This is a genomic window from Acetobacterium sp. (assembly GCF_036508315.1).
Classification (GTDB): domain Bacteria; phylum Bacillota; class Clostridia; order Eubacteriales; family Eubacteriaceae; genus Acetobacterium.
This window is the reverse complement of sequence record NZ_DATCHP010000014.1, coordinates 1-42698: the sequence shown is the minus strand read 5'-3', so window position 1 is coordinate 42698 and position 42698 is coordinate 1. Positions and strand designations below refer to the sequence as shown.

At 38.5% G+C, this 42698-nt stretch carries 49 protein-coding genes and 1 pseudogene; 11 read left to right on the top strand and 39 right to left on the bottom strand.

Features of this window, described 5'->3' with window-relative positions:
- Positions 1-817 (top strand): iron-containing alcohol dehydrogenase (locus tag VIK44_RS02065; protein ID WP_331552188.1); only part of this gene is annotated, 817 nt, incomplete at its 5' end.
- 51 nt (positions 818-868) lie between these two features.
- Here the strand turns inward: VIK44_RS02065 and VIK44_RS02060 are convergent.
- Both VIK44_RS02060 and VIK44_RS02055 read right to left on the bottom strand, forming a co-directional pair.
- Positions 869-1546: an SHOCT domain-containing protein gene (locus tag VIK44_RS02060; protein ID WP_331552187.1), complete on the bottom strand. Its 678-nt coding sequence runs from the start codon at positions 1544-1546 to the stop codon at positions 869-871.
- A 361-nt stretch (positions 1547-1907) separates the two neighbouring features.
- Positions 1908-2780: an SPFH domain-containing protein gene (locus VIK44_RS02055; protein WP_331552186.1), complete on the bottom strand. Its 873-nt coding sequence runs from the start codon at positions 2778-2780 to the stop codon at positions 1908-1910.
- A gap of 182 nt (positions 2781-2962) precedes the next feature.
- On the opposite strand from VIK44_RS02055, the gene VIK44_RS02050 reads away from it, so the two are divergent.
- Positions 2963-3241 carry a DUF2769 domain-containing protein gene (locus tag VIK44_RS02050; protein WP_331552185.1) on the top strand — a complete coding sequence of 93 codons (279 nt, stop codon included), beginning with the start codon at positions 2963-2965 and terminating at the stop codon, positions 3239-3241.
- Between the two features lie 95 nt (positions 3242-3336).
- On the opposite strand, the gene VIK44_RS02045 is transcribed toward VIK44_RS02050, so the two are convergent.
- Positions 3337-4932: an ABC-F family ATP-binding cassette domain-containing protein gene (locus tag VIK44_RS02045; RefSeq protein WP_331552184.1), complete on the bottom strand. Its 1596-nt coding sequence runs from the start codon at positions 4930-4932 to the stop codon at positions 3337-3339.
- Positions 4933-5160: 228 nt separating this feature from the next.
- Here VIK44_RS02045 and VIK44_RS02040 point away from each other — a divergent pair, with 228 nt between their 5' ends.
- Complete coding sequence (locus tag VIK44_RS02040; RefSeq protein ID WP_331552183.1) at positions 5161-5481, top strand: nucleoside triphosphate pyrophosphohydrolase; 321 nt, start codon at positions 5161-5163, stop codon at positions 5479-5481.
- 99 nt (positions 5482-5580) lie between these two features.
- On the opposite strand, the gene VIK44_RS02035 is transcribed toward VIK44_RS02040, so the two are convergent.
- The 19 genes from VIK44_RS02035 to VIK44_RS01945 all read right to left on the bottom strand — a co-directional run bounded on the left by VIK44_RS02035 (position 5581) and on the right by VIK44_RS01945 (position 21000).
- On the bottom strand, positions 5581-5949 hold the full coding sequence (locus VIK44_RS02035) for a YraN family protein (RefSeq protein ID WP_331552182.1): 369 nt from the start codon (positions 5947-5949) through the stop codon (positions 5581-5583).
- Positions 5950-6726 (bottom strand): ribonuclease HII, encoded by a 777-nt coding sequence (locus VIK44_RS02030; protein WP_331552181.1) that lies wholly within the window; start codon positions 6724-6726, stop codon positions 5950-5952.
- A gap of 7 nt (positions 6727-6733) precedes the next feature.
- A complete protein-coding gene (ylqF, locus tag VIK44_RS02025; RefSeq protein ID WP_331552180.1) occupies positions 6734-7591 on the bottom strand; it encodes a ribosome biogenesis GTPase YlqF in 858 nt (285 codons plus the stop codon).
- Positions 7591-8121: a signal peptidase I gene (gene lepB, locus VIK44_RS02020; protein ID WP_331552179.1), complete on the bottom strand. Its 531-nt coding sequence runs from the start codon at positions 8119-8121 to the stop codon at positions 7591-7593. The genes ylqF and lepB overlap by 1 nt, the downstream gene beginning before the upstream one ends.
- Before the next feature lie 67 nt (positions 8122-8188).
- Positions 8189-8542: a 50S ribosomal protein L19 gene (rplS, locus tag VIK44_RS02015; RefSeq protein WP_331552178.1), complete on the bottom strand. Its 354-nt coding sequence runs from the start codon at positions 8540-8542 to the stop codon at positions 8189-8191.
- A gap of 92 nt (positions 8543-8634) precedes the next feature.
- Entirely contained in the window at positions 8635-9333 is a 699-nt protein-coding gene (gene trmD, locus VIK44_RS02010) for a tRNA (guanosine(37)-N1)-methyltransferase TrmD (protein WP_331552177.1), read from the bottom strand.
- The gene (rimM, locus tag VIK44_RS02005) at positions 9330-9842 is read right to left on the bottom strand and encodes a ribosome maturation factor RimM (RefSeq protein ID WP_331552176.1); all 513 of its coding nucleotides are present in this window, start codon (positions 9840-9842) and stop codon (positions 9330-9332) included. Before rimM ends, trmD begins: the two co-directional genes overlap by 4 nt.
- Before the next feature lie 57 nt (positions 9843-9899).
- Positions 9900-10130: a KH domain-containing protein gene (locus VIK44_RS02000; RefSeq protein ID WP_331552175.1), complete on the bottom strand. Its 231-nt coding sequence runs from the start codon at positions 10128-10130 to the stop codon at positions 9900-9902.
- A 16-nt stretch (positions 10131-10146) separates the two neighbouring features.
- A complete protein-coding gene (rpsP, locus tag VIK44_RS01995; protein WP_331552174.1) occupies positions 10147-10392 on the bottom strand; it encodes a 30S ribosomal protein S16 in 246 nt (81 codons plus the stop codon).
- 60 nt (positions 10393-10452) lie between these two features.
- Entirely contained in the window at positions 10453-11790 is a 1338-nt protein-coding gene (ffh, locus tag VIK44_RS01990) for a signal recognition particle protein (RefSeq protein ID WP_331552173.1), read from the bottom strand.
- A gap of 10 nt (positions 11791-11800) precedes the next feature.
- The gene (gene ylxM, locus VIK44_RS01985; protein ID WP_331552172.1) at positions 11801-12157 is read right to left on the bottom strand and encodes a YlxM family DNA-binding protein; all 357 of its coding nucleotides are present in this window, start codon (positions 12155-12157) and stop codon (positions 11801-11803) included.
- A 78-nt stretch (positions 12158-12235) separates the two neighbouring features.
- Positions 12236-13150 carry a signal recognition particle-docking protein FtsY gene (gene ftsY, locus VIK44_RS01980; protein ID WP_331552171.1) on the bottom strand — a complete coding sequence of 305 codons (915 nt, stop codon included), beginning with the start codon at positions 13148-13150 and terminating at the stop codon, positions 12236-12238.
- 267 nt (positions 13151-13417) lie between these two features.
- Positions 13418-16993: a chromosome segregation protein SMC gene (gene smc / locus VIK44_RS01975; protein ID WP_331552170.1), complete on the bottom strand. Its 3576-nt coding sequence runs from the start codon at positions 16991-16993 to the stop codon at positions 13418-13420.
- A 45-nt stretch (positions 16994-17038) separates the two neighbouring features.
- On the bottom strand, positions 17039-17701 hold the full coding sequence (gene rnc, locus VIK44_RS01970; RefSeq protein WP_331552169.1) for a ribonuclease III: 663 nt from the start codon (positions 17699-17701) through the stop codon (positions 17039-17041).
- Positions 17702-17762: 61 nt separating this feature from the next.
- On the bottom strand, positions 17763-17987 hold the full coding sequence (gene acpP, locus VIK44_RS01965) for an acyl carrier protein (protein WP_331552168.1): 225 nt from the start codon (positions 17985-17987) through the stop codon (positions 17763-17765).
- Between the two features lie 2 nt (positions 17988-17989).
- On the bottom strand, positions 17990-18985 hold the full coding sequence (gene plsX / locus VIK44_RS01960; protein ID WP_331552167.1) for a phosphate acyltransferase PlsX: 996 nt from the start codon (positions 18983-18985) through the stop codon (positions 17990-17992).
- Between the two features lie 83 nt (positions 18986-19068).
- Positions 19069-19248: a 50S ribosomal protein L32 gene (gene rpmF, locus VIK44_RS01955; RefSeq protein WP_331552166.1), complete on the bottom strand. Its 180-nt coding sequence runs from the start codon at positions 19246-19248 to the stop codon at positions 19069-19071.
- 32 nt (positions 19249-19280) lie between these two features.
- Positions 19281-19739 (bottom strand): YceD family protein, encoded by a 459-nt coding sequence (locus VIK44_RS01950; protein WP_331552165.1) that lies wholly within the window; start codon positions 19737-19739, stop codon positions 19281-19283.
- 70 nt (positions 19740-19809) lie between these two features.
- Positions 19810-21000 carry an acetate kinase gene (locus VIK44_RS01945; RefSeq protein WP_331552164.1) on the bottom strand — a complete coding sequence of 397 codons (1191 nt, stop codon included), beginning with the start codon at positions 20998-21000 and terminating at the stop codon, positions 19810-19812.
- A 157-nt stretch (positions 21001-21157) separates the two neighbouring features.
- Here VIK44_RS01945 and VIK44_RS01940 point away from each other — a divergent pair, with 157 nt between their 5' ends.
- Positions 21158-22399: a nucleotidyltransferase gene (locus tag VIK44_RS01940; RefSeq protein ID WP_331552162.1), complete on the top strand. Its 1242-nt coding sequence runs from the start codon at positions 21158-21160 to the stop codon at positions 22397-22399.
- A gap of 43 nt (positions 22400-22442) precedes the next feature.
- On the top strand, positions 22443-24014 hold the full coding sequence (locus tag VIK44_RS01935) for a carboxylesterase/lipase family protein (RefSeq protein WP_331552161.1): 1572 nt from the start codon (positions 22443-22445) through the stop codon (positions 24012-24014).
- A 148-nt stretch (positions 24015-24162) separates the two neighbouring features.
- On the opposite strand, the gene VIK44_RS01930 is transcribed toward VIK44_RS01935, so the two are convergent.
- A complete protein-coding gene (locus VIK44_RS01930; RefSeq protein ID WP_331552160.1) occupies positions 24163-24408 on the bottom strand; it encodes a hypothetical protein in 246 nt (81 codons plus the stop codon).
- A 9-nt stretch (positions 24409-24417) separates the two neighbouring features.
- The gene (locus VIK44_RS01925; protein WP_331552159.1) at positions 24418-25695 is read right to left on the bottom strand and encodes a DNA polymerase thumb domain-containing protein; all 1278 of its coding nucleotides are present in this window, start codon (positions 25693-25695) and stop codon (positions 24418-24420) included.
- Positions 25696-25852: 157 nt separating this feature from the next.
- On the opposite strand from VIK44_RS01925, the gene VIK44_RS01920 reads away from it, so the two are divergent.
- Both VIK44_RS01920 and VIK44_RS01915 read left to right on the top strand, forming a co-directional pair.
- A complete protein-coding gene (locus VIK44_RS01920) occupies positions 25853-26575 on the top strand; it encodes an XRE family transcriptional regulator (protein ID WP_331552158.1) in 723 nt (240 codons plus the stop codon).
- A 3-nt stretch (positions 26576-26578) separates the two neighbouring features.
- Positions 26579-27049 carry a GyrI-like domain-containing protein gene (locus tag VIK44_RS01915; protein ID WP_331552157.1) on the top strand — a complete coding sequence of 157 codons (471 nt, stop codon included), beginning with the start codon at positions 26579-26581 and terminating at the stop codon, positions 27047-27049.
- An 89-nt stretch (positions 27050-27138) separates the two neighbouring features.
- Here the strand turns inward: VIK44_RS01915 and panD are convergent, their stop codons facing one another.
- From panD to hgcA, 6 genes are all read right to left on the bottom strand, one after another.
- On the bottom strand, positions 27139-27522 hold the full coding sequence (gene panD / locus VIK44_RS01910) for an aspartate 1-decarboxylase (RefSeq protein ID WP_331552156.1): 384 nt from the start codon (positions 27520-27522) through the stop codon (positions 27139-27141).
- A gap of 18 nt (positions 27523-27540) precedes the next feature.
- Complete coding sequence (gene panC / locus VIK44_RS01905) at positions 27541-28383, bottom strand: pantoate--beta-alanine ligase (RefSeq protein ID WP_331552155.1); 843 nt, start codon at positions 28381-28383, stop codon at positions 27541-27543.
- 3 nt (positions 28384-28386) lie between these two features.
- Complete coding sequence (gene panB / locus VIK44_RS01900) at positions 28387-29223, bottom strand: 3-methyl-2-oxobutanoate hydroxymethyltransferase (RefSeq protein WP_331552154.1); 837 nt, start codon at positions 29221-29223, stop codon at positions 28387-28389.
- Positions 29213-30100, bottom strand: a complete 888-nt coding sequence (locus VIK44_RS01895) for a Rossmann-like and DUF2520 domain-containing protein (protein ID WP_414637041.1) — start codon at positions 30098-30100, stop codon at positions 29213-29215. Before VIK44_RS01895 ends, panB begins: the two co-directional genes overlap by 11 nt.
- A 289-nt stretch (positions 30101-30389) precedes the next feature.
- Positions 30390-30692 (bottom strand): mercury methylation ferredoxin HgcB, encoded by a 303-nt coding sequence (gene hgcB, locus VIK44_RS01890; RefSeq protein WP_331552152.1) that lies wholly within the window; start codon positions 30690-30692, stop codon positions 30390-30392.
- A gap of 10 nt (positions 30693-30702) precedes the next feature.
- Positions 30703-31836, bottom strand: coding sequence for a mercury methylation corrinoid protein HgcA (hgcA, locus tag VIK44_RS01885; RefSeq protein ID WP_349256770.1), 1134 nt, complete (start codon positions 31834-31836; stop codon positions 30703-30705).
- Positions 31837-32033: 197 nt separating this feature from the next.
- On the opposite strand from hgcA, the gene VIK44_RS01880 reads away from it, so the two are divergent.
- On the top strand, positions 32034-32234 hold the full coding sequence (locus VIK44_RS01880; RefSeq protein WP_331552150.1) for a hypothetical protein: 201 nt from the start codon (positions 32034-32036) through the stop codon (positions 32232-32234).
- A gap of 126 nt (positions 32235-32360) precedes the next feature.
- On the opposite strand, the gene VIK44_RS01875 is transcribed toward VIK44_RS01880, so the two are convergent.
- On the bottom strand, positions 32361-32846 hold the full coding sequence (locus VIK44_RS01875; protein ID WP_331552149.1) for a methyl-accepting chemotaxis protein: 486 nt from the start codon (positions 32844-32846) through the stop codon (positions 32361-32363).
- Positions 32847-33188: 342 nt separating this feature from the next.
- On the opposite strand from VIK44_RS01875, the gene VIK44_RS01870 reads away from it, so the two are divergent.
- Positions 33189-33869, top strand: a complete 681-nt coding sequence (locus VIK44_RS01870; protein WP_331552148.1) for a GTP pyrophosphokinase family protein — start codon at positions 33189-33191, stop codon at positions 33867-33869.
- 243 nt (positions 33870-34112) lie between these two features.
- On the top strand, positions 34113-34715 hold the full coding sequence (locus VIK44_RS01865) for a hypothetical protein (protein ID WP_331552147.1): 603 nt from the start codon (positions 34113-34115) through the stop codon (positions 34713-34715).
- Positions 34716-34824: 109 nt separating this feature from the next.
- Here the strand turns inward: VIK44_RS01865 and VIK44_RS01860 are convergent, their stop codons facing one another.
- The 8 genes and pseudogenes from VIK44_RS01860 to VIK44_RS01825 all read right to left on the bottom strand — a co-directional run bounded on the left by VIK44_RS01860 (position 34825) and on the right by VIK44_RS01825 (position 41438).
- Entirely contained in the window at positions 34825-35916 is a 1092-nt protein-coding gene (locus VIK44_RS01860) for an HD-GYP domain-containing protein (RefSeq protein ID WP_331552146.1), read from the bottom strand.
- Positions 35917-36224: 308 nt separating this feature from the next.
- Positions 36225-37064 carry a DUF1002 domain-containing protein gene (locus VIK44_RS01855; protein ID WP_331552145.1) on the bottom strand — a complete coding sequence of 280 codons (840 nt, stop codon included), beginning with the start codon at positions 37062-37064 and terminating at the stop codon, positions 36225-36227.
- Positions 37065-37327: 263 nt separating this feature from the next.
- Positions 37328-37435, bottom strand: a pseudogene (locus tag VIK44_RS01850) (phospholipid methyltransferase); the annotation flags it as partial.
- Positions 37436-37592: 157 nt separating this feature from the next.
- Entirely contained in the window at positions 37593-38075 is a 483-nt protein-coding gene (locus tag VIK44_RS01845; protein WP_331552144.1) for a DUF134 domain-containing protein, read from the bottom strand.
- Positions 38076-38309: 234 nt separating this feature from the next.
- The gene (locus VIK44_RS01840; RefSeq protein WP_331552143.1) at positions 38310-38447 is read right to left on the bottom strand and encodes a hypothetical protein; all 138 of its coding nucleotides are present in this window, start codon (positions 38445-38447) and stop codon (positions 38310-38312) included.
- A 176-nt stretch (positions 38448-38623) separates the two neighbouring features.
- The gene (locus tag VIK44_RS01835) at positions 38624-39928 is read right to left on the bottom strand and encodes a DEAD/DEAH box helicase (protein WP_331552142.1); all 1305 of its coding nucleotides are present in this window, start codon (positions 39926-39928) and stop codon (positions 38624-38626) included.
- A gap of 130 nt (positions 39929-40058) precedes the next feature.
- The gene (locus VIK44_RS01830) at positions 40059-40217 is read right to left on the bottom strand and encodes a hypothetical protein (protein WP_331552141.1); all 159 of its coding nucleotides are present in this window, start codon (positions 40215-40217) and stop codon (positions 40059-40061) included.
- A 396-nt stretch (positions 40218-40613) separates the two neighbouring features.
- Positions 40614-41438: a MerR family transcriptional regulator gene (locus VIK44_RS01825; RefSeq protein WP_331552139.1), complete on the bottom strand. Its 825-nt coding sequence runs from the start codon at positions 41436-41438 to the stop codon at positions 40614-40616.
- An 80-nt stretch (positions 41439-41518) separates the two neighbouring features.
- On the opposite strand from VIK44_RS01825, the gene VIK44_RS01820 reads away from it, so the two are divergent.
- Positions 41519-42698, top strand: a 1180-nt coding sequence (locus tag VIK44_RS01820; protein WP_331552138.1) for an MATE family efflux transporter, incomplete at its 3' end; no start/stop codon positions are given.

The following is a 42698-nucleotide window of genomic DNA, read 5'->3' as shown; positions in this document are numbered from 1 at the left end:
AAACGGCGGCGAAATCAAGGATTTTGCAGGCGTTAACAAAAGTACAAAACCAATGACCGCATTGATTGCGATTAATACTACTGCTGGTACAGCCAGTGAAATGACACGTTTTTGTATTATCACAAACTCTGAAACCCATGTGAAAATGGCAATTGTCGATTGGAGATGTACACCAACAGTATCCATCAATGATCCAATATTAATGATGGGCATGCCTCCTGCATTAACAGCTGCTACAGGAATGGATGCATTAACACATTCAGTAGAAGCTTATATGTCAACAATTGCAACACCCGTAACTGATTCAGCTGCTTTAATGTCAATGAAATTAATTGGCGAAAACTTACGTCAGGCAGTTGCAAACGGACAAAATTTTGAAGCAAGAAATAACATGGCTTATGCACAGTTCTTAGGCGGTATGGCATTTAACAATGCAAGCCTTGGCTATGTACATGCAATGGCTCATCAATTGGGTGGATTCTATGATCTTCCACATGGTGTCTGTAATGCTATTTTATTACCACATGTAGAACGATATAACTTAAATGCTAATCCACAACGTCTAGCTGATATTGCTGTTGCATTAGGCGAAAACATTGAAGGCCTTTCAATAAGAGATGCTGCTGAAAAGGGATTAGATGCCATTGTTAAACTTTCTCAGGATGTTGGAATTCCTGCTGGCTTAACAGAACTCGGCGCAAAAGAAAAAGATTTCGAACTCATGGCTAAAAATGCTATGAATGATGCCTGTGCCGGTACAAATCCTGCAACAGTAAAACTTGCAGATGTTGTTCAAATATTCAAAAATGCAATGTAACAATTACACATCTTAAAAAACTCCCAAGAGCATTTTGCTCTTGGGAGTTTTTTATTGTTCACTCAAAGATTTATGATCATTTTCTTTCTGAATTTTGCCAAGTATGGATAAAACTTCCTGTGCTAATCGGTAACTTGCAATATAAATAGATGATTTGATCTTTATTCTATATTTAATCAGATTGATATATTCTGCTGGTTTTCGAGAATCATTAACCGTAATTTTTATCTTTAAGCTATTAATGCTTTTTTTGGACTTTTTTCCAGCGGTAATCCCACCCATAACAGAATGTTCACCGCCGAAAAGAATGCCTTCGGCAATTGCACTGCCGACGCCTCCTTTTATAACGGTATCCCCATCTTCCAGCAATTCGTACTCAAGGATATCATCAAAGTTATAAATATTAGGGGTTTTCTTTCCACCCAAAAAACCATCCGGGATGAGCCACTGTTTTTTTTCTTCGTCAAACTCAATGAAATTGCCTAAACCTATTATTTTACCTATTTTTTTTGTGGGCGTGAATTTTGATAACGCTTTTTTTTCTTTATCATTTTCAGCAATATCCCTTTGAATGTCGGTCATTGTTTTTATATTAATTGGTGTATTCATGTTATAACCGCATAACTTATGACAATCTGAGCATAAATCGCCTTCGGCAGTCGTAAATCGATTTAATCCGACTTCTTTTTCACAATTTATACAGATAGCCTTAATATCAAAAAAACCCATAATGTCAGATCCCCCCCTTAATAATTCATTCTGGTACTATTATATATTAAATATGTTACTTTTCAAGAAGCAAAATATCAGACCTTCTTTAATGACATAAATTAACGACTAAAACCTGATTTTTCTAAAAAGATATTGACATTCAATCCTTTTTAATAATATTGTAATCAATAGCAATATTATTAATGGAAGCTGTTGAGGTCACTAACCAAGGGGTCAATGGTTATGGTTTGCTGATGTCGGCCTTAGGCGTTGGCTCACTCATTGGATCGCTTGTTATGGCATCCAAAGGAAAAGAAGAATCAAAAATGCAGAGGCTTTTTGCCTCTGCAATAATCGTTTCACTATTACTTGTGATACTTTACTTCGTTCTTTTATTTTCAATGGGCAGTATTCCTGCCATTTCGCCAATGACATTTATTAGTTGAGTATCAGATGGAATCACAATTTTTGCATTGCTTTTTAAGGCAGTTTCGGTGGCTTCCAATTGTCTTAATAGTTGAGCATTGCCAATGAAGTACAACTCGGCGGCTTCATTCACAAGCTTGATGGCCTGGGCTTCACCTTCAGCTGCAAGAATTCTTGCCTGTCTGATACCTTCAGCTTTTTTGATTTCAGCGCGCTTAATTCCATCAGCGGTTGTTTCAGCTGCAGTAGCAAAGTCAATGGCGGCTACTTTTTCATTTTCTGCTTTAACAACCTTGTTCATGGTTTCCTGAACATCTTCCGGCGGATCTATTTCTCTTAATTCGGTTCGTACAATATCAATCCCCCATTTATCGGTTTCTTCCTTAAGGGTTTTAAGTAAGTCGGTATTAATTCGGCTTCTTTCACTGTTTGCAGATTTTAAAGTCAGGGTTCCGATGATATTACGAAGGGTAGTTCTGGCCAGATTAACAATCTGAACTTTATAATTATTAACATTGTAGACTGAATTTTTTACGCTTTCTTCATCAGCTTTGACTTTAAAGTAGACTTGGGCATCGACAGTTGCATTCAAATTATCATTGGTAATAATCACCTGTGGTTCCGCATTAAACATTTGCTCTGTGATGTTCACTATAAAGACCCGCTGAACTAAAGGAATAATCCAGTGAAAACCGGGTTCTGCATATTTTGTGTACTTTCCAAGAGTTTCAATGAGTCCCCGACTTGTGGGTCGCACGATCCGAATACCGGAAAAAAATACAGCGAGAGCAAGAATAAGGACTATAAGTATAAATAAATAAATCATTTTTATTTTCTCCTTCTAATTAAATTTTTTATACTTCTAATTGTATACCTTTTTTCCAAAGAATGAAATAGCTATTACGAAATTTGATAGGCTAATAAATTGTTTATTTAATAAAAATATGGGTACTTAATATGTTAAGTAAATAATTTACTGTTTCAAAATAAAAAAGCGGAGGTTTAACAATGAAAAACGTGGAAAAAACCAAAGAAAATTTAAAAAAATGCATGTGTATGAAATGTCCAAGCTACAATTTTGCCTGTAAAGTAAGGGCAATGCCGGGTAATGTGATTTTAAAGGTTGGTAACATGGAAAAGAGAATCCATGCAGAAGCCATGTTTTGTGCCTATGAACCAAGCCATTGCATTGATGAAGAAAAAGGCTGCAACTGTAAACAATGCGAGGTACATAAAGAATACGACCTTAAAAAAGAATATTTTTGTGTGGTTCAAGGTGGCAAATAGATAACCTTAGTTTGAGTAATGTTTCATTATTTAACATCAAACAAAAAAACAGCCCAATATTTTGAGCTGTTTTTTGTTTGACTAATTATCTGGCTTTACGCCAGTGTCTTTTTGTATTCAATATACTCATCATAAGATGATAGACGGTCCAGAGTACCTTCTCCGGAAATTTCGATGATGCGATTAGCCACCGTTTCCATAAACTGATGGTCATGGCTTGCAAAGAGAAGAACACCTTTAAATTCCATGAGGCCATTATTGACTGCGGTGATTGATTCAAGATCCAAATGGTTGGTGGGTTGATCCATAACCAGGATGTTGGATGCATTCATCATCATTTTAGAGAGCATGCAACGGACCCGTTCCCCTCCGGATAAAACCTGCACTTCTTTATAAATATCATCCCCTGAAAAAAGCATTCGCCCCAGGAATGACCGAATATAGGTTTCGGTGATTTCTTCGGTATATTGCTGTATCCATTCGCATACATTCAGGCTGCAGTCATTGAAAAATTCGCCATTGTCTTTTGGAAAATAGGACTGACTGGTGCTGACTCCCCATTTGAAACTGCCTTCATCCGGTTCTATTTCTTCCTTAAGAATTTTGAATAACGTGGTCATTGCGATTTCATTATCGGAAACAAAAGCAATTTTATCATTCTTGTTCACTCGAAAACTCACATTGTTTAAAACTTTAACGCCATCAATGGTTTTGGATAAATGCTCAACACTGAGAATCTCCTTGCCGGGTTCCCGATCAATCTGAAATCCGACCCAGGGGTATTTTCGAGAGGAAGACGGCATGTCTTCAATATTAAGTTTATCCAACATCTTTTTACGTGAGGTTGCCTGTTTTGATTTCGATTTATTCGCTGAGAAACGGGTAATAAAGTTTTGAAGCTCTTTGGCTTTATCTTCGCTTTTTTTGTTCTGGTCCTTAAGCAATCGTTGAATCAACTGACTGGATTCATACCAGAAATCGTAATTCCCAACATAAACCTTGATTTTGTTATAATCAATATCCACAATATGGGTGCAGACATTATTGAGGAAGTATCGATCATGGGAAACCACAATCACTGTTCCTTCGTAATCCATGAGAAAATCTTCTAACCAAAGAACGGCTTGAATGTCCAAATGGTTGGTAGGTTCATCAAGAAGTATAATCTCAGGTTTACCAAACAAGGCCTGGGCCAATAGAACCTTAACCTTTTCATTCCCATCCAGTGAACTCATGGTGGCATCCAGAATATCAGCACTCAGACCTAAACCCTGGATAATACGTGAACCATCGGATTCTGCTTCCCAACCGCCCATTTCCGCAAATTCGCCTTCCAGCTCTCCTGCCTTAATACCGTCTTCATCAGAAAAGTTTTCCTTCATATATAAGGCGTCCTTTTCTTTCATAATGGCATAAAGTCGTTCGTTTCCCATCATTATAGTATCCATTACCGTGAACTCATCATAGGCGTAATGATCCTGTTTTAATACGGACATCCGTATGTGCTCAGGAATAAAAACATCACCGGATGACGGTTCCAGCTCTCCGGATAATATATTTAAAAAGGTTGTCTTTCCCGCACCGTTGGCACCTATTATCCCATAGCAATTCCCTGGAATAAACTTTATATTAACGTTGGAAAAAAGATTCGTCCCGCTAAAATTCAAACTTAAATCTGATACTGTAATCATATATTTTTGATCCTCCAATGTATTAATATCCATAAAGAAAAGGCCATTGTCAGTTTCTTCCCTGATAATGGACCTTGACTACAAGACATTTAATTATACACTTTATTCCTTGTGATTTCCATTATTTTTTAAAAATATTTATCTAAAATATTTTTTTCTTAAAGCATTTTTTATTTCTCTTGTTTTTAAACACTGGGTTTGGGTATAATAGTAAAGAGGTGATAGATTATGAAAGTAGAATACAATAAACTTGTCAGAGACAAAATCCCTGAAATCATTAAAGAAAGCGGACGCACCTGTGAGTACAAAATCTTAGGTGAATCAGAAGTTAAAGATGCTTTAAAAGAAAAACTCCTGGAAAAGGCTCAAATATTTTCCAAGAAACCCTCAGAAGATGAACTTTCTGATATCTACGAATTGTTAGGAGCCATTATAGAAACCTTTGAATATGAGCCCCTTCATATTGATTATCTGAAACTCCAAAACAAAGAAACTAAAGGGTCTTATTCTAAAAAAGTATTTTTAATTTCAGTGGATGATGGCGAATAAAAGAAATCTAACATTAAAAAATATCAAAACAGGCGATGACCGTTGTTTTCTAACAACAGTCGTCGCCTGTTTTGATTGATTCTATCAACAGGATAAGCGTTATCTCAATGGAAATGCATTTTCAAAATGATTAATGATCCTTTGTCCATTATCTTCAAAATATATTTCAAGAACATCAAACCGCACGCCAAAATCAAAAAGATTTTTTTCTTTGAGATACCATAAAGCAGTTTTCCCGATGCGTTTTTGCTTTTTTACATTAACCGCTTCTCTGGGATAGCCATAATCTAAATTTTTTCGATACTTGACTTCAATAAAAACAATGGTCTCTTCTTTTTTAGAAATAATATCAATTTCTCCTGAAGGCCGCTTGTAATTTCTTTTGAGAATTTCATAATTGGCTTCAATCAGAAATTGAATAGCCAGGTCTTCCCCCTGGCACCCTTTTTGATAATTATGTGTTTTCATTTAAAAGCCCATATTTCGCACAAAGCTCCGGCGATGAATCGGGGTTAATCCATGTTTTCGAATCGCTTCAATATGCCCGGCAGTGCCATATCCCATATTGTGATCAAACCCGTATTCCGGGTATTCTTCATGATAAATCTGCATGAGATTATCCCGATAAACCTTGGCAATAATACTGGCGGCACCAATGCAGTAGCAAATTGAGTCCCCGTGAATAATTGATTTTTGAGGAATATGAGTGTCAATATGAATGGCATCCAAAAGCAAAAGATCAGGCTGAGTGGCTAACGCCTTTACAGAGTCTGACATGGCTTTTTTTGTGGCATTTAATATATTTATGGAATCAATGGTCTCATTATCAACAATACCAATTTCATAATCCAGGACCTCATTTAAAAGTTGTTGGCAAAGCATCGCTCTTGTTTTTTTCGAAAGCTTTTTAGAATCATTGACATAAAGGATTTGGGAGTCTGGTTTCAACACCACTACACAGGTGACCACTGGTCCTGCCAACGGGCCACGGCCCACTTCGTCGATGCCGCCAATCAGTTTTATTCCTGACTGATAATAGCTTTTTTCCATAGCCTTCATTTTTTGAATCCGTTCTTGTTCATTAAATAAAACAGCCAGCTTATTTTCCATGGATTCTGCCATTTTTTGAACTGCAATCCGGGGATCAGACTTCAATATGGGAATGATCTCGGGATAGGCATCGATATGAAAACCTTCTACGACCTCTTTAAGGGACTTAATGGTTTGATTTAGAAGTTCTTTCATGGGTTTATTACTCCATAAACGTTTTATTCGTTGGTCGTTCAAGGGTGATTCGACCAATCCGGCCATTTTTAAAATCATTCAGAATCAGCTCACTAGTTCGGGAATAATCATATTCCCCACCTTTTATAAGCAGACCACGGCTTTTTGCAATGGCATCATAGACCTCAACAATATTTTTGTTGTCCAGGGTAATTTTATACATAATTTCTAATTCTTTGGGATAATAATTAATCAGATATTTCAGAAGATCTGCCGCTATGTTTTCTTTTTCATAAATGGTATCTTTAATGGATCCCAACCAGGCCAAATGAAGGCCTACCTTGGGATCGTCAAACTTAGGCCATAAAATCCCCGGAGTATCCAGGAGCATTAAATTATCCGGAGTACTTAACCATTGCTGGCCTTTCGTAACACCGGGCTTGTTTCCTATTTGTGTTTTCTTTTTACCTATGAGACTATTAATAACCGTCGATTTTCCGGCATTTGGAATCCCGCAAACCAGACACTTCATCTGAAACTTATTTTTTACATTCAAAGAATGAATGAGTTTGATGAGTTCTGATTTCAGACGTCGATCAAAGGCATTATAAAGCATGACATGTTGGATATCGGTATTATCTTTAAACCAATCCATCCAGGCTTCGCTTACCTTTGGGTCTGCCAAATCGGCTTTATTCATTAAAAGAATGTGTTGTTTATTCCAGGTGTACTCGTTTATATCCGGGTTCTTACTTGAAATAGGCAAACGTGCATCCACGACTTCAATGACAACATTGATAAGTTTTAGCTTCTCTTTAATTTCTCGTTTAGCCTTGGCCATGTGCCCGGGGTACCATTGGATATATTCAATTTTCTCACCAGACATTAGTTCACCATTCCTATGGTATTAAGCGGCCAAATTCTAAAAATCACTTTTCCATCAATGGCACTCTTCTCAACGAACCCCAGGCTTGCGTAGCGACTATCAGAGCTGTTCGCCCGGTTATCCCCCATGACAAAATAGGTGCCTGCAGGGACGGTAACCTTGGCAAAATCATCGTAAGGCTCAGGGCTGATATAATCCTCGGATAGCACCTGATCATTAAGGTAGACAACCTGGTCTTTAATTTCTACAGTGTCTCCGCCTTTTCCAATGACACGTTTAACATATTCCACATCTTTGCTGTAGCTTAGAATCACGATATCCTCATAGTTGGGTTCGCCAATGGTATAACCGATTTTATTGATAATGAGCCGATCCCCATTTTCAAGGGTCGGAATCATGGAACTGCCTTGAACCATGACAAAATCGAATAAAAACATTTTGATAATAAATGCAAGAATAATGGCAATAATCGCTGATTGAAGCCATTCTCTAAGTTCCAAGCTGCCGCTGCGTTCTCGATCGCCCTTCATTTCTTTCACGTCCTCACTTTAATATAACCAAAAAAGAGGCTTGAAAGCCTCTGAATTACGCTTGGTATTATGATCTTTTCTCTTTTCGTTCTCTAACTTTAGCTGCTTTTCCAATACGTTCTCGAAGATAAAATAACTTAGCACGTCGTACTTTACCATGTCTTACAATTTCAACATCTTCGATTTTTGGTGAATGTACCGGGAAAGTTCTTTCAACCCCAACACCTGAGGAAAGTTTACGGACAGTAAAGGTTTCGCCAACACCGCCATTTTGTCTTTTAAGGACGATGCCTTCAAAAATCTGAATTCTTTCGCGCTTACCTTCAATAACTTTAACATGTACTTTAACAGTATCTCCAACATTAAACTTTGGCGTCACTGCCTTCATATTTTCTAATTGAATCTTCTTAATAATGTCCATTTGTTTCTCCTTAAAATTGAATTTTGACGTTCGTGCATCTTGTGCAGAGGACCGTCTCCTTTATTAACATACCATGGTATTATACACCGGCTTTATTTTTTACGCAAGCTTTTTTCATGATTCTTGAATAAATCCGGGCGATTATTTTTAGTTTTTTCTTCTGCCTTCGTCAGGCGCCATGTTTCTATGACTTTATGATTTCCAGATAAGAGAACTTCAGGAACCAATGACCCTTCGAATTCCCGGGGTCTGGTATAGTGCGGGTATTCCAGAAGGTTTGATTCAAAGGACTCTTCCTCCAGGCTTTTACTGTTTCCTAAAAAATCAGGGAGATGCCGTGCAATACAATCAGCCAGGGTTAAGGCTGGAAGCTCACCTCCGGTAAGGACGTAATCACCTACTGAAAATTCACTGGTGACATAGTGGTCAATGACCCGTTGATCAATGCCTTCATAGTGACCGCAAATAAAAATGATCCCCGGTTTTTCTGCTAAAATCATACTGTCTTCCTGTACAAAGGGCTTTCCACTGGGGGTTAAATAGATCACCGGAAAAGATTCATAGTTTTCAATGCTTTTAAGGGCATTAACAATGGGAGGTGCTGTCATGACCATACCCGCGCCGCCGCCAAAAGGGGCGTCATCCACTTGATGGTGCTTATCCTGCGAAAAATCCCGTATGTTTAAAACTTCATAATCAATGAGTCCCTTTTCTACGCCACGACTCATCATCCCAGACTGGAAATAGGCATGAAAAATTTCCGGGAATAAGGTCAGGAAATAGTATTTCATAGCTCCAATATTTCCTGGGGAATGTTCGCCTTAATTTGGTGTTCTTCAAGGTTAAAGTCTTCAAAATAAATTTTTCGTGCCGGGATGCAATAGGTTTTCTTTCCACCGGTAATGATGTAGACATCAATACCACCCGTTTGCATAATATCAGTGAGTTTTCCCAGAATTTCATCGCCATTATAAACGGTGAACCCAAGGAGATCCTCAATAAAGTACTCATCTTCACTAAGAGCTACTGCCAGTTCCCGGTCAATGGCAATAAGTTGACCCATTAAGGCTTCAGCATCATTGCGTGTTTTTATACCTTCTAAATATATTATGACATTATTTTTATGAAGACGTTGTCCGGTAATGGTGTAATCCACCCAGTTTTTGTCTTTTGATATTTTTATGGTTTCTAAATCAAAAAAACGCTCAGGGTCATCAGTGAGAGGCAATACTTTGATTTCCCCTTTAATTCCATGAACCCCAAGAATCCTCCCGATAATCATGATGTTATCATTTTTCATTTTCTTCTCCTGCTAATACATAAAAAAAAGAGCTGTTTACACAGCCCAATGCCTCAATTATTGGACAATCTCCAACATGACGCGCTTATCTTCTTTCGTGGCAGCGGCTTTTATGACGGTACGAATTGCTTTTGCGATTCGACCCTGCCTTCCAATGACCTTGCCCATGTCATCGTTGGCAACCTTTAATTCCAAAGTTATGGATTGATCGCCTTCAACTTCCTGGACAGAAACTTCATCGGGATGATCAACCAGAGCCTTTGCAATAATTTCTACAAGTTCTTTCATCACTTACCTCCTGATACTACTCGATTACGCTTTCTCTCTTTAACAAATACTTAACGGTATCTGTTGGTTTTGCTCCGTTGGCTAACCACGCTTTTGCTCTTTCTCCGTCTACTTTTACAAGTGATGGATCAACGCAAGGATCGTAGTACCCAATTTCTTCGATGAACTTACCATCTCTTGGTGCACGTGCATCAGCAACAACGATTCTATAAAAAGGTTTTTTCTTCTTACCCATTCTTTTTAATCTGATTTTAACTGCCATGTTTATTTCCCCCTTTCTTAAACTTCTTTTATCTAATGACAAATTGTCATAAATAACATTTTACATAAAAGGTAACTTCATGCGACCTTTTTTAGCAAGATTCGGATTGGACATTTGCTTCATCATCTTCTTTGATTGTTCAAATCCTTTTAAAAGACGGTTCACATCTGCTACCTTTGTACCACTTCCAAGGGCAATACGCTTACGGCGACCGGCATTAATCATACCTGGCTTATGGCGTTCTTCCTTTGTCATGGACAAAATAATGGCTTCTGTTTTTTTGGTATCAGCTCCGGATAAATCCACATTTTTCAAGGCTTTTTTATTGGCACCCGGGATCATTTCCAAAAGGCTGTCCATCGAACCCATACCCTCAATCTGCTTAATCTGCTCCAAAAAATCATTGAGATCAAATTCCTGGGTTCTAATTTTTTCTTCCAGCTTCTTTGATGTTTCTTCATCCATCATGCTCTGAGCTTTATCAATGAAGGAAAGAACATCACCCATCCCTAAAATACGGGAGGCCATTCGATCTGGGTAGAAAAGTTCGATATCGGTGAGTTTTTCACCGGTACCAATATATTTAATGGATTTCCCGGTGGTGTATGTAATGGACAATGCTGCCCCACCTCGGGTATCCCCATCAAGCTTTGTTAGAATCACTCCGGTTATTTCCAGGAGTCGATTGAATTCATTGGCAACATTTACAGATTCCTGCCCTGTCATTGCATCAACGGTTAATAGGATTTCAGTCGGTGTAATGGCTTTTTTTATGTTAACCAGTTCTTCCATAAGGGCTTCGTCTATTTGAAGCCGGCCGGCAGTATCAAAAATCACTAAATCGTAGTGACCTTCCTCGGCTTTTTCTAATCCGCGTTTTGCAATACCCACGGGATCCTTAACATCATGTTCCGAATAAACATCAATGTCTAATTCTTCTCCAAGGATCTCAAGCTGTTTAATGGCCGCCGGACGATATACATCACAGGCAACCAATAGTGGCTTGAATTTTTTTTCTCGGCGCAGAAGATTGGCAATCTTACCAGCAGTGGTTGTTTTACCAGCGCCTTGAAGACCTACCATCATAAAAACATTCCGGCGACCATCAATAAAGTCCATACGCTCAATTTCTCCACCAAGGAGACTGGTCATTTCGTCGTTCACAATTTTAATGAATTGTTGTCCTGGTGTCAGGCTGTTTAAAACTTCCTGTCCAACCGCTCGTTCACTAATTTTTTTTGTAAACTGCTTAACCACTTTAAAGTTAACATCGGCTTCCAGCAACGCAAGTTTTATTTCTCGGCTGGCGGCTTGAATATCCTTTTCATTAAGTTTTCCCTTGCGTTTGAGCTGGGAAAATATATTTTGAAATTTTTCATTTAATCCTTCAAAGATCATGATTTCACCTCTAGTTTTCGTCGCTGACTTTTTTCAGCTTTTCTATCACCGAGTTCAGTTCAGATTTTAGCTCCAGGTCTTTTATGCCTTTTGTCAGATCAACCAGATTCTTTTGAATGTCTTCAAAAATAATTTGGGCTTTCAAAAACTTTTCCACAAGACCCAGTTTTTCTTCATAGGCTTCCATCATGGCCTTTGAGCGCTTAATAACATCAAAGATACCCTGACGGGTCACTGACATGACGCCAGCTATTTCAGCAAGACTGTAGTCCTCATTATAATAATAGTCTAAAATCTGCTTTTGCTTTTCTGTTAAAAGCTCGCCATAGAAATCAAATAAAAATTGTTCATCAACTTTTTTTTCCATAAACACCTTCAATGTCGTAAAGGAATATTACTTGACGACTTCATTATTGTAAGTCCTGAGACCGTAATTGTCAAGCTTTTATTCAAATAAGAGATCAACAAATTTTCGGGGGTCAAATTCAATGAGATCCTCTGATTTTTCACCGATTCCAATGTATTCAATGGGGATTTGCATTTCATCAATAATGGAAAGTGCAATCCCTCCTTTGGAAGTCCCATCCAGCTTGGTCAGAACAATGCCGCTGATGTCAACACACTCGTGAAAGACCTTAGCCTGGTTAAGGGCGTTCTGTCCGGTAGTAGCGTCTAAAATCATCAGGTTATGGATATTAAAGCCATCTCCCTCACGGTTCACAATCCGACTGATTTTCTCCAGTTCCTTCATTAGGTTGACTTTGTTATGCAGCCTTCCTGCGGTGTCACACATTAATATGTCTATTTTTCTGGCTCTGGCCGCGCCAATGGCATCAAAAACCACTGAGCTGGGATCGGCGCCTTTGGTGCTTTTTATAATTTCGACTCCCACCCGTTTTGACCATTCTTCAAGCTGCTCGGTAGCGGCTGCCCGGAAGGTATCCGCTGCTGCAACCATGACTTTTTTACCTTCGCTTTTATAACGGCTTGCCAGCTTGGCGATGGTGGTGGTTTTTCCAACACCATTAACACCGACTACCAGCATAATCATCGGCGTTGTTTTGGGTTTTTCTTCAACACTCACCATATCGGTTAAAATATCTTTGAGATGCCCCATGACCTCTTCCTTGGTTTTTGAACGGGTTTCGATGATTTTTTTTCGGAGTTGTTCGGTGATCTTCATGGAAGTCTCAGCTCCGAGATCTGAAAGAATCAGAGTTTCTTCCAATTCTTCAAAAAAGTCATCATCGAACTTCCCCATATACATTACATTTTCAATTTTTTCTTTGAAGTTATCTTTCGTCTTAATGAGCTTGTTTTTCATTCGCTCATATAAACTTAATTTCGTTGGTTCTTCCATTTCTTTCCTCCATTATTTCTTTTCAATAATTTCAAAATTCGTAAACACAACCGTGAATTGCTTTGGTGTCAGTTTTCATAAACGATTTTATAACGTATAGGCGAACAGTTCAACGAACTGTACGACGTATAGTGGAAAAATTGTTTCATGTAACCATAAGAAATCGCTTTGCGAATTTCTTATGGTTCACGGGCAGTCGCCAACTACAAGCGAGCTTGTGATTGGCTCGTTGCCTTCGCGAAAACAGACCGCGAAGCTCACGGTTCTTTAGATATAATCCGACAATCGTACGGATACTAATTGGGAAACACCATCCCCTGACATCGATACGCCATAGAGATTATCGCAAACCTCCAGGGTTTTTTGCCGATGGGTAATGGTAATGAATTGGTTGTTCACTGCTATTTTTTTTAAATAACTGATATAGCGATAAATGTTATGATCATCCAGGGCAGCATCAATTTCATCAATAACACAAAAAGGCGAGGGATTAATTTCTAAAAAAGAGAACAGCAGGGCAATGGCCACCATGGATTTTTCTCCTCCGGAAAGGAGCGAAATATGGCGAAGCCGTTTTCCCGGCGGCTGAGCCACCAGTTCAATGCCGCCTTCTAAAATTCCGGTAGGATCCGTAAATTCCAGATAGGCTCGGCCACCTTCAAAAAGAATCCCAAAGATCCGGGTGAACTTTTCCTGGAGGATGATAAACTTTTCCTTAAACTGATCCGTCATGGCATCATACAAGGTGTTAATAATATCAAGGAGTTCGCGTTTGCCTGCCTGTAGATCGTCTATCTGGTCTTTCATAAAAGCATGACGCTCAACAATCTCTGTGTAATCCTCAATGGCGCTGAGATTTACATTTCCCAGGGAGGTGATCTTCCCCTTGAGTTCTCTTTGGCGTTCCTCGGATAAATCCAGACCTTCCCGATCTTTTTTAGCCACCAGATCTTCATAGACATCCTCAACCATAAGGTAATTCAGCTCATAACCCGTATAAATCGCTTCTTCCCAATGATCCATGTTAATTTGAAGACTGCTTATTTTGTTTTCCAACTTATTTTTTTCGTCATTGTGGACGATTAAATCATGATTAAAGGTTTTGATTTCCTCCCGAAGTTTTTCGAGTCGTCTGGCATTTTCTTTTTGCTGCTCAATAGCCGTTTTGCTTTTATCGTGATGCGCCTCTAACTCCGCGCTGAGTTTGATGGTTTCTGTTTTCAAAGATTTTTGACGCTCTATTAGCTCCAGGGATTGTTTCTCATACTGGGAAATTTCTCTTTCCAACACCATTTTTCTTTCGCGTTGACGGTTAAGCTGTTCATCAATTAAATGAATTTGCTGGTCAAAGCCGTTGATTTCACCATTAAGCTGGGTGATTTCCATTTGGATCTCGGACATTTTCCCTCTAAGTGCATCCAATTGAAGCCGGATATCATCAACAACTGCTCCAGGTGCCTGGGCCTCCTTAACCGGTTGTTTGACAATAGCATGGGATTTTTCGGCTTCACCCAGCTTTTCTGAAAGAAGATCATACTCCTGAGACAAGAACCTTCCTTTTTCATTCAGATCATCAATAACCTGATCATTTTCTGTTCTTTTATGAACCAGTTCTTCGGCTTGTTTATTATTTTCCCAACGTTTCTGTTTGCAGAGGTTAATGTTAACTTCAAGTTCTTTTAGTTCGTCACGGTAATTTGACAATGTCAGAGTTTTAGATTGTTCCTGCTTATGAAGCTTTTCAAGAAGTTCTTTCTGCTGAATCATTTCTTTTTCAAGATTTTGAATTTCCACCTTTTTAAATAATGGGGATTGTCGGCTATCTTTTTTTTGTCCGCCAACAATGGCTCCACCGGGATAAAAAATTTCACCTTCTAAGGTCACCACTGTGAATTTTCCCTGGAGATTTTTTTGAATCTCTTTTCCTGCCGTAAAGTCCCTGGCCACAATGGTTCTTCCCAGGAGACTGTCAATAGCTTTACGATAGGCTTCAGAGGTTTTTACAAGTTCACTGGCAATGCCTTCAAATCCGGTTAACCCTTGGATCTGGGATCGTATTCTCGAATCAATAAGGGAATAACGCAGGTTATCAAGAGGTAAAAAGGTGGCTCGCCCGAGATGTTGCGATTTTAGGAGATTAATGCAATCACTGGCGGTTTTAACGTTTGCCACCACAATGTTCTGACTTTTTCCACCCAATGCTATGTCAATGGCCTGGGTAAAACGACTGTCCATGGAAATAAGCTCTCCTACCGGTCCATAAACCTGATGAATGGCTTCTCCCAGGATTTTTTCAGAGGTCATTAATTTGCGAATCGCCGGAAAATAATCCTGATAATTTTTTTGAACATTTTTCAGATACTCTGTCTTAGAGGCGTTTACCTTCATATTATTTGAAAGTGTATGACATTGGCCAAGCAGATCTTTCTGACTGATTGTGGCTTCGTTTAAAACTTCAAGAAGCTTTTGATACCTGGCTTCCAGTGTTGATTTTTCCTCACCTAGCTTTAGGGCTTTTGCTTTTAAATCTTTTATGCTCTCAACACTTAAAGTCTGGTCTTGTGTTAAACCCGATAATCGCTTAGAAACAAAGTCTGCTTCAGTTTTTGTTTCCTGAATTCCTGTTCTCAGATTAAGAAGCTTTTCTTCTAAAACTTCACGTTGGGATTGGTTGGAAATAATCGAGGCATGCTGAGCCAACTCACGTTCTTTTTCGTTTTGCTCTTCTAAAAGAAGGTTATTAAGAGTCGCCTCCAGCTTATCTTTTTTCTCCTGATGCCGGCTTAAAGCATTTTTCTTTTGTTCTGCCTTTCGCTTTAAATCAGCAATCTTTTCCTGATTTTCTGTGATTTCGATTTCAAGACCGGACAAATCCTTAACCAAACGTTCCTGAGTGATGACATTGGCCTCAAACCGGCTTTTGCTCCTGATGTCTTCTTGTTGAGCCTGATCAAAATCAGCTCTCAGGGTGGACAGGGTTCTTTTCCCGGTGTCTACCAAAAATTCTAATTCCCGATTTTGGATGGTGAGCTTCTGGTATAACCCATCCTTTTCTTCAATGCTTTTTTCATCAGATTCACAAAGCCCTAATTGGCGTTTAAAGTCCAGTTGAAGATGGGTCATTTCCTTTAAAGCGAAGGTCATCTTCTCATAAAAAACGACTAAATCCACGGTTTTCAGCTCTTCATGGAGCGTCAACCAGGTTTTAGCCTTCCGGGACTGATTTTTCAGTGGCCCTAATTGTTTTTCAATTTCAACCATAATATCCCGTAAACGGTCTAAATGATTCTGAGTTTGCTCAAGCTTCTTCTCTGCTTCAATTTTTTTTGTTTTATAAGACACAATTCCGACAGCTTCTTCAAAAATACTGCGAAGCTCACTCGGAGAACTGGCAATGATGTTTTCAATTCCCCCTTGACTAATGAGAGAATAACCATTTTTTCCAAGGCCGGTATCCATGAAAATGCTATGAACTTCCTTAAGCTTACAGCTTTTTTTATTAATGGCATAATCACTTTCCCCGGAACGAAAAAGTTTCCGGGAAATGGCAACTTCCTGGGGATAGTCTGCCAGAGAACCGTCACCATTGTCCATTACAAGCACAACCTCGGCATAGCCGGTGGCTGATTTTTTATCGGTTCCTGAGAAAATAACGTCTTCCATTTTTTTCCCACGTAGGGATTTAATGCTTTGCTCTCCCAGGACCCATTTGATGGCGTCGGTAATATTGCTTTTCCCACTGCCATTGGGGCCAACAATGGCCGAGATTCCCTGGGAGAATTCAAGGCTTACAGGGTCTGCAAAAGACTTAAAGCCTGATATATGTAATTTTTTTAAGTACAAACCCCCACCTCTCTTTCTATTTCAAACCGCTGTTCTTGTCATTTTTCACTTTTTCAGAGTTTCAAGCATGTAGTTTTTCGCCGCATCCTGTTCCCCTTCTTTTTTGCTCTTGCCAATGCCTTTGCTGACACAATCCCTATTAAGAAGCAAATCTATGAAAAAGGTTTTATTATGCTCCGGTCCTTCGGATTTTTCCAGAACATATTCAATGACGTTATCACTGTTCTTTTGGATATGTTCCTGTAACTCTGTTTTATGATCCTTGACCAAAGCTCCGGATAACGCCAACTGAATATTATTATTCAAAAGACGAAGCACCATTTCTCGGGTCGTTTCAAAATCACTGTCAAGAAATACTGCCCCTATGATCGCCTCAAAAGCATTGGCTAAATTCGATTTCCGTCGTCTCCCGCCGGTAACAATCTCCCCTTTTCCAAGAAGTATATGATCTCCTAAATAAAGATCATAGGCTGCTTTTGAAAGAGACTCGGCACATACAATATTGGAACGGATTTTCGTCATCTTTCCTTCTGATAATTTGTGGGATTCATATAAATACCCACTGATAATCAGTTCCAATACTGCATCCCCCAAGAATTCCAGGCGCTCATTGTTTTCAGCATTCCCAGAATGAGAGCTGTGTGTTAATGCAATTTTTAAAAGCTCTTTTTTTTTGAAAGAATACTTAATTTTCTCTTCAATCGTCACTTTATACCACCTCCTCAAAAAGGTAGTGCCGCCAAAATTCAGCGGCACCGTTTATTTGTATTTAAGATATTGCATCTAAGACATCTTCAACCGTCTGGATTTTTTCCAGAACATCATCGTCAATCTTAATTTCAAATTCATCTTCAAATGCCATAACCAGCTCAACAACGTCCAATGAATCAGCTTTGAGATCATCAATGATGGAAGTTTCGAGGGTAATATCCTCAAGATCAATATCAAGCTGTTCAGCAATAATTTCTCTTATTTTCAATAATCGTTCATCCATGATTAGGCCTCCATATTTTTCGCGTTTTCGCTAATTTTTTCTAAAACATCATTTTCAATAAACTTAATGCTTTGACGCACTGCATTTTTAATGGCGAATGCATTGCTGCTGCCATGAGCTTTGATGATACCACCCTTAACCCCTAAAAATGGTGCGCCGCCATACTCTGCATAATCAAACTGCTTTTTAAAGCTTTTCAGGTTACTCTTTATCAAAAGACCCCCGATTTTTCCTTTGAAATTGCTCATAATTGAGGTCTTAATCCCCTTTAACAGGTATTCTACAACCCCTTCGGTAAGCTTTAAAACAATATTACCTGTAAAACCATCACAAACCAGAATATCTGCTTCTGTTTCTGGAATATCCCGCGCTTCCACATTGCCCAAAAAATTAAAGTTACCAGCATCCAGCAGCTCATAAGCTGCTTTTACAAGGCTGTTTCCTTTTTTTGCTTCAACGCCAATATTTATAAGGCCAACTTTTGGGTTGGTCTTACCCAATACATTTTCAGAATAAATTTTCCCCAACTGGGCAAATTGCTCCAGATATTCAGGTTTGCAATCGGAGTTTGCCCCTGTATCAATGAGTAAAAAAACGCCTCCTGTTTTTGGCAGGGTTGCTGCCAGGGCAGGACGTTTGATACCTTTAATACGGCCTAACTTCAAGAGTCCTCCAGCTAATAGGGCTCCGGTGCTCCCTGCTGAAATGAGCACTGCGTTTTCCCTGGTCTTCATTGCTTCAAGAGCAACCACCAGAGATGAATCGGTTTTGCGACGAATGGCCATTGCCGGTTCTTCGCTACTTTCGATAACCGTCTCGGCGTGGAGAATGGTAATCTTGTCTTTGGGATAGGTATATTTTGAAAGTTCTGTTTTTATGGCATCCTCTCGACCGACAAGGATTAATGCAATATCATATTCGTTAACCGCATCAATGGCTCCTTTGACAATCTCGAAAGGGGCATGATCTCCACCCATAGCGTCCAGAAATATATTCAAAAAATCACCTTCCTTTTTCATTAAATGTCATTGATCCCGAAATATTTAATCCCGGATAGAGAAAAAACAGAGTATAAACTCTGTTATTCGTCAATATTAACGACACTAACGTCTTTGTATGTTCCACAAGATTTGCAAACACGATGAGGCAATTTAATCTCACCACATTTTGGACAAGTACTCATACCTGGTACAGTTAATTTATAATGTGTTCTTCTCTTATCTCTTCGAGATTTAGAAGTTTTTCTCTTTGGTACAGCCATCACTAACACCTCCTATATAAAAGTCATATCACTTACAATAATTTTTTCAGCACTTCAAAACGGAGATCATAATCACCGTTTTTGTCACAACTACATTGTTCGTGATTTAAATTATTGCCACATTTTGGACACAAACCCGCGCAATCGTCACTACATAACATACGATAAGGCTCATTAATATAAATGCATTCTTCAACGATGGGTAAAAGATTCAAAATAACTTCATCCTCTTTAACCGTTATTGTTTCCGAATACGCATAGCTACAATCTACCGGGGTTGGTTCCAGGCAACGGGCACAGCGATAGATCATGGTCATCTCCATCGTTAATGTCACAAAAAAATTACCCCGCGACAATTTCTCGATGGTTCCACGAACCAAAGCGCCTTCTTCCCCGATTTCTCCCTCAATGTCTTTTAAATCCTCATTTTTCAGAGTAAATTCAAAGGGGATTGTTTCATCTTGTAATAGCTTATTGATTTCAAAATTCATTTTATCACTCCAAATGGGCAATCATCATTATATAGACGATTGCCCATTTTGTCAAGTGAAATACTTTACGTTATTTAACTAAGGAAAGTGTGTCTCTTGCAATCATTAATTCTTCATTGGTTGGAATAACCATAACCGTTGTTTTAGAATTTTTATCTGAAATGATCATGGCTTCTCCACGCTTGCTGTTTGCAACAGGATCTAAGGAGATACCCAGGTAGGTTAAACCATCGCAGATAATCTGACGAGAGGTTATGGAGTTTTCACCCAAACCTGCGGTAAAGATAATACCATCGACACCGTCCATGGCTGCAACATAAGCACCAATGGTGATACGAACACGGTAGTAGAAAATATCAAGGGCTAATTGGGCACGTTTGTTGCCGCCATTAGCAGCTTCTTCAACGTCCCGGAAATCTGAACTAACCCCTGAAACCCCCAGGATACCTGACTTTTTGTTCATGATGGTATCCATTTCTTCAACGCCATAGCCTTTGTTAACTAAAAAAGGAACAATGGCTGGATCGATATCGCCGCATCGTGTACCCATTACTAAACCTGCAAGTGGCGTTAATCCCATGGAAGTATCAATGGCTTTGCCATTCTTGATGGCACAAAGGCTGGCACCGTTTCCCAAATGACAGGAAATAAGCTTTAAGCCATTAATGTCTTTACCCATTACATCTCCGGCAGCAAGACTTACAAATTTATGGGATGTTCCATGAAAACCGTATTTTCTGACATGATGTTTTTCATATATTTCGTAAGGAAGTGCATACATATAGGCTTCAGGTGGTAATGATTGATGAAAAGCCGTATCAAAAACAGCAACCTGTGGAACCTTTGGCAATAATTCCTGACACGCGCGAATACCAATAAGATTTGCGGGATTATGAAGTGGTCCCATTTCATTACATAGTTCCGTTTTTTCAATGACATCAGCATCAATAATAATAGAATCAGAATAGTATTCTCCGGCATGGAGAACTCTGTGTCCAATTGCTGAAATTTCTTCCAGGGATTTAAGCACCCCATGACTAGGATCAACCAAAGCCGCCATTAAAATATTTAAGGCTTCTTTATGTGTTTCCATGGGTTCTTCGAATTTTACTTTTTCCTGACCAGGAGCTTCATGTGTCAATACTGCCCCTTCATTGCCGATTCTTTCTGCTAAACCTTTTGCCAAAACTTCCTCAGTGGACATATCAAGTAGCTGATATTTGAGTGAAGAACTACCGCAGTTAATAACAAGTACATTCATTAATAATTACTCTCCTTTAATTTTTGATTGATTACATTTCATAACTTCTATATAATACCAGTAATATGATAAAATTTCTATTATTTTTTATAGATTTACAGGAATATCTCTGGAAATTGATATTTTTTTGTCATTTAAGTTTAAAAGGGCGGGTATTATGAAGATTCTTGGAATTATAACTGAATACAATCCTTTTCACAAAGGACATGCCTGGCAGCTTGAAACGACAAAAAAAATCTGCGAAGCTGATGGTGTCATGATTTTGATGAGTGGAAGTATCACCCAGCGCGGGGATTTTGCCATTATCAATAAGTGGGAGCGGACCCAACTGGCTTTAGCCTCCGGGGTGGACCTGGTTTGTGAGCTTCCATTTGGCTATGCCTGTCAGAGTGCCGAGGCTTTTGCCCGAGGCGGGGTTAAAATCTTAAATGCCACCGGGGTCTGTGATTTTCTTTCTTTCGGCTCAGAACTCGGTGAGTTGGAACCCTTAAAATCGCTGGCCGCAATTTTAGCCAAGGAGCCTCCTGAGTTTAAGCGTCTCCTAACGATTGCCCTGGGAACCGGTGTTTCTTTCCCAAAAGCCAGGGAACAGGCGATTCGATCACTTTTAGGTCAAAAGACCAGCACCTTACTCGCCACACCCAATAATATTTTGGCCATTGAATATCTTAAAACACTGATTATCGCCAATAGTACCATCACTCCTATCACTGTTAAACGTCAGGGTGCCGGTTATCACAGTCTTGACTCTAAAGACTACCTCAGTGCCACAGGAATCCGAAAAATACTTTTAGAATCTTTAAAAAATAATCATTTGGACTCAAATTCGAAGCTAACTCTGGAAGATAATCTTCCTTATTCTATAGAGGCCCTTTTAACATCCATGGAAAATGTTCATTCCCAGGGAGATGAGCGTTTCCTTAATGCACTCAGAGTGGTTATTCTTTCACGGAATGTTGGGCACCTGAAAAACACCCCTTATGTCACTGAGGGTTTAGAGCATAAAATAAGGGATGCTTTAAAAACAGAAAAAACCCTGGATGCCCTGGTGGATACCATTATTTCCAAACGCATTCCCAAAACCCGGGTTCGACGAATTTTATGCAACCGAATTTTAGAGCTGGATAAAAATGTTCTATTAAGTTTCCAATCCCCATCTTTTACGCCCTATCTCCGTGTGTTGGGCTTTAATCCCAAAGGCCAGGCTATCCTTCGGAAAATAAAAAAACAAGGTGAAATCCCTATCCTTACGAATCTGAGCCGGGGTGAACGTCTTCTCTCACCTTCCCAGCGGGAAATGCTTTATTATGATATCCGTGCCACGGATTTACATAATCTCTTTTACGAAAAAGACTATATGTATCACAAAGATTATACCAAAAGCCCGATCCTTTTCTAAAAAGCAACATTCAGAATCTATTTCACTCTTAAAGGAGAAAACCATGCCAAACGACAAAAATAATAAAACTGAACTCCCTAGAAACCCGGAACTCACTCCTCCCTGCGGTCCTGTGAAAGGGCAGTATCGCAAAGGGATTTCAAGCTATAAAGGCATTCCCTATGCCATGCCGCCTTTAAGGGAACGTCGATTTAAAGCTCCCGAGCCCATGCCTCCCTGGGAGTATCTCCGGGACTGCCTGAAACCAGGACACACCGCCCTGCAAATGGGCGGGATTTTAGTCGATAGCCCGGGAACTTATCAAATGGAAGGGAAAAGCGAAGATTGTCTTTTCTTAAATGTATGGACCCCAGCCACCAATCCGGAAGAACGTTATCCGGTGTATGTTTTCATCCATGGTGGTGCCTTTGCCACAGGATCCGGTACCGAAATGATGTACGATGGCACTCGAATGGCCCAGGAAGGTGTGGTGGTGGTCACCATCAACTACCGTCTGGGTGCCCTGGGATTTCTTGCCACCCATGGTCTTTATGAAGAGGCCGGCACCACTGGAAACTATGGGTTATTGGATCAGATCCAGGCTCTTCGCTGGGTTCAGGAAAACATTGAAGCCTTTGGCGGTGACCCTGAACAGGTCACTTTAGGCGGAGAATCAGCAGGAGCTTTTAGCGTCACAGGGCTGATGCTTTCTCCCCTGGCCAAAGGACTTTTTCATCAGGCCATTGTGGAAAGCGGCTCTATTTTCTCAATTGCAAGCTTTGCTCCCCATAATCGGGGTGATTTAGAAAAGTCCATGACCAATGGCCAGTTGCTTTGTGAAACATTTGGAACCAGGGATACCACCGAGGATTTATATAAGCTAAGACGGATTCCAGGGGATGTTCTGGCTGCAGTATCCATGGTCAAATCCGACCAATCTGTTACACCAAAGGCCTTTTGCTTTTGGCCAGTCTATGATGGGGTGGTGCTTCCCAAAGATCCTGTTAAGGCCCTTGCCCAGGCTGAGATTAATCCTGTAAAGCTTCTTTTGGGTTATAACACCAATGAATCGTCATTATTTATTAAGGGGCACACGAACCTCGGAATTTACAAAATGCTGTGTATTGAGATTTTTGGTCCTGAAAAAGCCACAGCTGTCATGGAACATTTTCCGGTGGACGACGATCACACGCCTTTGGAACGGATGCTGGAAATCTATACCCATTCGGCTTTTGTCGTTGGCATGGTCATGATGGCAAAAAAATATGCCTCCCTTGGTGAAGATGTGTTTTTTTATAATTTTGATTACGATCCTGCCATTCTGAAAATAGTGGGTTTAAACACGGCCCATGCCATGGAGCTTCCCTTTATTTTTGGAAATGGGATTGGCCAGCATCGTGCCACTAAAATCAGCAATCTTTCCTGGATTATGCAAAGTTCCTGGGTAAATTTTATTAAAACAGGCAATCCCAATTTCAAAGAGGAATACAAAGGTCAGGTGCTATGGCCAAAATTCGACCCAGAAAAAAAGGACATCATGGTGTTTGATACCCATTTGTCCAATAAAGCTTTGCCTTATCAAGAGGATTTGGCGTTTTTAGAAAAGATCATGTTCGGTAATGAGGAATCAGTTTAATATTTTAAATCTCACGAAGTGCCCGTTTTTTCTGGGTTCATTGTCATTCTTGAGTTCGGACATTCTTTGGATGTTCAACCCAGGGTTCATCAATGGATGCTCAGCATCAGCGGACACTTTACCAGCTTTTTGAAGTAGCCCCTTTTTTTCACTTGCTTTCAACATACCATCGAGGTTCTTCATAATAAAGGCAGACTTCTTTATTTAAAATACAACACACATAGCGTATTCCCTGTCCCCCGACTTTCCTCGAAACCCCTGGCCGGGCATCTAAAACCTTGTCAATTTCAAACACCCGGCCATCCTCCCAAAGAACCTGGAGCGGTATGATACGCCCATCTTCTTCAAATCTGGCAATGACCTGTACATATTTTTTCTTGTATTCTATTTTCATGACTCACCTCTAAAAATATCCCAATGGATGGATGATATTATCTTTTTTGGGATCCAGAGAACTCATGGAATCTCCCATGGTAACTGCCCTTCGTACCGAATGATTGCCATATCTTTTTCGAATCCCATCAATGGTTGTATCTAAACGCCCCAAACGTACCCGGTCTTCTTCAAAACCAAATAAATCAAGTTGAATGGGAACGCTATCCGGAACTAAATCCGATGCCCGAACACCCATAGACCGTATGGGGGAACTGAAGTCATAGTTTTTAGTGAATAACTCAATGGCGGCTTCGGCAATTTCATTGGTCAGATCCGAAGGTTTTGTTAATTTTGCCTGTCGTGTAAAGCTGATTAACTCTTTGGTTCGTATATGAATGGCCACTGTCTGACAAAAACAGCATGCTTCTCGTAATCGCATTGCCACACTTTCGGTCAGCATATAAATAACCAGTTTAACATCCTTTATATTTTCAATATCCCGTGGGGTGGTGGTGCTGTTTCCGATACTTTTTATGATACGTTCATTGCCGTTATAATTTTCATCAAACCATTTAACCGGACTATCATCGAGTCCATTGGCGAAATGCCATAAAACAACCCCCATTTTCCCCAATTGGCATTTGAGAAAATCCAGGGATGCTTTTGCAAGATCCCCAATGGTGAAAATACCAAATTTCATGAGTTTTTTCCTGGTTGATCTTCCAACATACAGCAGTTCACCGGCATCTCTTTTCCAGACAATACTCTGATAGTTTTCCCTGGTGATGACCGTAATAGCATCCGGTTTTTTGTAATCCGATCCAAATTTGGCAAATATTTTGTTCCAGGACACCCCAATGGATACCGTTAAGCCCAGTTCTGATTGAATCGACCAGCTGATTTTTCCGGCAATTTCTTCCCCTGTTCCGTATCTGTGAATACTTCCTGTCACATCGATCCAGGCTTCGTCCAATCCAAACGGTTCCACCAAATCTGAGTACCGATAGTAGATCTTTCGTGCCATCTTTGCAAATTTAAGATAACGTTCAAAATTCGGTTCAATTATAATTAAATTAGGGCATTTTACCCTGGCTTCCCACAAAGCCTCACCGGTTTTAACCTGGGCTTCTTTTGCCAACTGGTTTTTAGCTAAAATGATCCCATGCCGATTTTCGGGATTTCCCCCCACTGCCACCGGCAAACCTTGAAGTTCCGGATGATATAAACATTCAACATTTGCATAAAAGCTATTCATGTCGCTGTGCAAAATAACACGATCCATTTTCTCCATCTTCTTTAACAACATATGGCCTCTTTCGTCTACCCATGAATGATACTTTTCTCAATATTACACCCATTAGTTATCATTTGTCAATATAATAAAATGAATTTTATCATTTATGATTATTTTGCATTGAATTTTCGTCATGAATACCTTATAATAAAGGCAGAGGTGAAATACGATGATTAACGAACAAATCAGAGCATTAAAAAAGCAGTCCAAAATGACTGCTGCTCAATTATCTGAAAAATCCGGGGTGCCTTTACCAACCGTTCATAAAGTTCTTTCCGGTGAAACCAAAAATCCAAAATACGAAACATTAAAAGCAGTTGTTGAGGCTTTCGATTATAGTATTCAATTTGAACCATTACAGGATGGGGAAAAACCTTTTTTTTCTGAAAAGGAATTCGGCATCATCGGTTTATTTCGTCAATTATCATCTGATGGTAAAGCATTCTTTCAGAAAGATATTAAAAATTTAATCGATTATGAAATTCATTTCAAAATAAAAGAAAATCATCTGAAAATAAGGGAGCTCCCCCTTTATTTATTGCCGGCATCTGCCGGCATCGGAAGTTTTCTTGATTCCCATCAATATGAATTCACTCCCTTTTCTGCAGAGCTTATTCCCACAGAAGCAAAATTTGCCATCCGAGTCACCGGTGACAGCATGGAACCGGCTTATTATGACAATGACATTGTTTTTATCCAACCGGCATCTCTATTAGAAGAAGGCGATGTGGGAATTATTGTAATCAATGATGAAGGTTATATTAAGCAATATCGGGATCATCAGTTTATTTCATTTAATCCCAAATACAAACCAATTTTACCAGGGGCATATGACAATGTTCGTATCGCGGGAAAAGTCCTGTCAAAATATGAAAAAAGAAAAGGAGAATAAAAAATGGCAAAAATGTCAAACATTATGGTTTTAAAACAGAATGAGCAACCTACTATATCCATTCGTACCAAAACAAGTGTGGATCAGTTGCCCCAGTTAATTGGTGAAAGTTATGGAAAAATGAGCATCTATCTTAATGAACTCAATGAAACTTTATCTGATGTTCCTTTTGTAGCTTACCATAATATGGATATGCAGAATTTGGATGTTGAAATCGGTTTTCCTGTGGCTAATCTCCTTCCCGGCAAAGGTGATATTAAAGCCGGATCAATTCCCGCCGGCCTTATAGTTTTTTCCATGAATCGAGGTCCTTACAGTAAAACGGAACCACTTTACAGAGAAATGGCCAAGTGGATTGAAAAAAATGGTTTCGAAGCTATTGGAACGGCTTATGAATATTATTACAACGATACCTCCTTTCTTGAAACTGAGTTATTGACTAAGATTGTTATGCCGGTAAAAAAAAGAATTTAAATTTACAAATTCTGTAGCGAACTTGTTTTCGACGATTGTTACCACCAGTCTGGTTGATTCAAGTTTTCAAGCCTTGCTGTGTAAGGTTTCTACTCTATTTCACCGTGGACTTCCTTATCCTTAATGATTTTTATTTTATTTTTATCATCGAGAATAAGCACCTTGGGTTTAAACTCAAGGGCTTCTTTTCTGTCCATCATGGCATAGGAGATAATAATGACTTTGTCCCCTATCTGGACCAGTCTGGCAGCGGCTCCATTAACGCAAATGACGCCGCTCCCTCTTTCCCCTTCAATGGTATAAGTTTCGAATCTTTCTCCGTTATTGACATTAACGACCTGAACCCTTTCCCCAGGGAGTATGTCCGATTTTTCCAATAATTCAACATCAATGGTGATGCTCCCCACATAGTTTATATCCGCTTCTGTAATGGTTCCTCGATGAAGTTTTGATTTAAAGAGTGTTATATACATTTAATCCCCGCCTACTATTTATTCTAGAATAATATTATCAATCAATCGTGTATTTCCAAAACGCACTGCTACTGCTGCCAAAGCCGGTGCATCAATTTTTTCAATTCCTGCAAGAGTCTCATAATCGAGTATGTCCACATAATCAATATCCGCCAGAGGCATGGTATTGATTTCATTGGCTATGACAGTCTTTAAGGTTGCAACATCATTTTCCCCGGAAATCCAGAGATCTTTGGCAATATTCAAGGCTCTGCTTAAGACAGGAGCTTGTTCTCTTTCTTCCGTTTTTAATCCAACGTTTCTGGAACTCAGTGCAAGTCCGTCAGCCTCCCGAATAATCGGGCAGGTCACGATTGCCACCTGCATATGAAGGCCCCGAATCATTTTTTTAATAACCGCAACCTGCTGGGCATCTTTTTGCCCAAAGTATGCCTTGTCAGGACTGACAATATTTAAAAGAATGTTCACAACGGTGGTCACCCCTTTAAAATGTGTGGGTCTTGAACTGCCACAAAGTTTTTTTGTAATTGGGCCTTCGACCTCAACAATCGTAGCGGAACCGACTGGATATATTTCCTTTGCATCCGGTAAAAACAGGATATCCGCTCCGGCAGCCTCAGCAAGTCCTGCATCCTTCTCAAAATCCCTTGGATAGGATTCAAAATCCTCTCCCGGACCAAACTGGGTGGGATTAACAAAAATACTAACCACCACAATGTCATTTTCTGTTTTAGCTCTTTTAATCAGAGAAAGATGCCCTTCATGAAGATAGCCCATGGTGGGTGCAAAGCCGATGGTTTTATTTTCACCAAAGACTTTGATTTCGTTTCTTAGTTCGTCAACGGTTTTTGCTGTTTTCATAAGTTACTTCGTGAGCTCTGCAATAATTTTATCGTCAATGGTAAAAGTATGTTTTTCTTCAGGGAATTTCAAATCCTTGACTTCGCTTATGTAATTCTCAATGGCAACTTGGATGGTTTCATTAAGAGCCGCATAACGCTTGGAAAATTTAGGGGACTGTCCTGAGTACATACCTAAGAGGTCATGGATCACAAGAACCTGTCCGTCACAGTATCTCCCTGCGCCGATACCAATGGTAGGAATTGAAATCTTTTCAGTGATTAATTTCGCGAGCTTTTCAGGAATTCCTTCAAGAACGATTGCGAATGCTCCTGCCTTTTCAAGGGCTACAGCGTCGTCAATCACACTCACTGCCTGGGCCTTATCTTTTCCCTGTACCTTGAAACCTCCAAAGACATTGACAGACTGGGGTGTGAGACCGATATGGCCCATTACCGGTATTTGGGCTTTAACAATGGCTTTGACTTTGTCTGCCATATCCACTCCCCCTTCAAGCTTTACTGCATGGGCTTTCCCTTCCTGAATCAGTCTTCCCGCATTTCTCACGGCTTCCTCTTCACTGATGTGATAGGATAGAAAAGGCATATCGCCAACAATTAAGGCATTTTCTGTGCCTCTGGCAACCGCTTTGCAGTGGTATACCATGTCGTCCATGGTAACCTCAAGGGTTGACTCGTAACCCTGAACCACCATTCCAAGCGAATCTCCCACAAGGATGGCGTCAATTCCCGATCCATCGACAATTTTTGCCATGGAATAATCGTAGGCCGTCAGCATGGTTATTTTTTCATTGTCTGCCTTGGCCTTTAAAAAAGAGCTCACTGTAAATTTACTTTTCATTTTTTTCGCCTTTCAAAACTATATTCATTAATTTTTGATATTTTACTGAATCAATTCTCTTATCCTTGATCATGTTTAAAGTAGCAATTCCCATGGTTTGATAAAAGCTAAGCATTTCGGGCATGGTATTCTCAATAGCATCCATATGCTTGGAAATTGTGTTTTCATCCCCTCGAACAATGGGACCGGTGAGGGCATTGACAGTGCCCATTTTTTGAACATTGCTCAGGGTAGCCGTTATCAGTGGCAGAAATGCATTGGAGATTTCATCTTGATCTATTCCTGATTTTTTTAACATCTCAAATCCTGAATCGATTAAAGTCACCATGTAATTTGAGAGGACACATGCCGCGGCGTGGTACAAAATTTTACTGTCCTTGTTAATGATAAAAAATTGATTGTTTGTTATTTTAAGAATCTTTTGAATTTCATCTTTACCGTTGGTGTTTCCTTCCAACGTAAATTTGGTCACCTCAAGGTCTTTGACAGGGGTTGTGACTTCCGAAAAAGTCATAATTGGATGAAGAGAGCAAACACCACACCCCAATTTTTCCATAGGCTCAAAGATATCCGATGAAAGAGCCCCACTGGTATGAACGAGTATATGATTTTTGTTTAAGTAGGGTGACTCTTGAAGAATATTAACGACAACATCAATCGCATCATCCCCGGTGGTGATGAAAATGATCTCACTTGCTTTAAGCAGTGAATCCAGGTCTTCAAAAAAAGATGAGCCGGTGAGTTTGGCTGAGCGTAGTGAAGAGCTGCTGCTTTTGCTGTAGTACCCTGATACCGATAAACCCTTTTGACTAAAATAGTTTCCCAGAGAAGTACCGACTTTTCCGGCACCGATTAATCCAATTTTCATATTACTCATCCTTAATAATCAGTTTTTGTTAATTAATTTCTTTTTCATATCTTTTAATTCACAAACAAAGATATTTTGACAAATAAAAAAGGACTTCTGCTTTGAATTGGACCTAAGCAAAAGACCTATTTATATTAAATAAATATGGTTTTGATTATTCAGTCTCTGTCCAAAGGATCAAAGCAGGTTTTTAGTTTTATTTTTTTATTTAAATTACAACAGTGCAGCTCGCTAAGATGCCGCCTTAAGAATACGATACAATACAATACAATAAATTGCAAGCAGTTTCGCAAATTGTTTAACAACAACCCTCGGTACCGGTTTTTTCACCACAATCGCAATTTGGTTCAGATCCAGTCATCCACCCTTTAATAATAGCTAATGCACAACCTACCCCTGGCTCTACTTGAATGGCATTAAAGGAACAATTTTTTGCACATGCACCACATTCCATACAACTGTCTTTGTCGATTATTATACTTTTACCATTTTTTAGCTCAAACACCTGATGAGGACAAACTTCAATACACCTTCCACAACCCGTGCATTGATCCAAATCAAGTTTTAAAGTAACCACATTTTTTAAATATTGATTCTTCATATTTCTCCTTTTAAACCGTTATAAAGCTGTTAACTAAAATCAGGATGATCCCAATGCCTATTGAGATAAAAATCCCAGGAACCGCTATTTTCATTTCCTTAAGAACCCCGGATAAGGATGTATAGGTTGATGATCCGGTAAAGTTCATTGCATAATAGGATGATATTGAAGGTAAAATCAATAAATACCCTAATGCTCTTACCCAACTATATGAAGGATCCTGTGGCCATCCGTTAAGCACATTCACACTCAATGCCCAAATGAAGCCTAAAAGCCATCCTTTCCATGCAAAAGATCTCCCTGGTATTAAAGGAAGCAGCAAAGGAGTTAAAACACAACCTATTATTATGGCACCTGCATAGGCATAAAAATCAACGACCCCAAAAGGTGTTACCGCAATAAGGTTCAACAAAAACAAACTACCAAAAATCATCAAAGATAACTTAAATGTTCCCACCAATTCAATTGGCGTTAAAACCAACCGGTTATAGGTATTAAAGCGAACCTTACGCATTTGATCAGTCGCTTTATTCCCAGAATGTATAAACGCTTTTATGTCCTTCGCCCTGACGGGTCCATAGGTTACTTTAAATCCGGTATTTTTCGAAACCTCATGAGCACTGATCCCCGGTGCTCCCAGTTGTGGAAGGATTAATCTTCGGTGGGATACAATCTCATAAAGTTTTGTTTTAGCAATTCGGGATATCAGTTCTTTTGTACCAAATGTCCCTTTACCGGCAGCACACCACACATTAATACCTTTTGTATCAAGGACCAAAATCCATGCATTTAAATCTGTAAGCTCTTTTCTTAATGCATCAAAGCTCAATTTATAGTTGGCGGTTACTAATACGGGCGAATCATTATCAGGAACGCCAATCGCATAGATGCCAGGATTTATTTTGTAGTTCATTCGATTAATGCTCAATCGGACTTTCCATGAACCTAATGTGTCACTAAAAATCAATTTTGGTGTAATTTGTGGTACGATTCCAGAAAATGTCTTTATATTACCAACAACCCAATGGTCATTTTTATCATAATTAGTCAATGGCACTGATGACGGTTTTGCACTGCCGCCACGACATCCAGATGTTCCTTCACTTGAATAAGCCAAAACATTTGCCTCGCAGCACCCTCCAATTTTTGTCTCTTTGTCTATTTCGTCTGTTTGCGATTCTTTATTACCTGAATCGCAGCAATTCTGATTACTCATTTGCCCACCTCCATGGTGCATTTCGAATTTTATAGCAGATTTTTTTTAAAATATTATGATAAAATTAAAAATAGTTGAAGCTTTACCAAACTCAATTAAAAAACATCAATGCAAAGGAGAAGAATATGTGTGGTCGTTATACGCTTTTTTCAGATACTGAGAATACTGAAATAAAAAAAATGGTTGAAGAGGTTAATCGAAAATACAACGTCCAAATTAAAAGAGGTGATATTTCCCCTTCCAATTTGGCACCGATTATAAGAGCGAATACCATGGACCTCTTGAAAGAGGATATCACGGCTTTAATAATGAAACAAACCTGTTAAAAGTTCTTTAAAATTAATGATCGTAATATTTTTTAACCCCTTATTGAGTGATTACCGCTTCATCCGGTTTATCTTTGCTTCTTTTTGGGGCGAATAAAACACACCTAATAACATTTACTGGCTATTTTAATTAGTATTCCTTTTAAGATCAGCAATTTCAATCTTTAAATCAGCTGATATTTCGTTCAATGAACTTAATTTTTCATTGATATCAATCATTGCCTTTTGATGCTCCTCAATGATTTTGAAAGATTTAACTGCCTGAGCTTCTACACTATTCATGCTTTCAACAATGCTGTCAAGTATATTTTCGATTTTTTTGGCTGAATCCACACTCATAACTGCTAATTTTCTAACTTCATCGGCAACCACATTAAACCCGAGTCCAAATTCTCCGGCACGTGTGGCTTCAATGGCTGCATTTAATCCTAAAAGATTTGTTTGAGTTGCAACATCTCGAATGAATTTTAATATTGAATCGGTTTCTTTAACCTTATTTTTTGAAATAGCAGAAGATTCTAAGAGTTCATTTGATGTTTTGATAAGAGAGTCTATTTGTGATACATTCAAATCGATAAGTTCATCAACAGAATAGTCCGATTGTTTTGCCATTTAATATTCCTCCAAAAATTTATTTAAATCGTTTTCAATAATAATTAATTTTATATATTTATTATTGTAACACACACGTGTTTGTTTATCACTCATAATATGTATTGTATCCAAATTGAAGCCGAAGAAAAAAAAACCGCTTGCTGAAAAACTGTTTTGACGAAATACCTACGTCCATTTCCTTAAAACAGTTTTCAGTTTTCTGTTCACTGAATTTATGTCAAAATCCGTGTTCTTAACATATATCTAAGGTTTAAGGAATACAATAACATTTTGGCAAGATCTTACATCATAATAGAAAGGCATTTTTTATCTAAAAGGATGAAAAAATGACATGGAACCATGCAAATCAATTCAACAGAGATATCTTTTTCCGAAAATCCGGAAATCAATGAGCATTTAAAAGAATTTGTTATCCAGCAGCAGGTATATCGAGCTGCCATTAAAGAAATTAAAACAAAATTTGAGATTCTCGATGAAGAATTCGAAGCCAAATACGACCATAATCCAATCAATCATATGGAATACCGATTAAAATCTCCCAAAAGCATTGTTGAAAAAATGCAAAAAAAGGGATTGGAAATCAACGTGGATTCCATTCGCAATAATTTAACGGATATCGCCGGAGTGCGAGTGATCTGCAATTATCTAGATGATATCAACCACATTACTAACCTCTTACTCCGACATGATGATATCACTCTGGTTCGCAAACATGATTACATTACCCATCCTAAAGAAAATGGGTACCGCAGTCTGCACCTGATCGTTCTGATTCCCATTTTTCTAGCGGAAAGAACAGAATCCGTTCCTGTGGAAATTCAAATTCGAACCATCGCCATGAATTTCTGGGCCACCCTTGAACATCAGCTTAAATACAAGGCGCATAACGAAATATCCCAGAACCTCCGGGATCGTCTTAAAAGCTGTGCGGAATCCATTACCCACCTGGATGATGAAATGCAGATGATTCACAAGGAAATTAAATCAGAGGCATGTCTGAACGTTGAATGCCCGGTTTAACCGTTTCCTCGTTTATGGCATCACCGGATTAAATACAAACTCAGTTTTTCCTTGAGGTGTTTATTTTTTATTTCTATGACGAAACCTAAATGGTTGAAACAATGACTGTTGGGCTTGCTGATTATCTTCTGAGAAGAATTAGTGATATTTCCTAAAGATTTATGTTAGTCCTGTCGATATTATAAACAAGGATATAAGAAAACTTTTATAATTGTGTTATGTATTGAGTAAGGAGGAAATCTGATGAGTACAAATCCAATTGATCTTAACAACGTCGTTGCCAAAGGTTACCAGTCAAAAGGTTTATCACCAATTGCTGTGGAAACAGAGGGTTCTAAAGAGGTTTCGGAAATTAAGGCATCACAACCACGGTTGGATACCATTGAGCTTGGAAATGCCAAACAAAATGATATCGGAGCCTACACAATTGACGGAAAAAAGCTGAGTGAAATCAAACAGGATTTTGCCAATCATAATGAAACATTTAAAAAAATGGTTCGAGTGATGATTGAGAAACAAGGTCATTCTGTGAATAAAATCATGAAAGCTTTGAGTGAAGGAAAAGAAGTTAACATTACTGTTACAGTCGATTCTGATACACAAAAAGCTGCTCAGGATGCCATTTCTGAAGATGGCTATTGGGGTGCAAATAAAACATCTGAAAGAATTCTGGATTTTGCAAAGACCTTATCCGGTGGCGATAAAACTAAAATTGAAAACCTTCGCAATGGCTTTCTGGAAGGTTTTGAAAAAGCAAAAGAAGCTTTTGGGGGAGAACTTCCTGAAATCTCTCAACAAACCTATGACAAGGTTATCGCAGGTTTTGATGCCTGGGAAAACGAATAGCATAATAAAAGCATCCTTTTCAGGATGCTTTTATTATGCTATTCCTTGTTTTCTTTTTCAATGAGCATTTCCTTAGGATACACAAGTTTCAGATGATGAAAAGACCAGGCTATGCGTCTGAATTCGAAAAGTCTTCTGCAAAATCGATAACGGTTATATTCAGAGATTTATGATCCGCCAATCTGATTTCAAATGGGGTCACTTTGAAGTCTCCATCCTGGAATACGCGTACATTTGGTCTCAGGCAGTAGCTCTCAAAGTTCTCAGTGACTATTCCAATTAAACCGTTACTGAGCTTAACGCACGTTCCAACAGGATAGGGTGCTATTTTTGTAATGAATACCTTAACAAGTTCCGGATCAAAAAATGTATAGGTAGCACCCATAATATATTCAATTGCTTCTGATGGAATGAGAGCCTTTCGATAAGGACGATCGGATGCTAATGCATCATAAACATCTGCAATTGAAATGATTCTCCCAAACAACGAGATATCTTCACCTTTAATATCATTTGGATACCCATCGCCTCTGAATTTTTCATGATGATCAAGAATACCCAATTGTGAAGACAGACTGCCACCAAATTCTTTTATTAAATAGTCATACCCTAATGAAGGATGTTTCTTCATCTGCTTGAACTCATCATCCGTAAGAGGACCTCTCTTGTTTAGTATATCTTTATCAATAAAGACTTTACCAATATCATGCAATAAAGCTCCAAAGCCCAAATTACATAACTCCGTTTTATCAAGGCCTAAAGCAGTTCCAAGAACAATAGATAAAACCGCAACATTTACGGAATGATAATAAGTGTAATCGTCAAAAACTTTTAAATCTACCATGTTGACCATCATGTTTTTATTTTTTAGAATCTCATCAACGATTGTCTCAATATGATTCTCCATATCAGTGAACTTCTCCTGCGAAACCGGAAGGTTCTTATCATTACAGATGAAGATATCTTTAAGGCCATTGACAGTCTGAGCCCTCACTCGATCATTTATTGTATTTACAATCGGAATATCTTTTGAGATATCATCTACTACGTAAATTCCATTATAGTTGAGTTTGCGGATGCTTAATATAAGATCAGCAGTGAGAACCGTGTTCCTGGCAAGTACCAGCTCTCCGCGTTCACCATAAAGACTATCTCCGCAAATCATTCCATTTCGCAGGCAAAATATTGGTACAAATCTCATGAGGCAATCCTCCCAATTAATTAATTCATAAAGTTGAAGTCATATATTTGATTAACTATTTTTAAAAATCATACGATGTTCAATTATACAGGTTCTTTTAATCATCATTAGTGGTTCTATTTAAAGTATAATGATATCGTTTACCCTGATTAATGTCAACAATATTTTGCAATCAGAATGTAACCATTCTGATTAATCAACTTTGAATTTATTTGATAATGCCATTAAACTCCTAAACAGAGAAAAGTCTGTATGATCAAATGCGATCATACAGACTTTTGTACTTTTCATTTCAATTATTTTTAGATTTATTTGTTTCCTGAAATCAGATTACTAAAGAAGTTTCCGAAGTCCTGGAAAAGACTTTGAAATTGATCAAAAAACCCTTGAGATCCCTGGCTTGCCTGGGCTAATTTTATAAATGTATCCGGATCAATATTTAATTCATTAAATCGATTAACTAAAGCTAAAATTTCTTCAATCTGCTGATCATCCAATACGGTATCATACTTCTTTGCCGTGTCAACAATCAGTTGGCGGATTTCATCATCTGACATGTTTTTTGTTTGAGCAAGTTCACCTTTAAGGCTGGTAATAATCTTAACACCATCATCCCCAACGGCATCCTTCAGTTCTCCTGTAACAACGACTTCATCAACAGCAGTGGATTTAGCTGCTTCATCTAATGTGGTTCCTGTTGCAGTTTCATAGGCTTTGTAAATTCCTGTTAAAGCTCCGGTACCTGAAACAGGAGTATAAGCTGCAACAATGACCTTGGCATTTGTAATGCCTGCAGTAACCAGTGCTGATTCATACATTTCATCGGTTACCCAGTCAATATTATTGGTTTTTAAATCAATGCCACCTGTGTCTTTTTCCTGAACATACACACTGGATAAAGCAACACTCCCGATTTTATCCAGAGAAACAAGTCCTTCTAAATATTGACGCTCATCGGCATTGGTTACCACAGTTTCTTCCACATCGCCTCGTTTGATGTTAAAGAATCCATAGACGGTTTTTAATTGTTCTTCAGTATTATCGGCACCGATGGCGACAGCTGCACTTTTTGAATCTGCCAATACAGGTGTTATCATGGTTGTCAGTAAAACAAGTGCTAATAAACTCATTAATAATTTCTTTTTCATTTTTCACCTCTTAAGATTCTGTATTTCGAACTTTTATTTAAGTTGAATGCTCATAAATAAAAAAAAGCACTTTTATAATAATATCAATTAAATCTAGTTTTTTGCTTAAATTTAAAAGATTTACCATTCCAGCCTACAGTAAAATCTATTTCACTTACAGTATCTTCTGCAGCAAATTCAAAATAAATCACTCTTGCCATTTAAGGCATCTCCTTTAATTTTATTTTTTATAATTCTTTGCTATATTATCGTCATGGCACTATTTAAATATAACGTCTCACTTTATTCATATATTTGATATACACTTCTCCAAATTCCTTAATACACCATCTTTCTTCTGAAAGAATAATCCAATGCGCTGAAATTTGAAAACATTAGAAAAAATTATAATATATACATGGATAAAAAAACAGCATTAAAACAGAACTCCTTCTGTTTTAATGCTGCTATATATCATACTCCATCAAATGCTATTGCGCTCTACTGCTAATGACTTTAAGTTGGCATGGAAACCAATTTGTTTTATTCCTAGTGACCTCCGCAGCATCCGCCGCCATCTTTATGATCACCGGATCCACCGCAAACATGTCTGACTTCCTGGTCAAGCTTTATCTTTTTCATGCTCCCGCACTTTGGACAAGCAATCTCATACCCATGTTTTCCACCTTCAGTACATGGTTCAACTTCCCAAGTTTCTCCACAATCTACACACTCAAATACTCTGTTTTTCATCTGAAAATGTCCTCCTCTAATTTCGATTGAATGACCCTCTACCAATGCCGTTGCTATTTTCTTGCGTGCAGCAATCAGGATTCTTTGAAAAGTGGTTCGAGACAATCCCATTTCCTTCCCACAAACTTCCTGATCATAACCGATCATGTCTTTCAGCCGGATTGCTTCCATTTCTTCAATTCCTAATATCATCACTGCATGATTCTCGTTTTTTTCTGATATGAATTTATGACAGACCGGATATTCACTTATTAGACCACAACAACGTTTTCTAGGCATGAGTCCTCCTTAATTGGGCATATGCTCATTTCAATAATATACTATTTAAATTACTATTGCAAGCTATTCTGAAAGAAATTTAAATTAATTATTGTCAATAATATTTGATATTGACAATATCATCAGAATATAACAAAAGGCACTTAATAAAAAGTGCCTTTTGTTGTGTTCTATCTCTATATAATTTTAAATACTCTTTCACAAAAATCGGTGTAATTTTCCATTATAATGGAATTAATCCTTTTTCTCGGTGTCACTATAGTTATTTGGCTTGTTTTCTGGAGCTACTGAAGATGATATTGTAACAGTTGTTGACTTCTTAGCGGCCTTTTTCTTCTTTGTTTCTTTTTTCCTTGGACTTTTATCTCCCATGATATTCCTCCTATCATTTATAGTTATAATTATAACCCTTTATGGCGTTTATGCCCAGTCTTTTTTATAAAGCATATACACGTTTAAGGATGATATACCCCTGCAAAACAGACTGATTAAATTATCGAAAAAAGCGCACATTCGTCACTTCTTTCGATATTAAATATTTATCTGGTTCAGTTAGAATTTTCTTTTCTCTTATTTTTAGAATAGTAGCGATCTCTTTCCTTTTTTCCCACATTATTCTTGGAAGCACCTGTTCCATTACCTCTTTTATGATTAGGTGATGATGTTTTGGGTGCTGAATTCCTTCGTGGCGGCACTACTAATTCAAGCGGCATTTCTACCAGCGGGAAAGGATGAACGGTAACAACAGGTACGGCTTTTGCTATTAGTTTTTGAATTTCCCGGAGCAGAGGCTTTTCTTCCTGATCGCAAAAAGAAATTGCAGTTCCGCCATGACCAGCTCGACCGGTACGACCGATTCTATGAACATAGGTTTCCGGCACTTCCGGTAAATTGAAATTAATAACATGGGATAATTCATCGACATCGATGCCACGGGCGGCAATATCTGTTGCAACTAATATTCTTGTTTTCTTTTCTTTAAAATTGTTTAAAGCTAACTGTCTTGCCTTCTGGGATTTATTTCCATGAATCGCCTGCGCTTTAAGTCCGGCTTTTTCTAAAGCTTTCACAATTTTATCGGCTCCATGCTTTGTTCTTGAAAATACTAATGCCGAAGCGATGGATTTATTTTTCAATAAATGAACCAATAAGTTTATCTTATTGCTTTTATTCACATGATAAATTGTTTGTTCTATGATTTCAACCGGTGATGATACCGGGGTTATTTCTATTTTTACCGGGTTTTTTAGTATAGATCCTGAAAGTTTTGCAATTTCAGTAGGCATAGTCGCTGAAAAAAACATGGTTTGTCTTACCGCTGGAATATGTTTAATGATCTTTTTCACGTCCTGAAACATTCCCATGTCAAGCATAAGATCTGATTCATCCAGCACAAAATACTTGATTTGATTCAAGTGAATATATTTTTGATTAATTAAATCAAGTAATCTACCCGGAGTTGCCACAAGAATATCAATTCCCCTAGCCAGTGAATTCGTCTGAGGACGTTGGGGTACTCCGCCAAAGATCATGAGGGTTCTGATATTTAAATGTTTACCATAAGCTTTAAAGCTATCTCCGATTTGAATCGCAAGCTCTCTGGTTGGAGCCAGTATCAATGCTTTTATCGGTCTTTTTTCCTTTAAGTTTTTTTGTTCAGATGAAAGCCCCTGTAAAATCGGTATGGCAAAAGCCGCCGTCTTTCCGGTACCTGTTTGCGCACACCCTAATAAATCCATTCCCTCAAGCAGTGGAGGAATGGCCTTTACCTGTATAGGGGTAGCTTTCGTGTATCCTTCAGTTTTTAAAGCCCTCTGAATGGGCTCAATAATATTTAAATTTTCAAATAACAATATGGATCTCCTTTTAATTTTATTTAATGTGATTGGTGCAGCATCCAGCGTTTAATTAGTAGTGTAATCGAATAGCAAAAATAAAGAACGCATGCAATGCGTTCTTTACAGATAAGACTATTGTGTCCGTTTATTTATCAAAAAATCCGCCTCGTTTTGTGGTTTTAAAAGCTTTATGCTTGTTAACTTTTCTTTGATTAGGTTTTTCATCATTGGCACCTTGTTGTGCACTTAGCTTTTTTTTCTCTTCAATTATTTTTTTCATTCCTTCAATATTCTTCGTTGACATAAATTTCACTCCCTTGTTTTTTCTCAGCGAATCATTCGGAACGATTACTATTGCTTGAAAATAATCATTAGAAACTAAAGATAATACTTTATAACTGATAAAAATGCCTAAATTATAACATTTAGGCATTTTTATCAGTTATTATTTTTCATATCAATAACCATATAGTGCTTATTAGTCTAAAAAGCCCATACATTCAATGCATTAAATCATCTAATTAAGTCAGCTGTCTGACTAATTAAGTATAACATGAAATACATTAAATATCAAGGAAACGGAAATCAAAATGTATGAATTCAAAGAATGTAGGCGATAACTTCAACTTATGTGATTCCGCCGTTTAAATACTTAATACCCTTATTTTATTTCAATCGAATGTTAAAGCATTGCCTGCAATTATGCAATTTGAATGGCGATCTCAATAATAAACTGATTTGGATCCCCCACCGCCAGATAATTAAGTAGTTCGTGTTCATATGAATTACCAATAATCTGCTCCTTATTCATTTTGATATAATCGATTAGCTTATTATAAGAATCCGTGATGGTTTCATAGGATCCTTTATGGGTGATGATTGCGTACTTACCCTTGGGCTTGATAAATATGTATTTACTGTCAACCCTTTCTGACAGCCGACTGCAATAATAATCCTCGATGAAGTGGTTTTCATTTAGATGTTCTTTAAGAATAATTGAGCTTAAGGGATACTCGTCTCCCAAATTATTGTCAGCCAGATAATCTAAAAGCAATCGAAGCTTATTAATGCGCTCATTGTCAAGACGATCAGTTGAATGGGATATGGGAACCGCAATAAGGTATTCTTCAATGCAGTCTTCGAACCACGGTGTCCCGCATTTTGTGCCAAGGGCTCGGTTTGTAAGGATTATCGTATTTTCCAACAGGGTTTGCATTCTCTGAATCTTTTTCTGTTCCTTTGCCAGCTGTTCTTTTTTGGATTTTAAGATCGCTAAAAATCGATCTGTATCCTGATGTTCAATATAATCTTTAATGTCTTTTAATGGAGTGCCACATTCTTTTAACACTGAAATAATGTCGAATGTGAATAATTGGTTTATGGAATAACAGCGATACCCATTCTCCCTGATCAGCTCCGGCTTTAAAATACCAATTTGGTCATAATGAAACAAAGTGTCTTTTTTCACGCCGCAAAGTTTGGCAAAATCCCCGGTACTGAAATATGTTTTGGTTTCTTCATTCATTTTTATTAATCTCCTATTGACTATTGGGTAACCCCATAGTTTATTATATTCATTGTAGCAGCTTTTACAAGGGGGATCCTATGAATAATTCAATTTCGCAACATTTTACATGGAAATCATTGCTTCGTTTTGCTTTTCCCACAACTATTTTGATGATTTTTATGTCTTTGTATACCATGGTTGACGGTTTTTTTGTGGCCCGCTTTGTTGGTTCCGATGCCTTATCAGCAATCAATATTGTCTATCCCCTCATTGGAGTGACTATCGGAATGGGCGTCATGCTCGGCACCGGTGGAAGTGCACTGATCAGCAATCTCCTGGGGCAAGGGAAACATCGGGATGCCGTACAGAATTTCACTCGGATTTCCATATTTGCTTTATTGCTGGGGCTTGTGTTTTCCGGCATTTCCCTGCTATTTATTGACCCCATCATGGTATTCCTGGGTGCAAGCGAACGCTTACTGCCATACTGCAGAGACTTCCTGTCCGTCTTGTTGCCTTTTTTGCCTGCAGCACTTTTACAGGTGATGTTCGGCACTTTATTTGTTACCGCAGGAAAGCCAAAAATCGGACTATGTTTGATACTGATTTCAGGACTGCTCAATGGTTTTTTAGATTATGCCTTTATCGTCGTGTTGAATATGGGAATTTCAGGGGCTGCATGGGCAACGGCTACAGGCTATTTAATTACCCCTTTTTTCGCTTTATTTTATTTTGCAAAGCCCAGAACCAATTTGTATTTTGTAAAACATACTGTTGATCTTAACGTGATCTTTAAAAGTTGTATTAATGGTTCTTCTGAAATGGTCAGCAATCTTGCCGGCAGCATGATCGCATGGCTGATGAATTTAACGATGATGCATTTTGCCGGAGAAAGCGGAGTTGCTGCGGTAACGGTTGTTTTATACACTCAGTTTATATTCACCTCAATTTTTCTCGGCTTTTCAAACGGTGTGGCTCCAATCATCAGCTACAACCATGGCAGTAAAAATGTAAAACAGCTTCAAAGCATTTTTAAAATATGTATGCAGACCATCGTTGTTTTTTCTATCCTGATGATTGTATTGGCTTTTTTGATGGCGGGACCGGTTGTTTCTATATTTTTACCTAAAGGTTCAGAGTCTTACCTTATCACTTATCATGGTTATTTGCTGTTTTCAATCAGTTACTTATTTGCAGGGATCAATATTTTCACTTCTTCCCTTTTCACCGCACTTTCAAATGGAAAAGCTTCCGCTCAGATATCCTTTGCCAGAACCT

Bases quoted from the DNA above. Each gene is read 5' to 3' on its own strand.
- VIK44_RS02060 (WP_331552187.1), bottom strand. From the start codon at position 1,546: ATGGGTTTTTTTGATATTAAGGCTATCTGTATAAATTGTGAAAAAGAA.
- VIK44_RS02055 (WP_331552186.1), bottom strand. From the start codon at position 2,780: ATGATTTATTTATTTATACTTATAGTCCTTATTCTTGCTCTCGCTGTA.
- VIK44_RS02050 (WP_331552185.1), top strand. From the start codon at position 2,963: ATGAAAAACGTGGAAAAAACCAAAGAAAATTTAAAAAAATGCATGTGT.
- VIK44_RS02045 (WP_331552184.1), bottom strand. From the start codon at position 4,932: ATGATTACAGTATCAGATTTAAGTTTGAATTTTAGCGGGACGAATCTT.
- VIK44_RS02040 (WP_331552183.1), top strand. From the start codon at position 5,161: ATGAAAGTAGAATACAATAAACTTGTCAGAGACAAAATCCCTGAAATC.
- VIK44_RS02035 (WP_331552182.1), bottom strand. From the start codon at position 5,949: ATGAAAACACATAATTATCAAAAAGGGTGCCAGGGGGAAGACCTGGCT.
- VIK44_RS02030 (WP_331552181.1), bottom strand. From the start codon at position 6,726: ATGAAAGAACTTCTAAATCAAACCATTAAGTCCCTTAAAGAGGTCGTA.
- ylqF (WP_331552180.1), bottom strand. From the start codon at position 7,591: ATGTCTGGTGAGAAAATTGAATATATCCAATGGTACCCCGGGCACATG.
- lepB (WP_331552179.1), bottom strand. From the start codon at position 8,121: ATGAAGGGCGATCGAGAACGCAGCGGCAGCTTGGAACTTAGAGAATGG.
- rplS (WP_331552178.1), bottom strand. From the start codon at position 8,542: ATGGACATTATTAAGAAGATTCAATTAGAAAATATGAAGGCAGTGACG.
- trmD (WP_331552177.1), bottom strand. From the start codon at position 9,333: ATGAAATACTATTTCCTGACCTTATTCCCGGAAATTTTTCATGCCTAT.
- rimM (WP_331552176.1), bottom strand. From the start codon at position 9,842: ATGAAAAATGATAACATCATGATTATCGGGAGGATTCTTGGGGTTCAT.
- VIK44_RS02000 (WP_331552175.1), bottom strand. From the start codon at position 10,130: ATGAAAGAACTTGTAGAAATTATTGCAAAGGCTCTGGTTGATCATCCC.
- rpsP (WP_331552174.1), bottom strand. From the start codon at position 10,392: ATGGCAGTTAAAATCAGATTAAAAAGAATGGGTAAGAAGAAAAAACCT.
- ffh (WP_331552173.1), bottom strand. From the start codon at position 11,790: ATGATCTTTGAAGGATTAAATGAAAAATTTCAAAATATATTTTCCCAG.
- ylxM (WP_331552172.1), bottom strand. From the start codon at position 12,157: ATGGAAAAAAAAGTTGATGAACAATTTTTATTTGATTTCTATGGCGAG.
- ftsY (WP_331552171.1), bottom strand. From the start codon at position 13,150: ATGGAAGAACCAACGAAATTAAGTTTATATGAGCGAATGAAAAACAAG.
- acpP (WP_331552168.1), bottom strand. From the start codon at position 17,987: ATGGATGAACGATTATTGAAAATAAGAGAAATTATTGCTGAACAGCTT.
- rpmF (WP_331552166.1), bottom strand. From the start codon at position 19,248: ATGGCTGTACCAAAGAGAAAAACTTCTAAATCTCGAAGAGATAAGAGA.
- VIK44_RS01950 (WP_331552165.1), bottom strand. From the start codon at position 19,739: ATGAATTTTGAAATCAATAAGCTATTACAAGATGAAACAATCCCCTTT.
- VIK44_RS01945 (WP_331552164.1), bottom strand. From the start codon at position 21,000: ATGAATGTACTTGTTATTAACTGCGGTAGTTCTTCACTCAAATATCAG.
- VIK44_RS01940 (WP_331552162.1), top strand. From the start codon at position 21,158: ATGAAGATTCTTGGAATTATAACTGAATACAATCCTTTTCACAAAGGA.
- VIK44_RS01935 (WP_331552161.1), top strand. From the start codon at position 22,443: ATGCCAAACGACAAAAATAATAAAACTGAACTCCCTAGAAACCCGGAA.
- VIK44_RS01930 (WP_331552160.1), bottom strand. From the start codon at position 24,408: ATGAAAATAGAATACAAGAAAAAATATGTACAGGTCATTGCCAGATTT.
- VIK44_RS01925 (WP_331552159.1), bottom strand. From the start codon at position 25,695: ATGTTGTTAAAGAAGATGGAGAAAATGGATCGTGTTATTTTGCACAGC.
- VIK44_RS01920 (WP_331552158.1), top strand. From the start codon at position 25,853: ATGATTAACGAACAAATCAGAGCATTAAAAAAGCAGTCCAAAATGACT.
- VIK44_RS01915 (WP_331552157.1), top strand. From the start codon at position 26,579: ATGGCAAAAATGTCAAACATTATGGTTTTAAAACAGAATGAGCAACCT.
- panD (WP_331552156.1), bottom strand. From the start codon at position 27,522: ATGTATATAACACTCTTTAAATCAAAACTTCATCGAGGAACCATTACA.
- panC (WP_331552155.1), bottom strand. From the start codon at position 28,383: ATGAAAACAGCAAAAACCGTTGACGAACTAAGAAACGAAATCAAAGTC.
- panB (WP_331552154.1), bottom strand. From the start codon at position 29,223: ATGAAAAGTAAATTTACAGTGAGCTCTTTTTTAAAGGCCAAGGCAGAC.
- VIK44_RS01895 (WP_414637041.1), bottom strand. From the start codon at position 30,100: ATGAGTAATATGAAAATTGGATTAATCGGTGCCGGAAAAGTCGGTACT.
- hgcB (WP_331552152.1), bottom strand. From the start codon at position 30,692: ATGAAGAATCAATATTTAAAAAATGTGGTTACTTTAAAACTTGATTTG.
- VIK44_RS01880 (WP_331552150.1), top strand. From the start codon at position 32,034: ATGTGTGGTCGTTATACGCTTTTTTCAGATACTGAGAATACTGAAATA.
- VIK44_RS01875 (WP_331552149.1), bottom strand. From the start codon at position 32,846: ATGGCAAAACAATCGGACTATTCTGTTGATGAACTTATCGATTTGAAT.
- VIK44_RS01870 (WP_331552148.1), top strand. From the start codon at position 33,189: ATGCAAATCAATTCAACAGAGATATCTTTTTCCGAAAATCCGGAAATC.
- VIK44_RS01865 (WP_331552147.1), top strand. From the start codon at position 34,113: ATGAGTACAAATCCAATTGATCTTAACAACGTCGTTGCCAAAGGTTAC.
- VIK44_RS01860 (WP_331552146.1), bottom strand. From the start codon at position 35,916: ATGAGATTTGTACCAATATTTTGCCTGCGAAATGGAATGATTTGCGGA.
- VIK44_RS01855 (WP_331552145.1), bottom strand. From the start codon at position 37,064: ATGAAAAAGAAATTATTAATGAGTTTATTAGCACTTGTTTTACTGACA.
- VIK44_RS01845 (WP_331552144.1), bottom strand. From the start codon at position 38,075: ATGCCTAGAAAACGTTGTTGTGGTCTAATAAGTGAATATCCGGTCTGT.
- VIK44_RS01840 (WP_331552143.1), bottom strand. From the start codon at position 38,447: ATGGGAGATAAAAGTCCAAGGAAAAAAGAAACAAAGAAGAAAAAGGCC.
- VIK44_RS01830 (WP_331552141.1), bottom strand. From the start codon at position 40,217: ATGTCAACGAAGAATATTGAAGGAATGAAAAAAATAATTGAAGAGAAA.
- VIK44_RS01825 (WP_331552139.1), bottom strand. From the start codon at position 41,438: ATGAATGAAGAAACCAAAACATATTTCAGTACCGGGGATTTTGCCAAA.